The sequence below is a fragment of the Mesorhizobium sp. CA8 genome (genome assembly GCF_020164955.1).
Lineage (GTDB): Bacteria > Pseudomonadota > Alphaproteobacteria > Rhizobiales > Rhizobiaceae > Mesorhizobium.
This window is the reverse complement of sequence record NZ_JAIUHG010000010.1, coordinates 1-56360: the sequence shown is the minus strand read 5'-3', so window position 1 is coordinate 56360 and position 56360 is coordinate 1. Positions and strand designations below refer to the sequence as shown.

General features: G+C 63.8%; 53 protein-coding genes and 3 pseudogenes (1 of these 56 running past the window's edge). 23 read left to right on the top strand and 33 right to left on the bottom strand.

Annotated features, from left to right (window positions below; genetic code table 11):
* On the top strand, positions 1–385 hold the 3' portion of the coding sequence (locus LB553_RS13370) for a methylated-DNA--[protein]-cysteine S-methyltransferase (RefSeq protein ID WP_224513855.1). The gene continues 521 nt to the left of window position 1, outside the view; only the last 385 of its 906 coding nucleotides appear in the window; the start codon falls outside the window, past its left edge; its stop codon occupies positions 383–385.
* A gap of 111 nt (positions 386–496) precedes the next feature.
* Here LB553_RS13370 and LB553_RS13365 read toward each other — a convergent pair whose 3' ends face one another.
* Positions 497–2959, bottom strand: coding sequence for an EAL domain-containing protein (locus tag LB553_RS13365; protein ID WP_224513853.1), 2463 nt, complete (start codon positions 2957–2959; stop codon positions 497–499).
* A gap of 181 nt (positions 2960–3140) precedes the next feature.
* Here LB553_RS13365 and LB553_RS13360 point away from each other — a divergent pair, with 181 nt between their 5' ends.
* The 3 genes from LB553_RS13360 to LB553_RS13350 all read left to right on the top strand — a co-directional run bounded on the left by LB553_RS13360 (position 3141) and on the right by LB553_RS13350 (position 6209).
* Positions 3141–4046 carry a ribokinase gene (locus tag LB553_RS13360; protein WP_224513850.1) on the top strand — a complete coding sequence of 302 codons (906 nt, stop codon included), beginning with the start codon at positions 3141–3143 and terminating at the stop codon, positions 4044–4046.
* A 3-nt stretch (positions 4047–4049) separates the two neighbouring features.
* The gene (locus LB553_RS13355) at positions 4050–5501 is read left to right on the top strand and encodes an amidase (RefSeq protein ID WP_224513848.1); all 1452 of its coding nucleotides are present in this window, start codon (positions 4050–4052) and stop codon (positions 5499–5501) included.
* A 93-nt stretch (positions 5502–5594) separates the two neighbouring features.
* Positions 5595–6209 carry a LysE family translocator gene (locus LB553_RS13350; RefSeq protein WP_224513846.1) on the top strand — a complete coding sequence of 205 codons (615 nt, stop codon included), beginning with the start codon at positions 5595–5597 and terminating at the stop codon, positions 6207–6209.
* A 185-nt stretch (positions 6210–6394) separates the two neighbouring features.
* On the opposite strand, the gene LB553_RS13345 is transcribed toward LB553_RS13350, so the two are convergent.
* Complete coding sequence (locus tag LB553_RS13345) at positions 6395–7336, bottom strand: nucleoside hydrolase (protein WP_224513844.1); 942 nt, start codon at positions 7334–7336, stop codon at positions 6395–6397.
* Positions 7337–7578: 242 nt separating this feature from the next.
* Between LB553_RS13345 and LB553_RS13340 the strand changes: the two genes are divergently transcribed.
* Entirely contained in the window at positions 7579–8004 is a 426-nt protein-coding gene (locus LB553_RS13340; RefSeq protein ID WP_224513842.1) for an Hsp20 family protein, read from the top strand.
* Between the two features lie 63 nt (positions 8005–8067).
* On the top strand, positions 8068–8325 hold the full coding sequence (locus LB553_RS13335) for a DUF1150 family protein (RefSeq protein ID WP_224513840.1): 258 nt from the start codon (positions 8068–8070) through the stop codon (positions 8323–8325).
* 107 nt (positions 8326–8432) lie between these two features.
* Here the strand turns inward: LB553_RS13335 and ptsN are convergent, their stop codons facing one another.
* The 6 genes from ptsN to lptC all read right to left on the bottom strand — a co-directional run bounded on the left by ptsN (position 8433) and on the right by lptC (position 13679).
* The gene (gene ptsN, locus LB553_RS13330; RefSeq protein ID WP_042641064.1) at positions 8433–8897 is read right to left on the bottom strand and encodes a PTS IIA-like nitrogen regulatory protein PtsN; all 465 of its coding nucleotides are present in this window, start codon (positions 8895–8897) and stop codon (positions 8433–8435) included.
* Positions 8898–8958: 61 nt separating this feature from the next.
* On the bottom strand, positions 8959–9546 hold the full coding sequence (gene hpf / locus LB553_RS13325; RefSeq protein ID WP_224513838.1) for a ribosome hibernation-promoting factor, HPF/YfiA family: 588 nt from the start codon (positions 9544–9546) through the stop codon (positions 8959–8961).
* 305 nt (positions 9547–9851) lie between these two features.
* Positions 9852–11378 carry an RNA polymerase factor sigma-54 gene (gene rpoN / locus LB553_RS13320; protein WP_224513836.1) on the bottom strand — a complete coding sequence of 509 codons (1527 nt, stop codon included), beginning with the start codon at positions 11376–11378 and terminating at the stop codon, positions 9852–9854.
* 189 nt (positions 11379–11567) lie between these two features.
* Entirely contained in the window at positions 11568–12386 is an 819-nt protein-coding gene (gene lptB / locus LB553_RS13315; RefSeq protein ID WP_224513834.1) for an LPS export ABC transporter ATP-binding protein, read from the bottom strand.
* Positions 12386–12979, bottom strand: coding sequence for an LptA/OstA family protein (locus LB553_RS13310; RefSeq protein ID WP_224513832.1), 594 nt, complete (start codon positions 12977–12979; stop codon positions 12386–12388). The genes lptB and LB553_RS13310 overlap by 1 nt, the downstream gene beginning before the upstream one ends.
* Positions 12966–13679 (bottom strand): LPS export ABC transporter periplasmic protein LptC, encoded by a 714-nt coding sequence (lptC, locus tag LB553_RS13305; RefSeq protein ID WP_224513830.1) that lies wholly within the window; start codon positions 13677–13679, stop codon positions 12966–12968. Before lptC ends, LB553_RS13310 begins: the two co-directional genes overlap by 14 nt.
* A gap of 290 nt (positions 13680–13969) precedes the next feature.
* On the opposite strand from lptC, the gene sppA reads away from it, so the two are divergent.
* The 4 genes from sppA to LB553_RS13285 all read left to right on the top strand — a co-directional run bounded on the left by sppA (position 13970) and on the right by LB553_RS13285 (position 16779).
* The gene (gene sppA, locus LB553_RS13300) at positions 13970–14926 is read left to right on the top strand and encodes a signal peptide peptidase SppA (protein WP_224513828.1); all 957 of its coding nucleotides are present in this window, start codon (positions 13970–13972) and stop codon (positions 14924–14926) included.
* Between the two features lie 76 nt (positions 14927–15002).
* Entirely contained in the window at positions 15003–15287 is a 285-nt protein-coding gene (locus LB553_RS13295) for an integration host factor subunit beta (protein ID WP_027165368.1), read from the top strand.
* A 118-nt stretch (positions 15288–15405) separates the two neighbouring features.
* Positions 15406–15738 (top strand): DUF1049 domain-containing protein, encoded by a 333-nt coding sequence (locus LB553_RS13290; protein WP_224513826.1) that lies wholly within the window; start codon positions 15406–15408, stop codon positions 15736–15738.
* A 78-nt stretch (positions 15739–15816) separates the two neighbouring features.
* Positions 15817–16779, top strand: coding sequence for an ornithine cyclodeaminase family protein (locus LB553_RS13285; protein ID WP_224513824.1), 963 nt, complete (start codon positions 15817–15819; stop codon positions 16777–16779).
* A 124-nt stretch (positions 16780–16903) separates the two neighbouring features.
* Here LB553_RS13285 and LB553_RS13280 read toward each other — a convergent pair whose 3' ends face one another.
* Positions 16904–17275, bottom strand: a complete 372-nt coding sequence (locus LB553_RS13280; protein ID WP_224513822.1) for a VOC family protein — start codon at positions 17273–17275, stop codon at positions 16904–16906.
* A gap of 70 nt (positions 17276–17345) precedes the next feature.
* Positions 17346–18056, bottom strand: a complete 711-nt coding sequence (locus tag LB553_RS13275; protein ID WP_224513820.1) for a helix-turn-helix transcriptional regulator — start codon at positions 18054–18056, stop codon at positions 17346–17348.
* 106 nt (positions 18057–18162) lie between these two features.
* On the opposite strand from LB553_RS13275, the gene LB553_RS13270 reads away from it, so the two are divergent.
* The 7 genes from LB553_RS13270 (at position 18163) to LB553_RS13240 (ending at position 25681) form a co-directional block, all read left to right on the top strand.
* A complete protein-coding gene (locus tag LB553_RS13270) occupies positions 18163–18639 on the top strand; it encodes a DUF1772 domain-containing protein (protein ID WP_412033334.1) in 477 nt (158 codons plus the stop codon).
* 88 nt (positions 18640–18727) lie between these two features.
* Entirely contained in the window at positions 18728–19810 is a 1083-nt protein-coding gene (locus LB553_RS13265; protein ID WP_224513816.1) for a class I SAM-dependent rRNA methyltransferase, read from the top strand.
* The gene (locus LB553_RS13260) at positions 19811–20671 is read left to right on the top strand and encodes a TrmH family RNA methyltransferase (RefSeq protein WP_224513814.1); all 861 of its coding nucleotides are present in this window, start codon (positions 19811–19813) and stop codon (positions 20669–20671) included.
* Positions 20672–20695: 24 nt separating this feature from the next.
* Positions 20696–21184 carry a signal peptidase II gene (gene lspA / locus LB553_RS13255; protein WP_224513812.1) on the top strand — a complete coding sequence of 163 codons (489 nt, stop codon included), beginning with the start codon at positions 20696–20698 and terminating at the stop codon, positions 21182–21184.
* 53 nt (positions 21185–21237) lie between these two features.
* Positions 21238–22227 (top strand): MDR family oxidoreductase, encoded by a 990-nt coding sequence (locus LB553_RS13250; protein ID WP_224513810.1) that lies wholly within the window; start codon positions 21238–21240, stop codon positions 22225–22227.
* A gap of 109 nt (positions 22228–22336) precedes the next feature.
* Positions 22337–24616, top strand: a complete 2280-nt coding sequence (locus tag LB553_RS13245; protein WP_224513809.1) for a PAS domain-containing sensor histidine kinase — start codon at positions 22337–22339, stop codon at positions 24614–24616.
* 183 nt (positions 24617–24799) lie between these two features.
* A complete protein-coding gene (locus LB553_RS13240; RefSeq protein ID WP_224513806.1) occupies positions 24800–25681 on the top strand; it encodes a GNAT family N-acetyltransferase in 882 nt (293 codons plus the stop codon).
* A gap of 101 nt (positions 25682–25782) precedes the next feature.
* Here the strand turns inward: LB553_RS13240 and LB553_RS13235 are convergent, their stop codons facing one another.
* Together LB553_RS13235 and grpE are read right to left on the bottom strand one after the other, a co-directional pair.
* Positions 25783–26415 carry a trimeric intracellular cation channel family protein gene (locus tag LB553_RS13235; RefSeq protein WP_224513804.1) on the bottom strand — a complete coding sequence of 211 codons (633 nt, stop codon included), beginning with the start codon at positions 26413–26415 and terminating at the stop codon, positions 25783–25785.
* A 100-nt stretch (positions 26416–26515) separates the two neighbouring features.
* On the bottom strand, positions 26516–27151 hold the full coding sequence (gene grpE, locus LB553_RS13230; RefSeq protein WP_224513802.1) for a nucleotide exchange factor GrpE: 636 nt from the start codon (positions 27149–27151) through the stop codon (positions 26516–26518).
* Positions 27152–27367: 216 nt separating this feature from the next.
* Here grpE and LB553_RS13225 point away from each other — a divergent pair, with 216 nt between their 5' ends.
* A complete protein-coding gene (locus LB553_RS13225; protein WP_224513801.1) occupies positions 27368–27586 on the top strand; it encodes a hypothetical protein in 219 nt (72 codons plus the stop codon).
* 6 nt (positions 27587–27592) lie between these two features.
* On the opposite strand, the pseudogene LB553_RS13220 reads toward LB553_RS13225, so the two are convergent.
* The 6 genes and pseudogenes from LB553_RS13220 to cysG all read right to left on the bottom strand — a co-directional run bounded on the left by LB553_RS13220 (position 27593) and on the right by cysG (position 33252).
* Positions 27593–28214 (bottom strand): annotated as a pseudogene (locus LB553_RS13220) (DJ-1/PfpI family protein).
* Between the two features lie 201 nt (positions 28215–28415).
* Positions 28416–28949, bottom strand: coding sequence for a DUF934 domain-containing protein (locus LB553_RS13215; protein ID WP_224513799.1), 534 nt, complete (start codon positions 28947–28949; stop codon positions 28416–28418).
* Positions 28950–29048: 99 nt separating this feature from the next.
* Positions 29049–29813: a phosphoadenylyl-sulfate reductase gene (locus LB553_RS13210; RefSeq protein WP_224513797.1), complete on the bottom strand. Its 765-nt coding sequence runs from the start codon at positions 29811–29813 to the stop codon at positions 29049–29051.
* Positions 29788–31458 (bottom strand): nitrite/sulfite reductase, encoded by a 1671-nt coding sequence (locus tag LB553_RS13205; RefSeq protein ID WP_224513795.1) that lies wholly within the window; start codon positions 31456–31458, stop codon positions 29788–29790. Before LB553_RS13205 ends, LB553_RS13210 begins: the two co-directional genes overlap by 26 nt.
* A 43-nt stretch (positions 31459–31501) precedes the next feature.
* On the bottom strand, positions 31502–31807 hold the full coding sequence (locus tag LB553_RS13200; RefSeq protein WP_224513793.1) for a DUF2849 domain-containing protein: 306 nt from the start codon (positions 31805–31807) through the stop codon (positions 31502–31504).
* Positions 31804–33252, bottom strand: coding sequence for a siroheme synthase CysG (cysG, locus tag LB553_RS13195; protein WP_224513791.1), 1449 nt, complete (start codon positions 33250–33252; stop codon positions 31804–31806). Before cysG ends, LB553_RS13200 begins: the two co-directional genes overlap by 4 nt.
* A 415-nt stretch (positions 33253–33667) precedes the next feature.
* Between cysG and LB553_RS13190 the strand changes: the two genes are divergently transcribed.
* Both LB553_RS13190 and ybaL read left to right on the top strand, forming a co-directional pair.
* Entirely contained in the window at positions 33668–34108 is a 441-nt protein-coding gene (locus LB553_RS13190) for a host attachment protein (RefSeq protein ID WP_224513789.1), read from the top strand.
* Positions 34109–34322: 214 nt separating this feature from the next.
* Positions 34323–36122, top strand: coding sequence for a YbaL family putative K(+) efflux transporter (gene ybaL / locus LB553_RS13185; RefSeq protein ID WP_224513788.1), 1800 nt, complete (start codon positions 34323–34325; stop codon positions 36120–36122).
* 6 nt (positions 36123–36128) lie between these two features.
* Here the strand turns inward: ybaL and LB553_RS13180 are convergent.
* A pseudogene (locus LB553_RS13180) lies at positions 36129–36934 on the bottom strand (AraC family transcriptional regulator).
* Positions 36935–37052: 118 nt separating this feature from the next.
* Here LB553_RS13180 and LB553_RS13175 point away from each other — a divergent pair.
* Positions 37053–37970, top strand: coding sequence for a zinc-binding dehydrogenase (locus tag LB553_RS13175; RefSeq protein WP_224513786.1), 918 nt, complete (start codon positions 37053–37055; stop codon positions 37968–37970).
* Between the two features lie 10 nt (positions 37971–37980).
* Here LB553_RS13175 and LB553_RS13170 read toward each other — a convergent pair whose 3' ends face one another.
* The 6 genes from LB553_RS13170 to LB553_RS13145 all read right to left on the bottom strand — a co-directional run bounded on the left by LB553_RS13170 (position 37981) and on the right by LB553_RS13145 (position 44369).
* Positions 37981–38730: an SDR family NAD(P)-dependent oxidoreductase gene (locus LB553_RS13170; RefSeq protein WP_224513785.1), complete on the bottom strand. Its 750-nt coding sequence runs from the start codon at positions 38728–38730 to the stop codon at positions 37981–37983.
* A 430-nt stretch (positions 38731–39160) separates the two neighbouring features.
* Complete coding sequence (locus LB553_RS13165) at positions 39161–41419, bottom strand: transglycosylase domain-containing protein (RefSeq protein WP_224513784.1); 2259 nt, start codon at positions 41417–41419, stop codon at positions 39161–39163.
* Positions 41420–41793: 374 nt separating this feature from the next.
* Entirely contained in the window at positions 41794–41940 is a 147-nt protein-coding gene (locus LB553_RS13160) for a hypothetical protein (RefSeq protein WP_224513783.1), read from the bottom strand.
* 48 nt (positions 41941–41988) lie between these two features.
* Positions 41989–42189, bottom strand: coding sequence for a hypothetical protein (locus LB553_RS13155; protein ID WP_224513782.1), 201 nt, complete (start codon positions 42187–42189; stop codon positions 41989–41991).
* 52 nt (positions 42190–42241) lie between these two features.
* Positions 42242–42862 carry a ribonuclease D gene (locus LB553_RS13150; protein WP_224513781.1) on the bottom strand — a complete coding sequence of 207 codons (621 nt, stop codon included), beginning with the start codon at positions 42860–42862 and terminating at the stop codon, positions 42242–42244.
* Positions 42863–42983: 121 nt separating this feature from the next.
* The gene (locus tag LB553_RS13145; protein WP_224513780.1) at positions 42984–44369 is read right to left on the bottom strand and encodes a M20/M25/M40 family metallo-hydrolase; all 1386 of its coding nucleotides are present in this window, start codon (positions 44367–44369) and stop codon (positions 42984–42986) included.
* Between the two features lie 438 nt (positions 44370–44807).
* Here LB553_RS13145 and polA point away from each other — a divergent pair, with 438 nt between their 5' ends.
* On the top strand, positions 44808–47771 hold the full coding sequence (polA, locus tag LB553_RS13140) for a DNA polymerase I (protein ID WP_224514037.1): 2964 nt from the start codon (positions 44808–44810) through the stop codon (positions 47769–47771).
* A gap of 156 nt (positions 47772–47927) precedes the next feature.
* On the opposite strand, the gene LB553_RS13135 is transcribed toward polA, so the two are convergent.
* Positions 47928–48332: a Fur family transcriptional regulator gene (locus LB553_RS13135; RefSeq protein WP_041003614.1), complete on the bottom strand. Its 405-nt coding sequence runs from the start codon at positions 48330–48332 to the stop codon at positions 47928–47930.
* 148 nt (positions 48333–48480) lie between these two features.
* The gene (mgrA, locus tag LB553_RS13130; protein ID WP_224513778.1) at positions 48481–49527 is read right to left on the bottom strand and encodes an L-glyceraldehyde 3-phosphate reductase; all 1047 of its coding nucleotides are present in this window, start codon (positions 49525–49527) and stop codon (positions 48481–48483) included.
* A 157-nt stretch (positions 49528–49684) separates the two neighbouring features.
* On the opposite strand from mgrA, the pseudogene LB553_RS13125 reads away from it, so the two are divergent.
* A pseudogene (locus tag LB553_RS13125) lies at positions 49685–49915 on the top strand (IS481 family transposase); the annotation flags it as partial.
* A gap of 115 nt (positions 49916–50030) precedes the next feature.
* On the opposite strand, the gene LB553_RS13120 reads toward LB553_RS13125, so the two are convergent.
* The 6 genes from LB553_RS13120 to LB553_RS13095 form a co-directional block, all read right to left on the bottom strand.
* Positions 50031–51173, bottom strand: coding sequence for a Gfo/Idh/MocA family protein (locus tag LB553_RS13120; protein WP_224513776.1), 1143 nt, complete (start codon positions 51171–51173; stop codon positions 50031–50033).
* Between the two features lie 6 nt (positions 51174–51179).
* Positions 51180–51932, bottom strand: a complete 753-nt coding sequence (locus tag LB553_RS13115) for a sugar phosphate isomerase/epimerase family protein (protein ID WP_224513774.1) — start codon at positions 51930–51932, stop codon at positions 51180–51182.
* Positions 51933–51961: 29 nt separating this feature from the next.
* Positions 51962–53062 (bottom strand): ABC transporter ATP-binding protein, encoded by a 1101-nt coding sequence (locus LB553_RS13110; protein ID WP_224514035.1) that lies wholly within the window; start codon positions 53060–53062, stop codon positions 51962–51964.
* Positions 53063–53064: 2 nt separating this feature from the next.
* The gene (locus LB553_RS13105; protein WP_224513772.1) at positions 53065–53997 is read right to left on the bottom strand and encodes a carbohydrate ABC transporter permease; all 933 of its coding nucleotides are present in this window, start codon (positions 53995–53997) and stop codon (positions 53065–53067) included.
* Positions 53990–54883 carry a carbohydrate ABC transporter permease gene (locus tag LB553_RS13100; protein ID WP_224513770.1) on the bottom strand — a complete coding sequence of 298 codons (894 nt, stop codon included), beginning with the start codon at positions 54881–54883 and terminating at the stop codon, positions 53990–53992. The genes LB553_RS13105 and LB553_RS13100 overlap by 8 nt, the downstream gene beginning before the upstream one ends.
* A gap of 80 nt (positions 54884–54963) precedes the next feature.
* On the bottom strand, positions 54964–56202 hold the full coding sequence (locus tag LB553_RS13095; RefSeq protein ID WP_224513768.1) for an ABC transporter substrate-binding protein: 1239 nt from the start codon (positions 56200–56202) through the stop codon (positions 54964–54966).
* Positions 56203–56360: the final 158 nt, after the last annotated feature.

Below are 56360 nucleotides of genomic sequence, written 5' to 3'. Positions count from 1 at the left end.
GTCAGGCCGCTGGCCGAACGCGACTTATGTCGAGGACATGTCCGCCACCCAGGCTTACGCCGCGCGGGTCTTCGACCCGACGAAGTGGCGCGCCGACCAGCCGCTGCGCGTGGTGATGATCGGCACCGATTTCCAGCTTCGCGTTTGGGAAGCGTTGCTGCGCATCCCGATGGGCAGGGCCTGCACCTATTCCTCGATCGCGGCAAGCATCGGCGCGCCCAGCGCCAGCCGGGCCGTTGGCGCGGCGGTGGGCGCCAACCCGATGTCCTTCGTGGTGCCCTGCCATCGGGCGCTGGGCAAGTCCGGCGCGCTCACCGGCTATCACTGGGGCCTGACGCGCAAACGCGCCATCCTCGGCTGGGAAGCGGGACAGGTGGCTTCCTGAAATGTTTGGGGCGGTCAAGCGTCGGTAGTCTGCTCTAACTATTTGTAGTCACGCAGCTTCCGTACGAAAAACGCCTTTCCCGGAATTGCCCAAGGCAGGCTTGCACCGCCGCTATTGCCCGCGCTGACGGCGCAAGGTGCCTGCCTTGGCGGCAAATCTGCCAACCTCATTCGCATATGCCTCGATCGGATGAGGACGTCCGATCAGATATCCCTGAAGCGCGTGACAGCCCTCGTCGCTGAGAAAGCTCAACTGCTCGAGCGTCTCGACGCCTTCAGCGATGATATCCATCGACAAGCCCCTGCCCAGTCCGACGATGGCGCGGATTATGGCGGCCGTCTGCGGATTCTTCTGGATCATTCCGACAAAGGACTTGTCGATCTTGATCTTGTCGAAAGGAAAAGACTGGAGATAGGAAAGCGATGAGTAGCCGGTCCCGAAATCGTCCAAGGCGACCTTCACGCCGAGCGATTTCAGCCGCCTAAGGATCGAACTTGCCCGCGAAAGGTCGTCGAGCAGGACGCTCTCGGTTATTTCAAGTTCAAGCCTTTTCGGATCGAGTCCCGATTCGAGCAGGATTTGGTGCAGCAGACTCGGAAGATCGCCCTGGCGAAATTGTACCGGAGACAGGTTGACGCCAACCTGAACCGGGTTGGGCCATGACGCTGCCTCGCGGCATGCCTGCCGCAGCACCCATTCTCCCAAGGATATGATCAGTCCGCTCTCTTCGGCCACCGGAATGAACTCGGCAGGCGGGATTATTCCTCGTTCCTTGTGGGACCAGCGGACCAAAGCTTCGAAGCCGACAATCTCGCCGGATACGTTCGCCTGCGGTTGGTAATGCAGGAGCAACTCGCCGCTTGCCAGTGCCGAGCGCAAGTCTTGCTCGAGGACACGGCGTTCGCGCAGCTTGCGATCCATGTCGGCCTCAAACATCCGGAAAACGCCGCGGCCGTCGGCTCTTGCGCGATCAAGCGCCGCACGAGCATTGCTCAAGAGCGCCGCAACGTCTGTCGCATCATCGGGGAAGAACGTGATGCCGATGCTGAGCCCAACCCGCAGCGCACGGCCCTCGACATCGAAAGCGTCGGCGATTGTCGCCAGCAGACGGTCTGCCAATTCGATGGCTGTTGCTGGATGCGGGCCCTCGCTGACGATTATGGTGAACCCGCTGCCGCCTGTGCGCGCAAGGAAGTGCTTGCCAGCAACTCCTGCAAGGCGCTTCGCTGCCTTGCCAAGCAGAGTGTCCGCGACCACCGGGCCGTAGACGTCGTTGACCTCCTTGAAACCATCGATGTCAACACGCATGACGGCGAAAGACTCACGCCCGGACGTCGCCCGCTCGAGCGTGAATTCGAGGCGCTCGACAAGCATCGTTCGGTTAGGAAGATCGGTCAACGCATCATGGGTGGCCATGTGGGCGATCCGCGCGGCATCTCGCTTGCGGTCCGTGATGTCCTCGGCGACTGCAAGCACATATTTCGATTTGCCGTCGTGGCTCTCTACGGCCAATCGCCGGGTAATGAGATCGCGTACGCCCTTGTGCCGCGTGGGGATCTTCTCTTCCGCCGCGATCTGTACGGTATCGCAACGCAAGGCCTCCTGATCACGTGCCAGAAAGGACTCCGCATCCTCTGGCGGAAACAGCTCGGCATCGGTCTTTCCGATCAGTTCCTCTCGAGGGATGCCGAGCAGCCCCTCGCCCGCCCGATTCATCAAAACGTAGCGCCCGGCCTCTTTGGCGAAGAGCATGACCGGAATGTTCTCTATCACCGTGTCCAGGAACTCCCTCGCGCGGCGCATGCCGTCTTCCGCGAGCTTTCGCTCCGTCACATCTATGATGGCAGTCATGAAGGAGGCACGGCCATCATATTCGATAGGCTTGGAGTAGGCGACGATGTGGATCACGCTGCCGTCTGCCTTTATGTGACGCCAGCTGCGTCCGCTTCTGTCCGAGCCCTCGCCGGCATCCACGATCCGGCGGAACGCCTCGACGTCTTCCGGGGGCCTGATGTCGAGTATCGATTTTGAAAGGAACTGCTCGCGCGAGTAACCATAGCGCTCGACGGCGGCATGGTTGACGGCCAAAAAACGCAGACTATCCCGGTCAAACACCCACATCGGAACCGGGTTCTCCTCGAACAGCAACCGAAGCGAGGCCTCGTGCTGTTTGAGCGGCGTGATGTCCGAAATGCAACCGACGACGAAGCGAGCGCCGTTCGGCAGCAATGCGCGGGCCTTGCGTGTCATCAACGTGCGGACTTTGCCGTCGGGGCCCCGAATGATCTCCTCATTCTCGTTGACTTCGCCGGTGTCCAGCACCAGCTGGTCGATCCGGCCGAACACATCTGCATGTTCCTTGGGGACGAAATCATAGTCGGTGCGGCCGGCCAGTTCCTCGAAGGATCGGCCCATGAAATCGCACATGCTTCGGTTCACCACGAGGAAGCGGGATTGGCTGTCCTTCACGAATATTGGGTGCGGAACCGCGTCCAGCACGAGCCGCACGGCGTCGGCATCATCGCTGGAAAATGACTTTGCGAGTTGGTCGAGCGGAGACTCTGAGCTGGGCATTCTTGTCTCGCGTTGCAGCCAGGAACCCAGCGGAAACGTTTACAGCTATAACTCTTACTTATTAGTAACCATCAAAACACTGTTCGTAACCAGAATTTAGGCCTCGTACAGACCGTCATCGGAACACTGGTAACCGCGTGCCTTCCGGAGTAGCTTCCCGCGCATCAGCAGGAGGCCCTTCTTGATTATCGTCGTCGGCTCGATCAACCTCGACCTCATCGCCAATGTCGACCGCTTGCCGGAACCCGGCGAGACGGTGCGCGGCTCCGGCTTCGTCACCGCGCCCGGCGGCAAGGGCGCCAACCAGGCGCTGGCCGCGGCGCGCGCCGGCGCGCAAGTGCGCATGGTGGGCGCGGTCGGCAAGGATAGCTTTGCCGCCGAGGCGCTCGCCCTTCTCAAGGCCGGCACTGTCGATCTGTCGGGTGTCGGGGAGAGCTTCGCCTCCACCGGCACGGCCTTGATCCTGGTCGGCGCCGACGGAGAAAACGTCATCGCCGTCGTGCCGGGCGCCAATGATTCGGTGGTGCCGGGCGATGTCGCCAAGGCTTATCTCAAAAAAGGCGACGTCGTGCTCTTGCAGCATGAGATCCCGCTGCAGACGGTCGAGGCCACGCTCGACGCGGCGCGCGTGGCGGCCGCCGTCAGCGTGCTCAACACCGCCCCCTTCCGTGCCGAAGCCGCCGGCTTCATCGGCCAGGCCGACTATGCGGTCGCCAACGAAACCGAGTTCGATCTCTATGGCGAGGCGCTGGCGCTTTCGGGGCGCGACCGCCCGGCCCGCATGCGCGACTATGCCCAAAAGACCGGCCGCGCCATCGTCGTCACGCTCGGCGGGGACGGTGTGCTTGCCGCCACGCCTCACGATTTCCTCACCGTTCCCGCGCTGAAGATCACGCCGGTCGACACGGTCGGTGCCGGCGACACATTCTGCGGCTATTTCGGCGCCGGCCTCTCGTCCGGTCTCCCGCTTCAGGATGCGCTCAGCCGCGCCGCCGCGGCCGGGTCGCTCGCCTGCCTGAAGCCAGGCGCGCAACCGGCGATCCCGCTGGCCAAGGATGTCGACGCGGCTTTGGCGGGCACCCGTTAAGCGATGCGCCCCGTCACAAAACATGCCGTGTCGCCGGCCGGCGATATCTGCCGCCTCTCCGCCGTCGAGCTCGCTGACGGCATCAGAAGGCGTCGCTTTTCGGTTCGCGAGGTGGTCGGCGCGTTCCTCGACCGCATCGAGGCCCTGAACCCCCGGGTCAACGCCATCGTCTCGCTGCGCGAGCGCGCCGACATCCTGGCCGAGGCCGACAGGGCCGATGCTCATCTCGCCCGCGGCGGCGAGGCCGGATCGCTGTTCGGCGTGCCTATCGCCATCAAAGACCTTGCCCTGACCAAGGGGCTCAGAACCACCTTCGGCTCGCCGATCTTTGCCGATTTCATTCCAGACACGGACGACTTCTTCGTCGAGCGTATCCGCAAGGCCGGCGCTATCATCATCGGCAAGAGCAACACCCCGGAATTCGGGCTGGGTTCCAACACCTATAATCCGGTCTTCGGGCCGACGCTCAACGCCTTCGACCCCGCACTCACCGCCGGCGGCTCGAGCGGCGGCGCGGCCGTGGCGCTGGCGCTCGACATGATGCCGCTCGCCGACGGCAGCGACTTCGGTGGCTCGCTGCGCAATCCGGCGGCCTACAACAATGTCTACGGCTTCCGCCCGTCGCAGGGGCTGGTGCCTGCGGGCCCGGACGTCGACGCCTTCCATTCGCAGATGGGCGTCGAGGGCCCGATGGGCCGCAGCGTGCGCGATATCGCGCTGCTGCTCGATGAACAGGCCGGCTATCACCCGCACGCGCCGCTGTCATATGTCAAGGAGGGGTCGTTCCTCGACGGTTTAGGGGCGAAAGCGTCCGGCGGCCACATTGCCTGGCTGGGCGATCTCGGCGGCCACCTGCCGACGGAGCCGGGCGTGCTCGACCTCTGCGAGGCTGCGCTTGCCCGCTTCGCCGATGCTTCCTTCCACAGCGAAGCCTTGGTTCCGGATGTCGATTTCGAGGCGCTGTGGCAGGCTTTCGTCACCTTGCGCCAGGCAAGCAGCGGCTGCGGGCTTAAGGCGCATTACGATGATCCGGCAAAACGCAGCCTTCTGAAGCCCGAGGCTGTCTGGGAAGTGGAGCAGGCGATGCGCCTGACCGCGCCGCAGATCCATGCCGCGAGCGTCCGGCGCACCTCGTGGCACCGCACGCTGCTGTCGCTGTTCGAGCGCTTCGACCTGATCGCGCTGCCCACCGCGCAGATCTTCCCGTTCGACGTGACCACCCATTGGCCGCGCGAGGTCGCGGGGCGGGCCATGGACAGCTATCACCGCTGGATGCAGGTCTCCGCTTTCGCCACGCTGGGCGGCTGCCCGGCGCTCAACGTGCCGGCCGGCTTCGACGAGAGGGGCCGGCCGATGGGCATGCAATTGATCGGCCGCCCGCGCGGCGACCTCGCCGTGCTCAAGGCCGGCGCAGCCTATGAGGCGACACTGCCATGGGCAGCGGGGGCTGCGTGACGGGCCGCCCTGCCCGACCAGCTTGCGCCGGCGTCAATCCCGTGCATTGATCGCGGTCCGCCCAAGTCGGCGCTGTCCTGTTCGAGGGAAATGATGTCGCTGGAACTCTACGCCACCTATGTCGTCGCCTGCATCGTCATTATCCTGGTGCCGGGACCCACGGTCACGCTGATCATCGCCAACAGCATCCGCCATGGTTCGCGCGCGGGCTTGGCCAACGTCGCCGGCACCCAGGCCGGCCTTGCCATCATGATCGCCATCGTCGGCATCGGCCTCAACACGCTGATCGCCGGCATGGGCCACTGGTTCGAATGGGTGCGGCTGATCGGCGCCGCTTACCTGATCTGGATGGGCGTGCAGATGTTCCGCGCCAAGGGCGCGCTGAACCCCGACGGGTCGGCGAAGAAGCCGCGCGGCGGCTTCTTCCTGCAAGGGTTCCTGGTCGCCGTCAGCAATCCGAAGACCTTGGTGTTCTTCGGCGCCTTCTTCCCGCAGTTCATTTCACCGCAAGGCAATTATACGCTGCAGATCGTCGTCATGGGCCTGACCGCGATGATCTTCGCCGCCATGTCGGACTCGACCTATGCCTTTGCCGCCGGCCGAGCCGGCCGGCTGCTGTCGGCCAGCCGCGTCAGGCTGATGTCGAAGATTAGCGGCAGCTTCCTGGTCGGCGGCGGGCTGTGGCTGGCGTTCTCGAAGGCGAAATGAGCACCTCTCCTTCTCCCCCTTGTGGGAGAAGGTGGATCGGCGCGATAGCGCCGAGACGGATGAGGGGTGTTGGAAGGAATGAGGCGGCGGCAATTTCAAGCATATCGCCAAGCTGGAGCACCCCTCATCCGACCGAGCTTCGCTCGGCCACCTTCCCCCACAAGGGGGGGAAGGGGGAACCATCCTTATAGCCGCCCGAGCCGCTCTACCAGCAGCGCGAAGAAGCCGTCATGGTCGATGTCGCGCATCACCATGGCGTTCTTTTCCCGCTTGGTGACCGCCCACCAGTCGATGACCGTCATGCCCATGGTGAGCTCGGACGCGGTCTCGACGCTGACATTGCAGTGGCGGCCCTTGAACAGCTCCGGCTTGATGAGATAGGCGATCACGCACGGGTCGTGCAGCGGCCCGCCATCGGTGCCGTATTTTCCCTCGTCATAGCGCTCGAAGAATTCCAGCATCTCGGCGGTCGCTGTGCCGACCTTGGTGCCGAGCTGGCGGAAAGCCTGGATGCGCTTGGAGGTGGTCAGCGCCTTGTGGGTGACGTCGAGCGGCATCATCACAATCGGAATGCCCGATTTGAACACCAGATCGGCGGCCTGCGGGTCGACGTAGATGTTGAATTCGGCGGCCGGCGTGACATTGCCGCCCTCGAAGAAGCCGCCGCCCATCAAGACGATTTCCTTGATGCGCGGCGCGATCCTGGGCTCGCCGATCAGCGCCAGCGCGATGTTGGTGAGCGGTCCGAGCGGGCAGAGCGTGATCGTGCCGCTTTCCTCGCGCATCAGCGTCTCGACGATGAAATCGACGGCGTATTGTTCCTGCAACGGCATGGTCGGCTCCGGCAACTGCGGGCCGTTCAGGCCGGTCTTGCCGTGCACTTCTTCGGCGGTGACGAGTTCGCGCGCCAGCGGCCGGACGGCGCCGGCATAGACCTTGATGTCGGGCCGGCCGGCCAGTTCGCAGATCTTGCGGGCGTTGTTCTGGGTCAGTTTCAGCGGCACGTTGCCGGCAACCGCAGTGATGCCGACGATCTCCAGCTCGGAACTGCCGAGCGCCAGCAATATGGCGACGGCATCGTCCTGGCCGGGATCCGTGTCGATGATGATCTTTCTGGACTGGGGCATTTCAATTCCTTTTGGGAAGTCTTTTTGGGCGGGTTTTTAGAGCATGGTTCCCGAAAAGTGGGAACCGGTTTCGGACGAACTCATGCTCCAATGAAAGGCTGGATGAAGATGACGGTTCGACGAAACGTCATCCTGATTTGGCGGCTTGAACTTGATCGCGCAACGGACCATATCAAGACCATCGGGAAAAATGCCATCCGGGTTTTTCCAGTTTGTGTCGCTCTTCAGAGGACAGTGTAACAATGAGTCGAATGACGCCCTTCTCCAGCCCGCTTCTCCTGGGTTTTGATGCCATGGAAAAGACGCTCGAACGTCTGGCGAAGTCCGGCGACAGCTATCCTCCATACAATATCGAGCGCCTCAGCGCCGCCGACGGCAAGGCCGAGAGGCTGCGCATAACATTGGCCGTTGCCGGTTTCGCAGAAAGCGATCTCGATGTCACCACGGAGGAAAACCAACTGATCGTGCGCGGCCGTCAGACCGACGATACCGAGCGCGAATTCCTGCACCGCGGCATCGCTGCGCGCCAGTTCCAGCGCTGCTTCGTGCTGGCCGACGGCATGCGAGTGATCGCGGCGGAACTGAAGAACGGTCTGCTGTCGATCGATCTCGACCGGCCGGAGTCCGAGCGGATGGTACGGAAAATAAACATATCGGTGAAAGACTGACCTTTGCCGATGGCTCTATGCGAGGCGGCCGATCCTGGCGTCCTCGCGCCAAGGAGGCTTGAAATGACCAGAACTGACGAAACGATCACCATGACCAGCGGCGAACTCGCCCATCTCGGCGAAGGTTCTGTCGCCTATCTCAGGAAAGTGTCGAGCGACGACCTGCGCGGCCGCTTCCCCGGCCTTCAGGAAATCGCGCCCGGCCTGGAGCTGTGGGCGCTGTTTGCCGCCAACGGCCAGCCGATCCTGCTTTCGGATGCCCGTGACCGGGCGCTGGCGGGTGCGTTGGAGAACGATCTGACCACCGTCGCGATCCACTAAGATTATGATCGACTAAAATAGCGATTGTGACGTCTTGAATCGAAAGGGCCGCCACGCGGCGGCCCCTGAAGGTTTTAATCCAAAGACAGGTCTTGATCCAAAAAACTTCAGGCCGCGTGCGAGGCCTGCGTATCGGACAAGAGCGCGTGGATCGCCACCGCGTCGCGCGTACCTCTGATCTTGGCCACCGTGTCGGCATCGCGCAGCACGCGCGCGATGCGAGACAGCGCCTTGAGATGGTCGGCGCCCGCCCCTTCCGGCGCCAGCAGCAGAAACACCAGGTCCACCGGCTGGTCGTCCAGCGCCTCGAAATCGACCGGCGTTTCCAGCCGGGCGAAGACGCCGGCGATCCGCTTCACGCCGGCGAGCTTGCCATGCGGAATGGCGATGCCGTTGCCGACGCCGGTCGAGCCCAGCCGTTCGCGCTGCAGGATGGTATCGAACACCTCCCGTTCCGGAATCCCCGAAATCGCCGCCGCCCTCTCCGACAGCAATTGCAGAAGCTGCTTTTTGGAATTCGCCTTCAACGCCGGCATAATCGCCGGAACGCTGATGAGATCGCTGAGATCCATGCTTGAAAAATCCCTTGCTCGCCTGCCGCGCCAGTCCTCGCCCCCTTGCGCGGCTGGCTTTTTATCCTTGCGCGACTTTGGTCGTCGACGGATCGATCCAGCCGATATTACCATCCGGCCGGCGGTAGACGATATTGAGATGGTCGGTTCCGGCGTTGCGGAACAGGAAGACCGGGCTGTCGCTGTTGTCGAGTTCGATGACCGCCGAAGCCACCGACATGGTCCGCAGCGTCACGCTTGATTCGGCGACGATAACCGGAGCGAAGTCCTCCGGAATGTCTTCCTCGTCGTCGGTGAGGGGAGCCATCACGGTGTAGGCGACGTCGGTCGGCGCTTCGCCATTGCCGTTGCCGGTATTGCGGGATTTCAGCCGGCGCTTGTAGCGCCGCAGCCGTGTTTCCAGGCGGTCGGCGGCCGCTTCGAAGGCGAGCGTCGGGTCCTGGGCGTCGCCGGTTGCCTGCAGCGAAGCGCCGGAATCGAGCCGGACCATGCAGTCGGCGGAGAAGCGCGATCCCGATTTGATGACCGTGACATGTCCTGAAAAACCCCGATCGAAATATTTCTCGATCGCCTCGCCGACCCGGTCGTTGATGCGCGTACGGAACGCATCGCCGATGTCCATGTGTTTTCCCGAAATGCGTAGATTCATCTGAAAACTGACCTTCCTTGCTCAGGCTTCAAACTGTTCCCGAGTTTATACCCGTGGCGCGCGCGCACAAGCTTCGCAGCGGCATGCGCGCCGATTTTAGACCCGAACTTTCCGGTTGATCACAAGTCGCCTTCTTGGCCGTCCATGGCCATGTCTGACAGACCCATTCGCAAGCGGGCATTACGCCCTGCTCCATGCGGGCGGGCTTCTAGACACTTCATTGCGGCTTGTCAATCAAGCTTGGGAATTGTGGGAAAGCAGCCTGTCCCGCATTGGCCAAGGCTTGTCGGGATTCCGGGCCGGGCCTAGCGGCCGACGTTCGCGAGCGCCCGCTTTTCCCGCCGCCGCTGCACAGACGATGGGATATTCATGCCTTCGCGGTATTTCGCGACGGTGCGGCGGGCGATATCGATCCCGCTTTCCTTAAGCATGTCGACGATGGCGTCGTCGGAAAGCACGTCGGCGGGTTTTTCCTCGTCGATCATCTGCTTGATGCGGTCGCGCACGGCCTCGGACGAATGCGCTTCGCCGCCTCCGGCCGAGGCGATCGACGCCGTGAAGAAATAGCGCAGTTCGAAGACGCCGCGAGGCGTCAGCATATATTTGTTGGCGGTGACGCGGCTGACGGTCGATTCATGCATGCCGATGGCATCTGCCACAGTGCGCAGGTTGAGCGGCTTGAGGTGGCGCACGCCATGGACGAGGAAGGCATCCTGCTGCCGCACGATCTCGGACGCCACCTTTAGAATGGTCTTGGCCCGCTGGTCGAGGCTGCGCGTCAGCCAGTTGGCGTTTTGCAGGCATTCGGCGAGAAAATCCTTTTCCGCCTGGTCTCTGGTGTGGCTTGAAACGCGGGCGAAGTAGACATTGTCCACCAGCACGCGCGGCAGCGTATCGGCGTTGAGCTCCACCGCCCAGCTGCCGTCATTGGCCGCGCGCACCTCGACATCGGCGACGATCGCATCGCTCGCGCCGCCTGAAAACGCCAGGCCGGGACGCGGATCGAGCGCGCGGATCTCGGCCAGCATGTCGAGGAGATCCTCCTCGTCGACGCCGCAGATGCGTTTCAGCGTCTGGAAATCCCGCCGCGCCAGAAGCTCGAGATTGGCGACCAGCGCTTTCATCGCCGGATCGAGCCGGTCGCGCACCGCCAGTTGCAACGACAGGCACTCCGCAAGGTCGCGCGCGAAAAGTCCTGAAGGCTCAAAGGTCTGGCAGAGGCCAAGCACGCGCGCCACCGCCGCTTCGTCAGCACCGAGCCGGGCCGCGATCTCCACAAGGTCGGTGCGCAAATAACCGGCTTCGTCGAGCCCGTCGGCGAGCTCACCCGCGATCAGGCGTTCGCCAGGGCTGAGGGACGCAAGCGCGATCTGCTCGCCGACATGCTCACGCAGCGTGGCGACGGCCGCCGCCATGTCGCCGACGTCGAAACCTTCCGATGACGCCGTGCCGGCGCTGCCGGCGGCCGACTTCCACTGCGCCGTGAGATCAGGCCCGAGCCTCTCATGGGTACCGGGATCGTCGGGAAACAGGTTCTCCAGCGAGGAATCGAGCTTTTGCGAGATCGCTTCGGCGCTCCATTCCGTCTCGCCTTCGAACCAGTCGCCTTCGGGATCCCGCTCCGGCAACACCTCGCTTTTCTGGGCTTGGTCGCCGGCGGCATCGTCTTGCGGTTCGGCCCGCTCCAGCAGCGGGTTGCGCTCGATCTCCTCGTCGATGAAGCGCTCGAGCTCGACATGAGTGAGCTGCAGCAGCCGGATCGACTGCATCAGTTGCGGCGTCATCACCAGCGACTGGGACTGTCTGAGCTGCAGTTTGGCTGCCAGCGCCATGGTGGGATTCAAACGCCTCGTCTACGCGTCGTACAGTTGTTTTTCGGTCGGGCATTGAAACTGGCCCGGCTTTTGCTTGTCAAGGAAAACGCTAGCAGCTGCGGCTTACCGGAGCGTTATCGAGCGCTAAAATAGCGAAAAACCGCCACGCGATGTTCCAAAATCGCGCCACGACCCGAAAACCGCGGATCAGAGCGTGAAGCCCTCGCCGAGATAAAGACGCCGCACATCGGCGTTGGCGACGATCTCGTCGGCCCGGCCATGCGTCAGCACCTGGCCGGCATGGATGATATAGGCGCGGTCGATCAGACCGAGCGTCTCGCGCACATTGTGGTCGGTGATCAAGACGCCGATACCGCGGGCCGTGAGGTGCCGGACGAGCTGCTGGATGTCGGCGACGGCGATCGGGTCGATACCGGCGAAGGGCTCGTCGAGCAGCATATAGGCCGGCCGCGTCGCCAGCGCCCGCGCGATTTCGAGGCGACGCCGTTCACCGCCCGACAGCGACATCGACGGCGCCTTGCGCAGATGGCTGATGTGGAATTCCTCGAGCAGCTCGTCGAGATTGCGTTCACGCGCCTTGCGATCCTTTTCGACCACTTCCAGCACGGCGCGGATGTTCTGTTCGACGTTAAGGCCGCGGAAGATCGACGCTTCCTGCGGCAGATAGCCGATACCGAGGCGGGCACGCCGGTACATCGGCATTGACGTGACATCGAAGCCGTCGATCTCGATCGAGCCTTCGTCGACCGGCACAAGGCCCGTGACCATGTAGAAACAAGTGGTCTTGCCGGCGCCATTGGGCCCGAGCAGGCCGACGGCCTCGCCGGCGCGCACGCCAAGCGTCACCCCGCTCACCACCTTGCGGCCCTTGTAGCTCTTGGTCAGGCCCTTGGCGATCAGGGTGCCCTTGAACTTCGCTTTGTCGGTGCCGACCATCGCCGGCGCAGCCGGTTTTGCGGCCGCCAGTCCCGGAAGACGGGCCAGCAGCGAGGTTACGCCGGCCATTACTTGCCCGACGCTCCCTGCTGCGCGCCCTGCTTCTGGGGCGTGAACGACATCATCACGCGGCCGCCGCAGCCGTCGACATTGGCGAGGCCGCTCTTCATCTGCACGGTAAGCTTGCAGCCCTTGAGCACATTGTCGCCTTGTGACAACACCACTTCCTTGCCCTTAAGCACCAGCACCTGGGTCTTCATGTCGAATGTGCCGCTGTCGCCCGTGGCGACCTGGTCATTCGATTTGACGTAGACTTTGTTCTCGACCTCCAGGTGGTCGATATTGGCCGCCCCGGTCATCGCCGACGCGCCGGCCGCGGCGCTTTTGCCGGCATTGGCATCCTTGACGTAGTAGACCGTCATCTTGCCGGCCTTGAGCAGGGTCGGCCCCTGATTGACGGTGACGTTGCCGCTGAACACGGCCATGCTCTCGGCCTGGCGGACCTCAAGCTTGTCGCTTTCGATCTGGATCGGCTGGTCGCCCGACAGTTTCAGCCCCGGAATCTGGCTGGTCGCGCTCGATTGCGCGAAGGAATGCGCCGTTGCCAAAAGCAGCAATGCGGAAGCAGCGCCCGGAAGCCATGCCGATTTACTGCGACGCATTCTGTTCTCCACCGTTTACCCCCGCCGCCTTCAGCGCGGTTGGATCTATGTTGACGCGAACCCGGTTCTCGAAGACCACGAGCCTGCCATTGTCCTCGACCGCCATCGAGTCCGCGGTGATGCGCGACCCGCCGCGGCTGACGTCGACCGGATTGCTCGTCTTCATAGAGCCTTTGCTCATGTCTAGGAAGATCGATTTGAACTTCGCCATCAGACCGTCTGTCGTCGTCACGCTGACCTCGCTGGTCAGGTCCATCGTGTTGGCGTCGCGATTGTAGATACCGTGCGCGGCATCGACCGACACGATGTTGTCGTTGGCGACGGGCAGTTTGGCGTTGATGCCCTCGAGATTAATGACGGCCTGCTGGCCGACATCCTGCGTCGCCCTGGTCGCCGTCAGCGAGTATGGCAGCTTCTGCTTGGTGAAGCCGTTGAGCTTCGGATTGGCCATCACCAGCTTTCCGTTGGAAAACGCCGTGCCGTCGGCCTGCACCGAGACGGACAGCGGCGCCTTGAGGTAGGAATAGACAGGAAAGGCGACGGCGATCACGACCGCGAGCAGCGGCACCGCGAATTTTAGCACGCGCACGCGGCGCGAGTGCCGTTGCGCGCGGTTGAAAGCATCGCCACGCGTGCCGCCTTGGGCCGCGGGAGCCGATGCCTCGCCGGCATGGCTCGTTTCGTCAGATCGCGCCAACATGACTTTCTAATGGACCTTTGCCCGCCCAAACACCGCCTATAGGTGGTATGCCGGCACCTACAAGCAAGCACAAGCCGAGGAAAACTGCAAAAATGTGACAACTGGCCGCCCGCAAAATCGAGAGGAATCCGGCGCGACGACCTATACTTTATAGCAGATAGGGACTTGGTTGCGTTAATTTTTCGTGAGGTCGGCGTCAACGCTTCACGGCGGAGCATTTTCAGGAAACGGTAGCCGTGTGCCGAGGCTTGCTTTAAAAGCGTGCTTCCCACCGATCCATGAGGCTGATGATGGCAATGAGAGCCGACGACCTGATCGACCGCCGACGCTTGCGCCGCAAGCTGACCTTCTGGCGCGTGGTCGCGTTTCTGGTTCTGGCAGCGGCAATTATCGCCTTCTCGACGTGGGTCTATGACGACAACTTTACCGGCAAGGCGGTCCCCCATATCGCCAAGGTCAAGATCGAAGGCACCATCACCGAGGATGAGGACCTGCTCAAAAGGCTGGACTCGATCCGCAAGTCGCCGGAGGTGAAGGGCGTCATCCTGTCGATCGATTCGCCCGGAGGCACCACGGTCGGTGGCGAGTCGACGTTCGACGCCGTGCGCAAGCTTGCCGGCGACAAGCCAGTGGTAGCCGAAGTCGGCACGCTGGCCGCATCGGCCGGCTATATGATCGCCAGCGCTGCCGACCACATCGTCGCCCGCAAAACCTCGATCGTCGGTTCGATCGGTGTGCTGATCCAATACCCTGATGTCAGCGGCCTCATGGACAAGCTCGGCATCAAGCTGGAAGAAGTGAAATCCTCGCCGCTCAAGGCTTCGCCCTCGCCCTTCAAGCCGACCAACGACGATGAGCGCGCCATGGTGCGCAAGCTGATCCTCGACAGTTACGACTGGTTCGTCGGCACTGTCGCGGAGCGCCGCAAAATGACGCATGAGCAGGCGCTGGCGCTGGCTGACGGTTCGATCTTTACCGGCCGCCAGGCTTTGGCCAACCATCTGGTCGACGCCGTCGGCGGCGAGCAGGAGGCGATCGACTGGCTGGCGACGAAGGGCGTGGACGCCAAGCTCAAGGTCGTCGAGTGGAAGGACAGGGACAGGCGTGGCGGTTTCCTGTTTTCCCAGTCCATGCCAAAACTGGCGGCCAAGGCGCTCGGCCTGCCGGATGCCGGCGGCGATGTCATTCACGAGCTCGGCGCCGACCGCTTGTTTCTTGACGGTCTCGTTTCGGTCTGGCACCCTTGACATCTCGCTGGGGCGAGCCAAAAAAGCAGTAAAATCATCCTGATAATCGACTGCAGTGGTTTACGGGGAACGTTCTATGATCAAATCCGAGCTTGTGCAGATCATTGCCGCGCGCAACCCGCACCTTTTCCTGCGCGATGTCGAAAACATCGTCGGCGCGATCTTTGACGAGATCACCGATGCGCTTGCCGAGGGCAACCGGGTCGAGTTGCGCGGTTTCGGCGCCTTTTCGGTGAAAAACCGTCCTGCCCGCACCGGCCGCAATCCGCGCACCGGCGAATCCGTCGAGGTCGAGGAAAAGTGGGTGCCGTTCTTCAAGACCGGCAAGGAGTTGCGCGAGAGACTGAACGGCGGCAAATAGGCGCCGCGCCGGCGGGTTGAATCGGCATCTTGGCGCTTAAAAGCATGTCTCCGAAAGTGAAGACCGGTTTTCGGGACAAGGACATGCGCGCTTCAAGAAGTCTCTCCATGGAGATCTGATGTTCAATCGCTTCATCCTCGTCGTGGTCTTCGTGCCGCTGGCTATCATCCTGATCGCGCTCGCCGTCGCCAATCGCGGCCCTGTAGCCTTCACGCTCGATCCATTCCATCCCGGCAATCCCGCGCTGACGCTGACCCTGCCGCTTTTCATCTTCCTGTTCCTTGCCTTGGCCGTCGGCATGGTCGTCGGCAGCATGGCGACCTGGGTGAAGCAGGGGCGCTACCGCAAGCTCGCGCGCCAGCGCGGTCTGGAAGCCGAAAACCTGCGCCAGGCTGTGAGCCGCCCGCCAGCAGCGCCCAAGGGTCCGGCGCTGCCCAAGCCTACGGACTAGAGAATGATGTCGAAACATGTGAAGCGGTTTTCGGGCGACATCACGCTCTGTCTCTGAGCAACAATTACGGAGCCTCCGATGCTGACCATTTCGGCCGCCGATGTCGACCGCGCGTTGACCTTTCCCGGCCTTGTCGAGACATTGCGCACGGCTTTTCGCGATGGCGCCGTGCAGCCGGTTCGCCATCATCATGGCGTCGAACGGCCGGACGGCGCCGCGTCGACCCTGCTTTTGATGCCGGCCTGGACTGATTTCAACGCCGCCGGCACCTCGGCGGGCGGCCATATCGGCGTCAAGATCGTCACCGTATCGCCGGACAACAACGCCATCGGCAAGCCGGCAGTGATGGGTCTCTATCTGTTGCTCGACGGCGTCACCGGCGAGCCGCAGGCGCTGATCGACGGCCAACGGTTGACGCAGTGGCGCACGACCTGCGCCTCCGCGCTCGCCGCCTCCTATCTCGCGCGCAAGGATGCCTCGCGGCTTCTGGTGATCGGCGCCGGCGCGCTGTCGCCGTTCCTTGCCAAGGCGCATTCGGCGGTCAGGCCGATCACCTCAATCCGCATCTGGAACCGCACGCCGGCCAATGCCGAAAAAGTGGCGGCCGCCTTGCGCGTAGAAGGCCTTCCGGCAAGTGCCGCCGGCGATCTCGATACGGAGCTTGCCGAGGCCGACATCGTCGCCTCGGCGACCATCTCGAACACGCCGCTGGTCAAGGGCGCGCTGCTGAAGCCGGGCGCCCATGTCGATCTCGTCGGCGGCTTCACGCCGACGATGCGCGAAAGCGATGACGACGCGATCAAGCGCGCCCGCGTCTATGTCGACACCCGCGCCGGCGCCACCAAGGAAGCCGGCGACATCGTCCAGCCGCTGGCCTCAGGCGTGCTGAAGCCGGACGCCATCGTCGCCGACCTGCAGGAGCTTGCGCGCGGCGAGAAGCAGGGACGGCAAAGCGACAGCGAGATCACGCTTTTCAAGTCGGTCGGCGCGGCGCTCGAGGACCTCGCCGCAGGCATCGCCGTCTACAAGGCGCTCCAATAGGCAGTAGGGATTGGGCAGTAGGCAATTAGGGAAGGTAAACCTACTGCCTACTGCCTACTGCCTACTGCCTACCGCCTACTGCCTACTGCCTACTGCCTACTGCCTACTGCCTACTGCCCACTGCCTACTGCCCATCCGGCCAATAGACGCGCAGGCGATGATTGTCCGGATCGAGCGCCACGAAGGTGCGGCCGAAATCCATATCGGTCGGCGCCTGCAGGATATTCAGGCCGCGCCCCGCCCAGTCCGTATGCGTCGCATCAACGTCGCCCGCATCCGCGGCCGCGATCACGAGCTCGCTGCCACCGCCCGCTGCCGCCGCAGCCGGTTCCACCGTGTGGCGCGACCAGAGGCCGAGCTTGAAGCCCTTGTCGAGCACGAACATGACGAACGTCGGCGAGGATTCGACCGGCTCGCGTCCGAGCAGCGAAGCGTAGAACGCGCCGCTCTTTTCCGGACTGTCGACATAGAGGATGACGAAATTCGGCGTGGTCATATCTGATCTCCAAAGTGTCTGGACCTTGGAGACCATACGCGGACCTGCTGTCAGATTCTGGCAGCAGCGATCAGCCGGAAGCGTCTTTCGCGCCGTTCCGGTCGGGCGCGTCAAGGCCCGCCCGCCACTCCTTCAGCATCGCCTGTCGGCGTCGCGGATAACGGATGCCGGTCGTTGCCAGGCCGGACATCCGGTCGGCGCGGAAATGGCGGAAATCCTGGCGCGTTTCGCACCACGCCACCATCACCCGCACCTTGTCGAAGAAGGCGAGCGCGAACGGCCAAACCAGGCGCTTCGATGCCGCTCCCCCGGCGTCACGGTAGAGGAAGCCAAGCTTGCGCTCGTCGCGGATCGCCTGCCGCACGATGCCGAGGTCGATCGCTTCGGCATTTTCCGAGCGCGGTCCGACAAGCAGCGTCGTGGCGTCGAGATCGTCGCGCAGCTCATCCGGCAGCACCGCCGCGATCTTGGCCAGCGCATCAGCCGCGGCGGCCGCCAGCCTTTTGTCCGGCTGCTTCGCCACCCAGCGCGAGCCGAGCACGATGGCCTCGATCTCCTCGTCGGTGAACATCAGCGGCGGCAGCATGAAGCCGGGCTTCAGCACATAGCCAAGCCCCGCCTCGCCTTCGATCGGCGCGCCCTGCCCCTGCAGCGTCGCGATGTCGCGATAAAGGGTGCGGATCGACACGCCGATTGCATCCGCAAGCGTGCGGCCGCTCACCGGCCGGCGATGGCGGCGCAGGATCTGGACGAGGTCAAGCAGGCGGGCTGAACGGGACATGAATGGCTAACCGGCGTGCCGGACAATAGGGCTGGCCTGCACATCACGGCAAGCAGTCCGATGCCAGGAACGCCGGCTGACCATTGCCGTTTTCTCCACAATGGAGATGCGCGGAACCCTGTTCTGGTCGGTGCTGACCGTTTTCATTGCGGCGCTCAGCCTTGGGCCCTCCTTTGCCCATGTGCTGGAATCGCTGCCGAGGCTGACGAAATGGTCGCCGGCGCTGTGGCGAGAGGCGACGGTCTTCAACGGTCAGTTCCTGCTTTTTGCCGTCATCGGAGCGCCGCTCGATATCGCAGCGATCCTCTGTCCGGCGCTGCTTGCCTGGATACTGCGTGCGGACCCGTTTGCCGTCCGGTTCGTCCTCGTCGCCGCATTGCTTTATGCGGTCTCGCTGGCGCTTTGGTTCGGCCTCGTCAGACCGGCAAATGCTATCCTCGCGACCTGGACGCCGGGGCCAATTCCAGAAAACTTCGAAGCCGTCCGACTGCGTTGGGAAACCGGCCACATGGCGGTGACGGCGGCGAAGGCGCTTGGCTTCATTTCGCTTTGTTTCGGCCTGCTCGGCGTCAGGCATGGTTGATGACCCCACCATTGAATGAGCCGGGCTTTGTTGCGCCGGTGGGCTTAGCTGTGGCAGAAGCGGGCCGAACCGCCGGAGATGATCCTTCTTGAAATCTTTTCGGGACAAACGCCGCGATGGCCGCCCGCATCCCGCAAGGGCGGAACAGCCCCGCCCGCGTGAGGCGTTAGCGGCCGGACGGCAGCAGGCCGCGCCCGCCGAGCGCCGCGAAACCAAACCGGCGGACCGGCAGGAAGCCAGGCCGGCGCCGCGCGTGCTTGCGCGCCGCGAGGGCACGTTGCCCGCCGAGCGCCTGCCATTGATCCTCGAAGTCGCGCCCAATGCCGATTACGCCCTGCTGGACAGCGGCGCCGGCGAGAAGCTCGAGCAATACGGCCCCTACCGCATCGTGCGGCCCGAAGGCCAGGCGATCTGGCAGCGGGCCCTTCCGGCGAAGGAGTGGGAGCGCGCCGACGCCATCTTCACCGGCGACACCGACGAGGAAGGCATCGGCCGCTGGCGCTTTCCGAAGGCGCCGCTCGGCGAAACCTGGCCGATGAAGCATGACGGCATCGACTATCTCGGCCGCTTCACATCCTTCCGCCATGTCGGCGTCTTTCCGGAACAGGCCTCGCATTGGGATCATATGGCCGGCCTGATCGCGGCGGCGAAGCGTCCGGTCAAGGTGCTGAACCTTTTCGGCTATACGGGTCTCGCCTCGCTGGTGGCGGCCCGCGCCGGCGCCGAGGTCACCCATGTCGATGCCTCGAAGAAGGCGATCGGCTGGGCGCGCGAGAACCAGGAGATGGCCGGGCTTGCCGACAAGCCGATCCGCTGGATCGTCGAGGACGCGGTGAAATTCGCGGAACGCGAGGAGCGACGCGGCAGCCGCTACGACATCGTGCTGTTCGACCCGCCGGCCTATGGCCGCGGCCCCAAGGGCGAGGTCTGGCAATTGTTCGAGGATCTGCCGGGCCTCACCGACCTTTGCTGCTCGATCCTGACGCCAAAACCGCTCGCCGTCGTTCTCACCGCCTATTCGATCCGCGCCTCCTTCTTCGCCATCCATGCGCTGATGCGCGATACCTTCGCCGGCATGGGCGGCACGGTCGAATCCGGCGAACTGATCATTCGCGAGAAATCGGCCGGCCGCGCGCTGTCGACCTCGCTGTTCTCGCGCTGGGTGGCCTGAATGACTGCACATGACGGCGTACGCCTGGTCGGGCAGGTCAAGGAAGTCACCAGCCTTACCAATCCGCTGGTCAAAGACATCAAGGCGCTGGCGCTCAAGAAATTCCGTGACCAGCAGAACGCCTTCATGGCGGAGGGCTTGAAGCTGGTCATCGACGCGCTCGACCTCGGCTGGTCGATCAGGACCTTGGTCTTCGCCAAAGCCGGACGCGGCAACGCGGCCATCGAAAAGGTCGCTGCGCGAACCGTCGCCGCCGGCGGCACGGTTCTGGAGGTTTCGGAAAAGGTGCTCGCGGCCATCACCCGCCGCGAAAACCCGCAAATGGTGGTCGGTGTCTTTGCCCAGCAGACCGTACCGCTGAAGGACATCCGCGCCAGGGACGGCGATGTCTGGGTCGCGCTCGACCGGGTCCGCGACCCCGGCAATCTCGGCACCGTGATCCGCACCGTCGATGCCGTCGGCGCCAAGGGCGTCATCCTGGTCGGCGACACCACCGATCCGTTCTCGCTGGAGACGGTGCGCGCCACCATGGGCTCGATCTTCGCCGTGCCGGTCGCCAAAGCGACCGAGCAGGCCTTCCTCGCCTGGCGGCGTGATTTTTCCGGTCTGGTCGTTGGAACGCACCTTAAGGGCGCGGTCGATTATCGCTCGGTCGATTTCTCCAGGGGACCGGTCCTGCTGCTGATGGGCAATGAGCAGCAGGGACTGCCCGACAACCTGGCCGAAAGCTGCGATCGGCTGCTTCGAATCCCCCAGGCCGGCCGCGCCGACTCGCTCAACCTGGCGGTCGCCACCGGCGTGATGCTGTTCGAGATAAGGCGCGGCGCGTTGAAGCTCGAGCCTGCCACCGACATGCGATGAGGACTGCCCGATGAGGACTGCCAAGTGAAATCCTGGTCCCCTTACGTCGTGCTGGTCGTCATTGCCATTGCGCTCGACCAGTGGATCAAGCAACTGGTCGAGAACGGGCTCGCCTTTCAGGAGAAGATCGACCTCCTGCCCTTCCTGGCGCTGTTCCGCACTTATAACACCGGCATCGCTTTCTCGATGTTCCAGTCCTTCGGCGATACCGGCCTGGTGGTCATCGCCGTGCTGGTCGTTGCCTTCGTGCTCTATCTCGCCACGCGCACGCCGGCCGGCCATGTCGTCGCCCGTATCGGCTTTGCACTCATCGTCGGCGGCGCGCTCGGCAACCTCATCGACCGCGCCGTCTACGGCCACGTCATCGACTATATCCTGTTCCACACGCCCGTCTGGTCCTTCGCGGTCTTCAATCTGGCCGACGCCTTCATTTCCGTCGGCGCGGCACTTGTCGTCTTCGACGAGCTGATCGGCTGGCGGCGCGAAGCCAAGTCCCAGGATCTTGGCAATTGACCTCACGCTGTTGAAGCCGCAGATTTCTCAACAGCCAGAACCGAGGAGAAAACGTGACCGACACCTTCAAAGCCATCCTCGTTTCGCGCGATGCGGACAAGAAGCAGTCGGTCGATGTCGTCGACCTCACCGAGACCGACCTGATGGAAGGCGACGTCACCGTCGCCGTCGAGGCGACGACGGTGAACTACAAGGACGGGCTCGCCATCACCGGCAAGGCGCCGGTCGTGCGCCGCTGGCCGCTGGTTCCTGGCATCGATTTCGCTGGCACTGTGATCTCCTCCTCGCATGCCGACTGGCGCAAGGGGGACAAGGTGATCCTCAACGGCTGGGGCGTCGGCGAGACGCACTATGGTGCTTATGCCGGCCGCGCCCGCGTCAAGGGCGACTGGCTGGTGCCGCTGCCCGAGGGCATGAGCGCGCATGATGCGATGGCCGTCGGCACGGCGGGCTACACGGCAATGCTCTCGGTCATGGCGCTGGAGCGTCACGGCATCGTGCCGGACCGCGGTCCGGTGGTGGTGACGGGCGCTGCCGGCGGCGTCGGCTCGGTCGCCATCTCGATCCTGTCGAGCCTTGGCTACCATGTCATCGCCTCGACCGGCCGCAGCGCCGAAAGCCCCTATCTGATCGATCTCGGCGCGGCCGAGGTGATCTCGCGCGAGGAGCTCGGCCAGCCGGCGAAGCCGCTCGCCAAGGAGCGCTGGGCAGGCGGCGTCGACTCGGTCGGCAGCCATACCTTGGCCAACGTGCTGTCGATGACATCCTATGGCGGCGCGATCGCCGCCTGCGGCCTCGCCGGCGGCATGGACCTGCCGGGAAGCGTCGCGCCCTTCATCCTGCGCGGCGTCTCGCTGCTCGGCATCGATTCGGTGATGGCGCCGAAGGAAGTCCGCCTGGAGGCGTGGCGCCGCATCGGCGCCGATCTCGACTTGAAGAAGCTGTCGACATTGTCGCGCACGATCGGTTTCGACGGCATTGTCGCCGCCGCGCGCGACATCGTCGAAGGTAAGATCAGGGGCCGCGTCGTCGTCGATATGTAGCTGGAGATCGCCGTCTCGCCCGCATAAGGGGGGCCGGAATGCGCGCAATCGCTAAAATTCGAACGATCCCTCCCAGTCTTCCATAATTTCTGTCTGGCATGGTCTGCGCATGGTCGCGGACTCCGACATCAGACAGGATAGCAAAGCCGCGGGCGCTGACAGGCTCATCCCCGATGCGCCGAAGCGGCAGGTGCTTGTCGCGCCGCCGCTGGCCCCCGAATTGCCCACGGCCAGCCACGAAGGCTTGCCGTTCCCGATGATCGTCGCGATCGCCGTCATGGCAGGGCTCGCGCATCTCACCGGAGCGCCGCTCATCATCACCGCCGGCCTCGCCGCCATAGCCTTTGCGGGCCTGGCCACGCATCTGCGCAGCCGTCGCGACGAGCGTCGCACCGCAGCGCTGCTCGACGAGACCGCCGCCCGCAGCCGCGCCGAGATCGAAACCCTCGCCGACCGCATGTGGGAGATGCAGGAGAGCGAGGAGCGCTTCCGCGGCCTCATCGATGCGCTTGGCGACCTCGTCGTCCATCGCGACCGCGACGGCCATATCGTTTATGCCAACAGCGTCTTTGCCTCGCTTGTCGAGCTCGATGCGCGCGATCTTGCCGGCAAGACCTTGGCCGAGCTTGGCATCGATGTCGGCGTCGTTCCCGACGCCGCCTTCTCCGATCATGAATGCCTGAGTTCCACCGATGTCGTGATCCGCACCCCGAACGGGCCGCGCTGGTTCTCCTGGATCGAATTGTCGGTGCGCGACAAGGACACGGGCGCGGTCTCGCATCGGGCGATCGCCCGCGACATCACCGCCCGCAAGCGCGCCGAATCCTCGCTGATCACCGCGCGCGAGCGGGCCGAATATGCCAGCCAGGCCAAGTCGCGCTTCCTCGCCACCGTCAGCCATGAGATCCGCACGCCCATGAACGGCATCATGGGCATGGCGAAGCTGCTTGCCGATACCGACCTTTCGCCCGAGCAGCGCACCTATGTGGGCGCCGTTTCCACCTCGGCCAGCGCGCTGCTCGCGCTCATCGAAGACCTGCTCGACTATTCCAAGATTGAGGCCGGCCGCTTCGAGCCCGAGCCGCAGCCGACCTCGCTGCGCGAAATCGCCGACAACATCATCGAACTTCTGGCCGCAAAAGCCTTCGCCAAGAACATCGGCCTTGGCTGCCATGTCGAGCCGGACGTGCCGCAGATGATCACCGCCGACCCCGGCCGCGTGCGCCAGGTGCTGCTCAACCTCATCGGCAATGCGGTGAAGTTCACCGACACAGGCGGCGTGCTGCTCACCGTGGCGCGCGCCCGCACCGAAACCACCGACCGCATTTGCTTCACCGTCGCCGACACCGGCCCGGGCCTGCGCGAAGAGGACATGGAGCGCATTTTCGAGGAGTTCGAGCAGTCCGACGGCACCTCGACGAGGGTGCATGGCGGCGCAGGCCTCGGACTTGCCATCTCGAAGCGGCTGGTGACGGCGATGGGCGGCACGATCTCGGTCTCGAGCCGGCTCGGCGAAGGATCCGAATTCGTCCTCGAGCTTCCGGCGGTCGCAGCTACCGAGCCGCCGCCGCATCGCCACAACATCCTTGCCGACCGGCGGGCGGTGATCGTGTCGAAAAACACCACCGAGGCCGATGCCATCGCCCGCGCGATCAGGGCCCATGGCGGCATTGTCGAGATCGCGGCGACGCCAAGCCAGGCCGCTGCCCTCGCCGCCGGCTGCAACGTGCTCCTGATCGACGCCGCACTTGAAAACAGCGACGGCAGGCTGCTCAAGCGGTTGCGTGACTCGGGCTTTGTCGACTGCGAGGCCATCACCCTGATTGCGCCGACCGACCGCGGCATGCTTGGCGAATTCCGCGCCAGCGGCTACGCCACCTTCCTTGCGAGACCCGTGCGCGGCGAGACCCTGCTGCGGGTGCTGTTGACCAGCCATGGCTCCGCGCTCGCCCAGCCACGGCCGGCGCCGCGCGAGACTTCCTCGGCGCGCAAGCGCAATCAGGGCCTGTCGGTGCTGATCGCAGAAGACAATGACATCAACGCCATGCTGGCCCGCGCGACGTTGCTCAAGGCCGGGCATCGCGTCAAGATCGTCGGCAACGGCAAGGCCGCGGTCGATGCCGTTACCGACGCCGGCCTCAAGTTCCGTTTCGATGTGGTGCTGATGGACCTGCATATGCCTGTCATGGACGGGCTCGACGCGATCGCCGCCATCCGTCGCCACGAAGAGTCGCTGGCCATGCCGCCTATTCCGATCATGGTGCTTTCGGCCGACAGCCAGGAAAAGACCCGGCATGCCGTCCTCGCCCATGGCGCCAGCGGTTTCGTGACCAAGCCGCTCGACCCGGCCGCGCTCGTCCAGGCGGTCGAGGGCCAGGTTGCCGCCTGAGGAAATTTTTAACCCTTGAACGCCTTGGCTTACCTGGCTTTCGCGGCCACAAGATAGCCGGTTGAGAGTATTGCCCAGCCGACAAAGTATTGCCCGCCACGCCGTATCACGGTACTGTCACAATCCTGTTGCACCTACACCGTATCCCCGTGCCAAGAGGGATGGCTCGAAGGAGAATCACTCGTGCATACAGTCGTGCCTGAATGTGACACTCGGCCGAATGCTGGCGGCGCCTTGCTCGCTGCCCGTAGCGCCGACGCCGTCGCAAGCGGTGCTCCGCTGGGCCGCATCGGCAATCTCGAAGTGCGGCTTGCCCGCAACGAGGCCGAGATCGCCGCCGCCCAGGAAGTCCGCTATCGGGTATTCTATGACGAACTTGGCGCGAGGAAGGATCTGTTCCAGGACCGGCGCGACGCCGACCGTTTCGATCCGCTCTGCGATCACCTTCTTGTGTTCGATACCTCCCTTCCCGGTCCCGAGCATCGCCGCATCGTCGGCACCTACCGTTTGCTGCGGCAGGAGATCGCCACCGCCGCCGGCGGCTTCTATTCCGAGGGCGAGTTTGAGCTCACCAAGCTGATCGCGCGGCATCCCGGCCAGCGCTTCCTCGAGCTCGGCCGTTCCTGCGTTTTGCCGGAATACCGCTCCAAGCGCACCATCGAGGCGCTCTGGCAAGGCATCTGGGCCTATATCAATCACTACGGCATCGGCGTGATGACCGGCTGTGCTTCCTTCCATGGCATCGTGCCGGCTGCGCATGCCGAGGCGCTGACCTATCTCGCTCATCATTGCCGCACCAACTCCGCTTGGGATGTTCGCGCGGTTCCGGGACGCTACTGCTCCATGGATCTGATGCCGATCGAGGCGGTGAACACCAAGGCGGCGATCGCCGCCATGCCGCCGCTGGTCAAGGGTTACCTGCGCGTCGGCGCCCGCATCGGCGACGGCTGCGTCATCGACCACGAATTCTCCACCGTCGACGTCTTCGTCGTCATGCCGGTCAAGGAGATCGGCGCCCGGTACGTCAACTACTATGGCGGTGAAGGGCAGCGCTTCGCGGCGTGATTCCAGTGAATGGTGAATGGTGAATGGTAGTAGCCAGCGAAGCTGGTTCACCCACCGATATGTATTCACTATTCACTATTCACTATTCACCACTCGCTCCCTCAGGGAATATCTTCCGGCCTTCGCCCCGGCCGGCTCTTATAGGCCGGAAACGACCAGCCGAACCTGAGCGCGCCGCCCCGCACCAGGAACGCAGCCGCAAATCCGAGCAGGCTGGACGCCACGGCCGGCAGACCGGCAAGATCGCCTAGGGTGAAGATCGTCGCGCCGGCAAGGGCGGCCGTGACATAGATCTCCGGCCTGAGCAGCACCGAAGGCTCGCCGGCAAGCAGGTCGCGCAAGATGCCGCCGAAGGTCGCCGTGAGCACGCCCATGACGACCGACACGACAGGAGAGCCGGTGATCGCCAGCCCCTTCGCCGCGCCCATCACCGAGAACGCGGCAAGGCCGATGGCATCGAGCCAAAGCAGCAGCTTGTAGCGGGATTCGAAGCGATGGGCGCTGAAGAACACCAGCACCGCGACCACGGCGCAGATCAGCACATAGCCGCTGTTGGCGACCCAGAACACCGGCAGGTTGAGGATGACGTCGCGCAGCGTCCCGCCGCCGATGCCAGTGACGCTGGCCAGGAACAGGAACCCGATAATGTCGAGCTCCTTACGCGATGCGGCAAGCGCGCCCGTCGCCGCAAAGACGGCGACGCCGGCATAGTCGAGCAACGCGATGGGATTCATGGCTGAGCGAGTAGTGAGTAGCGAATATGAGTAGGGAAATAGCACGAAGCCGCAGATAAATATCAGCCCCTACTCACTATTCCCTATTCGCTACTCACTCTCACGCATCCTTCTCGGCCTGCTCGTTCACCGGGCCCGGCTCGACCTTCGCCTCGGCGGCCGCCTTCGGACCGCCCTTGGCGACGCCGACCATCGCCGGCCGCAGCACGCGTTCGCCGATCGAATAACCCGGCTGCACCACCTGGACGACGGTCCCGGCCGGAACTTCCGGATTGGGTACCTCAAACATCGCCTGGTGGAAGTTCGGATCGAACTTCTCGCCTTCCGGCGCGAGTTTCTTCACGCCGTGGCGCTCCAGCGCCGAAAGCATGGCGCGTTCGGTAAGATCGACACCTTCGATCAGCGCCTTGAACCCGGCGTCGCCGCTGGCTTTCGCCTCGTCAGGGATCGCATCGAGCGCGCGGCGCAGATTGTCGGAAACCGACAGCATGTCGCGCGCGAAATTGGCGACGGCGTAGGCGCGGGCGTCCTGAACGTCGCGCGCGGTGCGCCTCCGCAAATTCTCCATTTCGGCCGCCGTGCGCAACGCACGGTCCTTCAGTTCCTCGTTTTCCTTCAGCAGCCGCACGAGCGCTTCGTAGTCGCCGTCGACGCCACCTTCCGCACGCTCGCCGGAAGGCTGGGCGGTGGCTTCCATATCTTCGGGCGTGCGTTCGTCTTTTGCCTGGTCGCTCATCGCGTTTCCCGTCATTCGGATTGGTGTGGATTTGCGCCCGATATCGAGGTTTGGAGGGCAAAAATCAAGGGGTAAGCGCTGGCCGAGGACGTCCATCATCGTTCCAAATTAATTCAAATTTTACCGTATCACGCGGCTTTGCTTGCCCCCAGATGCGGTTGCGGGAACCATAGGCGGGCTGGAGGAGTTTCGAAGCCGACACAGGATTTTGGGACGATGAACGGCAACAACGGCCAAAGGCGCGCTGAACTGGCCAACGATATCAGGCGACAGGCGGGCAGCGAAGCGACCAAGCGCTTTCTGCGCACCTTGCCGGCATTTCGCCTGGAAAAGGAGATGCCCCGGCGGCTGAGCGACTTGCTGGACCGCCTCGACGAGGCCGAGGCCGAGAATGCGGGCGGCGGGCAGCCCTCAATAGCCGCACGTCGCAATTGACGAGTTTCAGGCCGCCTTGCGGTCGTCACGCATCAGCGCTTCGCCGTGGCGGATCTCAGTGCCAAGCACCTTCAGGCATTCCCGCATGAAGGCGGCAAGGCCCGGCCATCCCTTGGCTGAAACCAGATTGCCGTCGACATGCGCGCCGGTCGGGGCGACATCGATATAGGTGCCGCCGGCAAGCGTCACTTCCGGCTCGCAATAATGCAGCGCCGCCACTTCCCTGCCGCGCACAACGCCGTCGACCGCGATCAGGATCTGCACGCCGTGGCAAATCGTGAAGATCGGCTTGCCGGTCTCATGGAAATGCCTGACCAGCGCCTGCACGCGCTTGTCGATGCGGATATATTCAGGTCCGCGCCCGCCCGCCGCATAGACCGCATCGTAGTCGGCAGGGTTCACTTCGGCGAAGGTCTTGTTGAGGATGTAGTCGTGGCCGAGTTTTTCGGTATAGGTCTGGTGGCCCTCGAAGTCATGCAATGAGGGTCTTGAGGACGTCACCGGCCTTCTTGTCCGGGCACACGACATGGACGGTGTGCCCGACCGCGTGCATGGCCTGTTCGAAGACGAAAATCTCGTACTCCTCGCTGAACTCGCCAACGAGCATCAATATCTTCTTGCCTGCCATGCTTTCCTCCCTTAGCTGCCGATTATTCATGACCCGAAATAACGTGCCCCATCCTAAGGGCAGGTCGGCAGAAGGGAAAGCTTGAACCGCCAAAGTGGTCTGACCAGAACGAGGCAGCATGCGTTCCAGCCCTATTCTGGGCCGAGTTGACCGGCAAAATACGCGATGCTGGTCGGACCAAGGCGATACTCTTGCGGGGGGTCAGCCGGGGCGCTTGCGCCGCCAGGAATATTTCGGCCCCTTGGGCTCCGCCTCCACTGCTGGCTGATAGTACACCGGCAGTCCGCCGGTCCGCCCTTCCTCCAGGCGCTTCAACAGCACCGGATTGGAGACCTCGAATTCGTCGAAACCGAGCCGCAGCATGTGCGGCAGCTGGTCGACGAGAACCTGGCCGGTGGCGCGAACCGCGCCCTTGAAATGATGCCGGGTCCGCAGCAATTCGCCCTTGGAAAAAGAACGGCCGTCATTGAAGGCCGGGAAGGCGAGCGCCACCAGCGACAGTTGATCCAGCAGGCCGGTTATCTTGTCGAGTTCGTCGCCGGGCTGCAGCAACACCCCGAGGCGCTCCTTGGCGGATTTGCGGACTTCTTCATCCAGCCCGAGAAAAGCCTGCAGCGGCAGGATGAAACGGCCATTGCCGGCAAGCGCCTCGGCGCTTTCGGCGTGCGTCCACTCGTCCTCGCGAAAACCGCCCGGGGTCCAGAGGCGGGTCCCCGCCGTCGTCGATCCAGTCATCAAAATTCCTAAAGTCCCAAAGATTTCGAGGCGAACCGGCAGGGCCGCCAGCAACCGGAAGCCGCTTGCGGACCGGCATACCGTGAATAGCGATATACCCTAAAGTGAGGCGTCGGTCAGCGACTTCTCTAACCCCGACAAATGAATGCCGCACTCGGTCTTGGCGTGCCCCGCCCAGCGGCCGCTGCGCGCGTCCTCGCCGGGCTGCACCGGCTGCGTGCAAGGGAAGCAGCCGATCGAGAGATAGCCATAGGCGACCAGCGGATTTTCGCGCAGCGCATGCGCGCGCATATAGTCTGCCTGGTCCGATGTCGTCCAATGCGCCAGCGGATTGATGCGGATGCGCGAGCCAACGGCCTCGAAGACGGGCAGTGCCGCGCGCGTCGAAGCCTGGAAGCGCTTGCGCCCGGTCAACCAGGCGCGGAACGGCTCGACGCCGCGCGCCAGCGGCTCGACCTTGCGCACATTGCAGCAGGAATCGGTGTCGGTCTCGTGCAGCCGGCCGGTCGGATCGACACGGTCGAGCGCAGCCTCCTCAGGCTTGATCACCCTTATGTCGGTCAGGCCGAAATCGGCCACCAGCGCATCACGATAGCCGAGCGTCTCCTCGAAATGCTTGCCGGTATCGAGGAAGATGACAGGGAGCGAACGGTCGATCTCCGAAATCATGTGCAGAAGCACCGCCGAATCCGCGCCGAAGGACGACACGGCAGCGACCTCGCCGCGAAACAGATCACGCGCCGCGCGCTCGATGATCTCGATCGGCTTTAGATGGCCGTGCAGCGCGTCGAGCCCCGCCGCTTCCGCGGCGACGCCCGTCTCCACGCTGCCGGTGCGGTCAAGCGGCCTTGGTTTCGCCAGCATAGAGCGCCTCCTTGAACGGCGCGGGACCGACACGGCGGTAGGCGTCGATAAAACGTTCGTCGGGATTGAGCCGAAGGCCGAGATAGGTATCGACGATCTGCTCGATGGCATCGGTGATTTCTTCCGAGGAGAAGCCGCGGCCGATGATCTCGCCGACGGACGTATTTTCGTCGGCCGAACCGCCAAGCGTCACCTGGTAGAGCTCGGTGCCTTTCTTCTCGACGCCAAGAATGCCGATATGGCCGACATGGTGGTGGCCGCAGGCATTGATGCAGCCGGAGATCTTCAGCTTCAGCTCGCCGATCTCGCGCTGCCGCTCCAGCGAGGCGAAGCGGCGCGAGATTTCCTGCGCCACCGGAATCGAGCGCGCCGTCGCCAGCGCGCAATAATCGAGGCCCGGGCAGGAGATGATGTCGCTGATCAGATTGGAATTGGCGGTTGCCAGGCCGATCTCGACCAGCGCGTCATAGACTGCCTTGAGATCGGCGCGCGCCACATGCGGCAGGATAAGGTTCTGCTCGTGGCTGACGCGCAATTCGTCGAAGGCGTATCTCTCGGCGATGTCGGCCACCGCTTCCATCTGGCTGTCGGTGGCGTCGCCGGGCACCTCGCCGATGCCCTTGAGCGAGATCGTCACCGCCGCGTAGTCGGGGTGGCGATGCGTCACGACATTCTGATCGAGCCATTCCGAAAAACTCTTGGAATCGAGCCTTGCCTGTTTCACCACATCATCGCCTTCCGGACGGGGAACCAGCGCCGGCGGCGCGAAATAGGCGTTGATGGCCTGGATATCGGCTTCCGGCAGCTTGAGCTCGGCATCCTTCAGCGCCTGCCACTCAGCTTCGACCTGGCGGGTGATCTCCTCCACGCCGGTCTCGTGCACCAGGATCTTGATGCGCGCCTTGAACTTGTTGTCGCGGCGGCCATAGAGGTTGTAAACGCGCAGGATGGCCGTGCAGTAGGACAGCAACTCGGCCTCCGGCAGGAAGTCGCGGATTTTTCTTGCCACCATAGGCGTGCGGCCCTGGCCGCCGCCGACATAGACGGCGAAACCAAGCTCGCCGGCGGCGTTCTTCTTCAGATGCAGGCCGATGTCGTGCGTCTGGATAGCGGCGCGGTCGCGCTCGGCGCCAGTCACGGCGATCTTGAATTTGCGCGGCAGATACGAGAACTCCGGATGCACGGACGACCATTGGCGCAGGATTTCGGCATAGGGCCGCGGATCGGCGACCTCGTCGGCTGCGGCGCCAGCGAAATGGTCGGCGGTGACGTTGCGGATGCAATTGCCGCTGGTCTGGATCGCGTGCATCTCGACGCTCGCCAGATCGGCCAGGATCGCCGGAATGTCCGACAACGCCGGCCAGTTGAACTGGATGTTCTGGCGCGTGGTGAAATGGCCGTAACCCTTGTCATATTTGCGGGCGATATGGGCCAGCATGCGCAATTGCCGGCTGTTCAACGTGCCGTAAGGCACCGCGATGCGCAGCATATAGGCGTGCAGCTGCAGATAGACGCCATTCATCAGCCGGAGCGGCCGGAACTGGTCCTCGGTGATTTCGCCGGCAAGCCGGCGCTGCACCTGGTCGCTGAACTCGGCGACACGGGCGTGTACGAAATCCTGGTCGAACTCATCGTAACGGTACATGCTTCGTCTTTCCGGGCGCGTCCGCCCGCTGCTTTCCTTGGGTTTAAGCCGCCCGTGCCGGTTGCGGGCTCGCCTGCTTGCCGAGATCGGTGCGGATGGTCGGGCCCGCGGCGCGTATCTTTTCGCGCAGCCGCACCGGTTCGACCAATCCGTCGACGATCGCAACGTCGATGATGTTGACGTCGACCACCTCATTGTTGGCGGCCGCCGCGGCGCCGATCGCTTCCAGCCGGTCCTCCGCCGTCTTGTCATACGCGATATCGGCATGGCCGACCGTCTCCGCCCAGCCGCCGGCGGCGTACCAGACGGCGATGCCGTCGGAGAGCCTGTTCGCGGTGAGAACCTTCATTGCTCAACTCCTTCGGCCACGGCTGAAGCCGCACACTCATGCCTATGTGCCGCGAGCGGCTCGGATTGTTCGAAATTGGCGCCGGCGACGGCGTCGCCGATGATCGTCATCACCGGTCCGGTGAGATCGGCGCGCGCCTCCAGCGACGGCAGGTCGGCAAGCGTGCCGTGGAAACGGCGGCGGCCGGCGAGACTGGCATTCTCGACGACGGCGACCGCGGTGTCCGGCGACAGCCCCGCTTCGATCAGCCGCCCCGCGACTTCCGCCGCGACCGAACGCCCCATATAGACGGCGACCGTCGCGCCGGAGATGGCAAGCTTTGCCCAGTCGGGCAGCGAGTTGCCCTTGAGGTCGTGGCCTGTGGTGAACACCATCGAGGACGAAACGCCGCGCAGCGTCAGCGGCAGTTCGAAATCGGCGGCGGCGGCGAAGGCGGCGGTGACGCCCGGAACCACCTCATAGGCGATCCCGGCCTCGCGCAGCGCCGCCATTTCCTCGCCGGCCCGTCCGAACACCAGCGGGTCGCCGGACTTCAGCCGCACCACGCGCTTGCCGGCGCGGCCAAGTTCGATGAGCAGCGCGTTGATCTCTTCCTGGCTCTTGGAATGACAGCCCTTGCGCTTGCCGACCGGCAGGCGCTCGGCGTCGCGGCGGCCCATGGCGACGATCGCCTCCGGCACCAGCGCGTCGTAGACGATGACATCGGCCTCCATCAGAAGGCGATGCGCGCGCAAAGTCAAAAGATCTTCCGCGCCCGGACCGGCACCGACCAGCGCAATATGTCCCTCGACCGGAGCATCCTGGGCCAAGAGGTCGAGCGCCGCGCCATGCGCCTCGGCGAGGTCGCCTGCCTCGATTGCCTTGGCCGGCGCGCCGGCGAAGAAATCGCTCCAGAAGCGGCGGCGGCGACTGCCCTTCGGCAGGCTCTCGGCGGCGGCCCGGAACGTCGCGGCAAGTGCCACCAGCCGGCCGAGCGATGGCGACAGCATGCGGTCGATGCGCCCGCGCAGCATTTGCGCCAGAACCGGTCCGCCGCCCTCGGTGCCGATGGCAATCGCCACCGGCGCGCGGTTGACCAAGGCCGGGGTGAAGAAATCGCAGAGGTCCGGACGGTCGACCGCGTTGACCGGGATGCCCAGCCGGCGCGCGTCCTCGGCTACGCTGCGATCGAGTGCTTCGTCGCCGCTCGCAGCGAACACCAGGGCGGCGCCTTGGAGATGCGCGGCCTCATAGGCTGCGTTGATGTGGACGGCGCCGGTCGATGCGATGAAATCCAGCAGCCCGCCACTGGCATTGTCGGCGACGATACGCAGCACCGCGCTCGATTGCGCAAGCAGCCTGGCCTTGGCAAGCGCCTCCTCGCCATTGCCGACGATGGCTACGGCTTCGCCGTCGACCCGCATGAAGACGGGAAAGGCATTGAGCTTGGTATTGGTTTGCGACATGGCGACGAGCAATATTGGAACAGTTTGGCAGTTTTACGCGGGCTGGCCAAAAACCAGAAGGCAAGCACTCGCGCACTGCCGAACGGCAGGCAATCGCTTTTTCGCAGCCGCGAAGAGCAAGAGAAAAAAATTCTACTTTAAGAATGAGACGGCCAGAGCGGCATGGGAAACCGCTTTGATCCGTCGCAATTTTTAGCGTCTTTGCCGGAAGGCCGCAAAACAGTTTTTCTAAATTCTACTAACTTAGTAGATTAAGCCGACCTTGCCGGTCGGCGCCCCAGCTTCGCCTTGCGGGAGCAGTCGAGGGCATCATCCCGGATCGGAACCATCATGCTGCGCGGCTCGTTTGCCTAGCGATCATCCTGTCGATCCCGAGTTCCATCGATCGACAACAATGCAAGCAAGGAGGAACGCCATGAGCGTCAAGCTGAAACACGGAGTGTGGGTCGTCGTGGCTGATGGCGAAAAGGCGCTCTTCCTGCGCAACCAGGGCGACAGCAAGTTCCCGAACCTGGAGGTGGTGCAGGAGATGGAGCAGGAGAACCCCCCGACGCGCGAGCAAGGCAGCGACAAGCCGGGCCGCCAGAGCAACGAGGGTCCCCGCAGCGCCGTCGAAGAAACCGATTGGCACCGTCTCGGCAAGGAGCGCTTCGCCGTCGAGATTGCCGACCGGCTCTACAAGCTTGCGCATCGCGGCGCGTTCGATGCGGTCGTGCTGATCGCGCCGCCGCAGGTGCTTGGCGAGATGCGCCAGAAACTGCACAAGGAGGTGGGCGAGAAGGTGCAAGCGGAAATCCCCAAGACGCTCACCAACCACACGATTTCCGACATCGAGAACCTGTTGCAAGCGGCATAAGGCGCCGAAAAAAAGCTGCTTCGAGCCTGGATCGCGTCCCGAAGCCGTCTCTTTGTCGGCGCGGCGCCGGTTTCCGGTGCGCGCCGGCTTCAGCATCGAATTCTGCGCGGCGGCGGTTGCATCATCGCCGCTGCGTCCATCATATTGCCGAAGGCGAGGGCCTCGGCGGGCGCCTATCCGACATCGTGAATTTTCGAAAGGCGCTCCATAGACAATGCCGCATGACACGCCCCTTATCGCCACCATCGTCGCCGGTCTGGGGCTTGCATTCGTCTTCGGGGCGTTAGCCAACCGTTTCCGCATCCCGCCGCTCGTCGGCTATCTTGTCGCCGGCGTCCTTGTCGGTCCGAACACGCCCGGCTTCGTCGCCGACGCCAGCCTTGCCAATGAACTCGCGGAAATCGGCGTCATCCTTTTGATGTTCGGCGTCGGCCTGCATTTTTCGCTGAAGGACCTTCTGTCCGTCCGCGCCATCGCCGTGCCGGGCGCCATCGTGCAGATCGGCTTTGCGACCTTGCTCGGCGTCGGACTGGCATGGCTGCTCGGCTGGTCGCTGGGCGCCGGCCTGGTCTTCGGCCTGGCGCTTTCAGTCGCATCGACCGTGGTGCTTTTGCGCGCCATGCAGGAGCGGCGGCTGATCGAGACCGAGCGCGGCCGCATTGCCGTCGGCTGGCTGATCGTCGAGGATCTGGCCATGGTGCTGGCGCTGGTGCTATTGCCGGCGCTCGCCGGCGTGCTTGGCGGGCAGCCGCAGGTCGACGACCATGCGAGCCTGCTTTCGCTGCCCGCCAGCTACGGCATTTGGGGCGTGGTCGGCGTCACGCTTGCCAAGGTCGCCGCCTTCGTCGTCGTCATGCTGGTGGTCGGCCGCAGGGTTATTCCGTGGATCCTGCATTACGTCGCCCACACCGGCTCCCGGGAATTGTTCCGGCTCGCGGTGCTGGCCATTGCGCTCGGCGTCGCCTTCGGCGCGGCGAAGCTTTTCGGCGTCTCGCTGGCGCTCGGCGCCTTCTTCGCCGGCATGATCATGAGCGAATCCGAGCTCAGCCACCGCGCGGCGGAAGAATCGCTGCCGCTGCGCGACGCCTTCTCGGTGCTGTTCTTCGTCTCGGTCGGCATGCTGTTCGACCCTTTCAGCCTGATCAGCAACGGCCTGCCGATCCTCGCCACCTTGGCCATCATCATCATCGGCAAGTCGATCGCGGCTTTCGTCATCGTGGTCGCCTTCCGCTATCCGATCGCCACCGCGCTGATGACTTCGGCGAGCCTTGCCCAGATCGGCGAATTTTCCTTCATCCTGGCCGAGCTTGGCGTCGGCCTGAAACTGTTGCCCGAGCAGGGCCGCGACCTGATCCTCGCCGGCGCGATCCTCTCGATCCTGCTCAATCCGCTGATGTTCCTCATTGTCGACTGGATGAAGCCGTGCCTGGAAAGGCGCGCCGGCAAGGCCACGCCGGTCGAAGAGCAAAGGCCGGTCGGCCCGGCGACCGAGCCGGGCCAGGTCGCGTCGCTCCAGGCGGCTCCTGGCAAGGAAGATGGCCCGCCGCCCAAGACCGCGCTTGCCGGCCATTCCATCCTGATCGGCTACGGCCGCGTCGGCAACCTGGTGGGCGCGGCGTTGAAAGAAGCCGCCCTGCCCTTTCTGGTCATCGAGGATGCCGACAAGACGCTGGCCAAGCTGCGTGACGACGGCTTCGAGACCATCGCCGGCAATGCCGCCAATGTGGAGGTCTTCGCAGCGGCCAATCCGGAGGGCGCCAAGCGGCTGATCCTCGCTATCCCCAACGCTTTCGAGGCGGGGCAGGTTGTGCTCAGGGCTCGCGCGGCCAATCCGGCGATCGATGTCATTGCTCGCGCCCATTCCGACGCCGAGGTCGAGCACCTCAAAGGGCTCGGCGCCGACATCGTGATCATGGGCGAGCGCGAGATCGCCCGCGCCATCGTCGAGGTGGTAACCGGCACGGCCACGGATCCGGCCGGGCCTGCCATGGAGATCAACCCGCAGCCCGCTTGATGGAAGTCAGGCCAGGAACGCGGAACCGCCATTCTGCGCGATGTCGCTGAGATATTTCGCCGGCGGCTTGCCCAGCGCCTTCTTGAACATGGTGATGAAGGCGGTGACCGATTCATAGCCGAGATCGCCCGACACCTGCTGCACGCTGGCGCCGGAAGACAGCTCCCTGAGTGCCACGATCAGATGCAGCTGCTGGCGCCAGCGCCCGAAACTTAAGCCCGTCTCCTTCACGACGAGGCGCGCCAGGCTGCTCTCGCTGAGCGCCAGGCGGTCCGCCCACTCCGCCAGCGTGCCGCGATCGGCAGGGTCGTCGGCCAGCGCTTCGGCGATCCGCCGCAACCGCGGCTCGGCCGAGATCGGCAAATGCAATTGCTGCACAGGCATACGCGGCAGTTCGGCGAGCAGCACGCTTCCCAGGAAGTTGCCGCGCGCATCGTCCGGCGCGCAGTCCGACAGTTCGATGATCAGCTCGCGCAGCAGCGGCGAGATCGAAAGCGTGCAGCACCGATCCGGCAGGTCGGCGGCGCCCGGCTCGATATAGACGAAGAAAATCCGGGCATTGACCGTTGCGATGTTGCTGTGTTCCATGCGGCTCGGCACCCACACGCCGCAATGCGGCGGCACCATCCAAAGCCCGCTCGGAACGCGACAGGTGACGCCGCCGCCGAGCGCGAAGACGAGCTGCCCCTTGCGATGCCAATGCTCGCGCACCTCGGCCCTGGTCTCTGTGACATCGACGCCAACGGCGATCGCCGGCGCGGCCACGTCGTCGACGTCAAATCCAGCCTGGGCCAGCGAAGCGGCTGTCTCATCCTTGATGTCTTTTAGCGATCATCTGGCTTTATCTCTAAATTTTTCAAGCGCGAAAGTCGATAGGCTCCAGCCGTTTCGTCAATCGACTCCCAAAGCCAATTTCGAAAGGAGGGGCCTGTGCTCGCTCTCGCCATTTCTTCCGACAGCCCTACCCGGCTGAAGCTCACCGGAGCCGAGGAGCCAAGCTGCAATGGAAATGAAGCATTGGTGGCTGTTCATGCAACTTCGCTGAATCGTGGTGAGCTGCGCCTGCTCGGCATACGTCCCGACGGCTGGATACCTGGCCAGGACATCGTCGGCATTGTCGAGCGCGCGGCCGCCGATGGTTCAGGCCCGGCCGCGGGCACGCGCGTTGCGGCCTTGGTCGACCAGGCCGGCTGGGCTGAACGGGTGGCCGTTCCGACCGATCGTCTCGCCGTCGTGCCGGACGCGGTCAGCTTCGCCGACGCAGCCACGCTTCCCGTGGCGGGTACGACGGCGCTCAGGACGTTGCGCCATGGCGGCGATCTCACCGGACAGCGGGTTTTGATCACCGGCGCGAGCGGCGCGGTCGGCCGCTTCCAGATTCAAATCGCCCGCGAGCAGGGCGCTTCGGTGACAGCGATCGCTTCGGCCCGGCACCACGATGATCTTCGCGAACTGGGCGCCGAGCAGGTCGTCGAGTCGATCGAACTCACCGAGGGAGCGTTTTCATTGATCACCGAGTCGGTCGGCGGGAAAAGCCTCGCCGACGCGATCGAACACGTCGCGCCCGGCGGGACAATCGTTATGTTCGGCTCGAGCAGCGGCGAGCTCACGCCGATCGGATTCCGCCAGTTCGTTCCAGGCCACGAAGGCGCGCGGCTTCAGACCTTCGCCTATTACGCGTCCGGTTCAGCCATCGGCGCCGACATCGCCGCGCTGCTCGATCTCGTCGCGGCCGGCAGGCTCGAAACGCGCGTGGCCATGACCGTGCCGTGGACGGACATCGGCCAGGCCCTGGACGCTCTGCGGCAACGCAGCTTCAGCGGCAAGGCTGTTGTCACCATGGCTTGACGTCAGCCAATCACACGTGCTGGCCGCCATTGATGTGGATTTCCGAGCCGGTCACGTAGGACGCCTGGCCCGAACACAGGAAGAAGATGATGTCGGCGACTTCCGAGGTGGCGCCGAGGCGTCTGAGCGGGATTGTCTCGACGATCTTATCGGTGCCGGGCGACAGGATCGCCGTGTCGATCTCGCCCGGCGCGATGGCGTTGACGCGGATGCCGTGCGGGCCGAAGTCATGCGCCATCTCGCGCGTCAGCGAGCCGAGCGCCGCCTTGGATGTGGCATAGGCCGTGCCGGCGAAGGGATGCACGCGGGTGCCGGCGATCGAGGTGACGTTGACGATCGAGCCCTTGGCGGCGGCGAGTTCCTTGAACAGACCTCTCGCCAACATGATCGGCGCGAAGAAATTGACCTGGAACACGTCGCGCCAGACATGCATAGGCGTGTCGATCGAATTCATGCGGCTGCCGTCTTTCAGCTTCGGCGAGATGCCGGCATTGTTGACCAGCGCGTGCAGCTGTCCGCCATGCGCCTCCAGCCGGTGACGGATTTCCGAAACGGCGATACCGACATCCTCCTGGTCGGCGAGGTCGACCTTGATGTGGTCCTCGGGACCGGCCGGCCATGGACAGTCCTCGGCAAAGGCCTGGCGCGAGCAGGTGATGACGCGCCAGCCCTCGCGCGAAAAGCGCTTCACCGTTGCATGGCCGATGCCTCGGCTGGCGCCGGTGAGCACTATGGTTTTTCTGCTGTCGGTCTCGGCCATGTCGCGGTCTCCGGCGCGTGATCTAGCCGAATATGGTTACAATGGCGAGAGGCCGCTAGGAGATCGCAAGATCGGCCGGCAATTGCCATTCAATAGCAAGTCGGGCACGCCGCACGCAGGCCGAGATTGAGAAGAAAAACCAGACCCGACAACGTCCAGAGCACCACTAGAAAAGTTCCCCGCGACCGTCTGGCTAGGCGCGCAATGCCCCAGGCCAACCCGTAAGGCAATAAAAGCCCAGGATGACGGAGCCGTATATCGCCCCGACTCTTTCCTGATCGAGGTATCGAGGATCGGGGTAATAGAGATATGGCAGGTGTCGAATGGCCACGACACTGACCGTCATCCCGGCCAGCAAGAGCCACTGCCACGTGCTTAGACGCTTGTATCCTATCCCATCAGTCGACTCGGCCGGTTCGCCTGCCATTGTCTAACCGCCGCCCAGAATATCGAGGATCGAGGTCTGGCGCCTTTTCTTCGGACCGCCGACGTCGCCGGGCGGCACCGGATGTCCGACCGATGCGGTGGTGCCGCCATCGCTCGGCATGCCGAAGCCGTCGGCATCGACCGTCTGGGCCGGACGCGCCTGCCGTGCGGGCGCAGCGGCCTGGGCGACGGGCGCCGACTGGCCGACGGCGGCCGGCGGCGCAGGCGGCGGCTGCGTGGCATCCGCCGACGGGATCTCGTCCGGCACGATCGTATCGGACGGCGTCGATTTCCAGGTGCCGGGCAGCGGCCTGACAGGCACGCCCTTATGCGCGGCCACCATGAATTCATGCCAGGCCTGCGCCGGCAAGGCGCCGCCGGTGACCTTCTTCATCGGGCTGCCGTCGTCATTGCCGAACCACACGCCGGTGGTGAGATTGGCGGTGTAGCCGACGAACCAGGCATCGCGCGAATTCTGGCTGGTGCCGGTCTTGCCGGCCGAAGGCCAGTTGAACGCCGCCTTCTTGGCGGTGCCGACCTCGACGGTCCCGGTCATCATCGAGTTCATCATGCCGACGATATCGGCCTTGATGACGCGCGGCGCGCTGCCGGTGCTGCCCTCGTAGAGCACCTTGCCGTTGGCTGTCGTGATGCGCTGGATGAAATGAATATCCGGCTTGTAGCCGCCATTGGCGAAAGGCACATAGGCCGACGTCAATTCCAGCGGCGTCACTTCCGATGTGCCGAGCGCGATCGAGGTGTTGGCCTGCAGGTCCGACTGGATGCCCATGCGATGCGCGGCTTCGACCACCGCGTCGGGCCCGACCTCCATGGTGAGCTGTGCCGCGACCGAATTGAGCGACTTGGCCAGTGCCGTGGCCAGCGTGACCTTGCCGTAATATTTGCCGCCGTAATTGTCGGGTGTCCATTTGCCGATTTTGATCGGCGCGTCGTTGCGGACGCTGTCCGGCGTGCGGCCGGCCTCAAGCGCCGCCATGTAGACGAAGGGCTTGAAGGCCGAGCCAGGCTGGCGGCGCGCTTCCGAGGCGCGGTCGAACTGGCTGGTCGAATAATCATAGCCGCCGACCATGGCGCGCACCGCGCCCGAATCGTCGATCGACACCAGCGCGCCTTGCGTGACGTTGAGCTTCTTGCCGCTCTCATCGATCAGCCGGCGGATCGACTGTTCGGCAATCTTCTGCAGGTTGAGGTCGACGGTGGTGTTGATGACGATGTCGCCGCGCACGTCGCCGATGAGGTCGGGAAGCTCGTCCATCACCGTGTCGGCGACATAGTTCTCAGAGCCGGTCCAGTAGGACGGCGCACGCGTCGCCGGCGCGCTCAGCGCGGTCTTGTATTCCTTGTCGCTGATCTTGCCTGTCTCGCGCATGGCGGCGAGCACGAGCTGCGCCCGCTCCTCGGCCGCTTTGGGATCGCGCGCCGGCGACAGCTTGGACGGCGCCTTGAGCAGACCCGCAAGGAGCGCGGCCTCCGAAAGCGTCACGTCGCGCGCGCTCTTGCCGAAATAGCGCCGCGAGGCCGCCTCGACGCCATAGGCGCCCGAGCCGAAATAGACCCGGTTGAGGTACATTTCGAGGATCTGGTCCTTGCTATGCTTGTGCTCGAGCCAGAGCGCGAGCAGCACTTCCTGCACCTTGCGCTCCAGCGTGCGGTCCGGGGTCAGGAACAGGTTCTTCGCTAGCTGCTGCGTCAGCGTCGAGCCGCCTTGCGAAAAATGCCCGCCAAGCAAATTGGTGACCATGGCGCGCGACAGGCCGATCGGGTCGATGCCGAAATGCGAATAGAAGCGGCGGTCCTCGATGGCGACGACGGCCTCCGGGATATAGGGCGACGTTTCGTGCAGGCCGACGGCCTCGCCGCCCGACGCGCCGCGATTGGCGATCAGCGCGCCATCGACCGACACGATCTTGATGTTGGGCGCGCGGTCCGGGACCGACCATGTCGTCGCCGCCGGCATCTTGGCGCCGTAATAGATGACGATGCCCGCCGCCGCGATGCCGCCCCAGATGCACAGCACGAAGCACCAGTAGACCAGCCGGGTGGCAATGCCGAGCAAGCCCCGCCGGTTGCGATCGCGGCCGCGACCGCGTGATTTCGCCTTTGCGGAACTTCCCTTCGCAGCGGATTTACGGGTGCGCGGCACGACGCGATCCTCCTCGCTGACCGAAAAGCCCTCGGAAGATTTCGCGCGCGGCGATCCCTCGAAGCTCGGTTCGATGCGACTGTCCCTGCGGTTCGCCATGCGCTCTTGCTTGTCTGTCCCCGGTGCCGATGGCGTTCGGGTTGCAGAGTAGATGCGGCGGTTTAAAGGCGGGTTAAAGCAGGGTTTATGCAGCCTTTTGAAAACCCTTAGGATTTTCTAGATCCAACGGCATCGCACTATCCTTCGCTGTCGAATCGATCGCCTGCGGGACGCCGTATCATCGCGGGTGGACGGTTGCTCCCGCGGCTTTTGCCAGATAAGGCGCCAGCGCCAGCGCATAGGTTGCCGTGAGATGATGGCTACGGCAAGCCCGCGCAGCCCCTGTATCTCCGGCCGAAATCCCCCGGCGCAATGTCGTCTCGCAAAGCCGGTCTAGCCCCTCACGGCGCCGGTCTCCCGGCTGGCCACCATGGTCAATTCTGCTGGATCGAAATGCCCTTGTCGTCGATCTTGAGCTCGACGCCTTTCGGCCTGGTCTGCTCGCGATAGACATAGATGCCGAGCGCGATGATCGCCGCAACCAGGGCCCCGATGATGAGATAGAGCGTGTTCTGCCTCATTGCGTCCCCTTGTTTCGGTCGAGGCCCGCTTTGAAGCCTGCAGGCAGCCTACTGGTCGCCGTCATCTGATGCTGGGCGCCAGCTCGTCGGATCGACCTTCTTTTGCGTGTCGCTGTCGGTGTAGACCCACCAGCCGCCGTCGCGATACTGGCCGATGGATTCATTGACGACGCCGTCGCCGTCTTTCCACAGGATGGTGACCTTCGAGCCGTCCTTCGGCGCGCTTTCTATCGGTTTGCGCTCTGCCATCTCACTCCCTCCACCAACCGGCCCCAACGTCCTTTCGATGCGCCGGGTTCCGTCAGCTATGCGCGAAGATGTCTTCCTCCGCCCAGCCCATAAGGTCGAGCTTGGCGCGCGTCGGCAGGAAACGGAAGCAGGCGTCCGCCTCCTTGGTGCGGTTCTCGCGCGCCAGGCGCGCGCCCAGCACCTCGTGCAGCCTGTGCAGGTAGAGCACGTCCGAGGCGGCATATTCGAGCTGTTCGGGCGAGAGCGTTTCGGCCGCCCAGTCGGAGGATTGCTGCGCCTTGGACAGGCCGATGCCGAGCAGTTCGCTGCAGAGATCCTTCAACCCGTGACGATCGGTATAGGTGCGGGTGAGCCGCGAGGCGATCTTGGTGCAGAACACCGGCTCGGCCATCACGCCGAAGGTGTGGTAGAGCACGGCGATGTCGAAGCGGCCGTAGTGAAACAGCTTGGTAATGGTGTTGTTTCTCAACAGGCTGGCGAGGTTCGGCGCCTCTTTCTGGCCCGGAGCGATCTGGATGACATCGGCGCTGCCGTCGCCGGGCGAAATCTGCACCACGCAGAGCCGGTCGCGATGCGGGTTGAGCCCCAGCGTCTCCGTGTCGATGGCGACCGCCCCGACACTATAGCGCGACAGGTCAGGCAGATCGTTTTTGTGGAAACGGATATCGGTCATTCTCTTCTCCGGATCGCGGCCGCAATACCGCGCATCGCCTGGGATGCGCCAGCAGGCGGCGCGTTGCGCTGCTCATTCGTCCTCGCCGCGATCCGAAGAAAAATCAACAGAAAGTTGGATTTCAACGTGTCAGCGCGTCGAGGATGCGCGCCCAGGACCGCTGACCCTTGTGGAACGAAGTCAGCTCATATTTCTCGTTCGGCGAATGGATGCGGTCGTCGTCGAGGCCGAAGCCGACCAGCAACGATTCCATGCCGAGATAAGTCTGGAAATCGCCGACCACAGGAATGGAGCCGCCGCCGCCGGTGGTGACCGCCTGCTTCTCCCATTCGTCGGACAGCGCATCCTTGGCCTTGGCCAGGAACGGCGAGTCGTAGGAAAGCTGGATCGCCGGCGAACCGCCATGCGGGTGGAATTCGACCGAGCAGTCGCCGGGAATGCGTTCGCGCACGAAGGCCTGGAAGGCGGCGCGGATCTTCTTCGGATCCTGCTTGTGCACGAGCCGGAACGACACTTTCGCCGAGGCCTCCGCCGCGATCACCGTCTTGAAGCCCTTGCCGGTATAGCCGCCGATGATGCCGTTGAATTCCGCGGTCGGCCGCGCCCAGGTGAGCTCGAGCACCGAGCGCCCCTTTTCGCCGGCGGGAATGGAGAGGCCGACCGGTCCGAGGAAGGTCTCGGCCGTCTCGCCAAGTCCCTCCCAGGATTTCAGCACCTGCGAAGGCGTCTCCTCGACGCCGTCATAGAAGCCCGGAATGGTGACGCGGCCGTCCTTGTCGTGAACGTCGGCCAGCACTTTGGCCAGGATGCGGATCGGATTGGCGGCCGGGCCGCCATAGAGGCCCGAATGCAGGTCGCGGTTGGCCGCCTTGACGGTGACCTCCTCGCCGACCATGCCGCGCAGCGACACGCAGATCGACGGCGTCTCGCGGTTCCACATGCTGGTGTCGCAGACCAGCGCGAAATCCGCCTTCAGCTCGGCCGCGTTGGCTTCCAGGAATGGCTTGAGCGACGGCGAGCCGGATTCCTCCTCGCCTTCGAACAGGATGGTGACGCGGCAGGGCAGGTTGCCATGCACCTGCTTCCACGCGCGGCAGGCCTCAACGAAGGTCATCAGCTGGCCCTTGTCGTCGGCCGAGCCGCGGCCGGTGATCACCTTGCGGCCGGGCTCGATCTCCTTGATCGAAGGCGCGAACGGATCGGTTTCCCACAATTCGATCGGATCGACGGGCTGTACATCGTAGTGGCCGTAGAACAGCACATGCGGCGCGCCCGCCGGTCCCTCGTGATGCGCCACCACCATCGGGTGTCCGGGCGTCCCGCGCACACTCGCGTCGAAGCCGATCAGCTTGAGCTCGGCGACTAGCCATTCGGCACCCTTGCGGCAGTCGGCGGCAAAGGCCGGATCGGTGGAAATCGACTTGATAGCGAGCAGGCCGAACAGCCGCTCCAGGCTCTGGTCGAGATTCTGATCGAGACGCTCAAGGACGGGGGCAATTCTGGACATGCGGGAGCCTTTCAAGTTTTCGGCAGACCCTAATGGGCCGCGCCGAAAACGAAAAGCCCGCGATCGTTAGACCAGGATGCGATCGCTGTCGCCAAATAAAAGAAGACCGCCGTGGTGGAGGGGGAACCACGGCGGTCTCTACTCGAAACGTTGCGGCAGCCCGGAGAGGGGGGATAGGCTGCCGCAGTTTGCCCGGGATAGGCGGGGGACGGGCCTTACTCCGGACTTCGGCGAAAAACTGCCGATGACGTGTATTTGGGTCTGTGAACATGGCGATTCAAGGGCACGAAAATTACACTTTTGTAACATGCCCGTGAGCGACAAATTTCCGGGCTAAATTTCCAGCCGGACAGGATCTGTCAGGGGTGTTGCCCGAACCGGTGGGTTCCCCAGCCTTTGGCATGGACCGCGGAGCCCGGCCGCGCTATCCCTGCCGGCATGAAAAAAGGCGATCACCTCTTCCTCGTCGACGGCTCGGGCTACATTTTCCGCGCCTACCACGCGCTGCCGCCACTCAACCGCAAGTCCGACGGCCTGCCGACCAGCGCCGTGCTCGGTTTCTGCAACATGGTATGGAAGCTGATGCAGGACGCCCGCAACACCGATGTCGGCGTGGTGCCGACGCATTTCGCCGTCATCTTCGATTATTCGTCGAAAACCTTCCGCAGCGATCTCTACCCCGAATACAAGGCCAACCGCTCTGCGCCGCCGGAAGACCTGATCCCGCAATTCGGCCTGATCCGCCAGGCGACCGCGGCCTTCAATGTCCCTTGCATAGAGACGGAGGGTTTTGAAGCCGACGACATCATCGCCACTTATTGCCGGCTGGCTTGCGAAGCCGGCGCCGACACCACCATCATCTCTTCCGACAAGGATCTGATGCAGCTGGTCGGTCCGACCGTCGGCATGTACGACCCGATGAAGGATCGCCAGATCGGCATTCCCGAGGTGATCGAGAAATGGGGCGTGCCGCCGGAAAAGATGATCGACCTTCAGGCGCTCACCGGCGATTCGGTTGACAACGTGCCAGGCGTGCCGGGCATCGGCCCGAAGACCGCGGCGCAATTGCTCGAACAGTTCGGCGACCTTGACGGGCTGCTGGCGCGCGCTTCCGAGATCAAGCAGGAGAAACGGCGCGAGACCATCATCGCCAACGCCGACAAGGCGCGCATCTCGCGCCAACTGGTGACGCTCAAGAACGACGTGCCGCTGAAGGAAGGCCTGGACGACCTTGTCCTGCATGCGCCGGATGGCCCGAAGCTGATCGGGTTCCTGAAGACGATGGAGTTCACCACGCTGACCCGACGCGTCGCCGAAGCGACCGGAACGGACATTGGCGACGTCCAGGCCTCAGCCGTGACCATCGAGCGCGCCGATACCGCGCATGGCCCCGATGTCGGCGCCGGCGCGCCGCCGGCGCCAAGGCCGACCGCCGCGTCGAGCGAGGCCGCAAAGCCGGCTGCGCCGGTCAGGGGCGAGGACGCGCCGCCGCAAGGCGATACCCCGTCGCTCCTCTCGGCGCTGCGGCTGGAACAGGCGTCGGCGCGCAAGATCGACACGTCGGCCTATGCACCCATCCGCGACACGGCCGCGCTCGAGGCCTGGATAGCCGAAGCCCGCGACGCCGGCATCCTTGCTTTCGACGCCGAGACCACCTCGTCCGACCCGATGCAGGCCGATCTCATCGGCCTGTCCATGGCGCTCGCGCCGGGCCGCGCCACCTATGTGCCGCTCGCCCACAAGAGCGGCAATGGCGACCTGCTCGGCGGTGGCCTTGTGGAGAACCAGATCCCGGTCCGCAAGGCGCTGGCGCTGCTCAAGCCGCTGCTTGAGGACCGATCGGTCCTCAAGATCGTGCAGGACATGAAATACGATATCGTCGTGATGAGCCGGCACGGCATCGAGGTCACTCCGTTCGACGACACGATGCTGATCTCCTACGTGCTCGATGCAGGCACCTCCGGCGGTCACGATCTCGCTTCGCTGTCGGAAAAATGGCTGGGCCACGCGCCGGCTACGAAAAAGGAGCTTGCAGGCTCGGGCAAGAGCGCCATCGGCTTCGATCAGGTCGATATCGAGCGCGCGACCGCCTATGCCGGCGAGCAGGCCGACCTGGCCCTCCGGCTCTGGCAGGTGCTGAAGCCGAGGCTTGCCGCCAAGGGCCTCGTTTCCGTTTATGAGCGGCTGGAAAGGCCGCTGGTGCCCGTGCTTGCGCGCATGGAGCAGCGCGGCATCTCCGTCGACCGCCAGATCCTGTCGCGATTGTCGGGGGAACTGGCGCAGGGTGCTGCCCGCGTCGAGGAGGAAATCTACGGGATTGTCGGCGAGCGCATCAACATCGGTTCGCCAAAGCAGCTCGGCGACATATTGTTCGGCAAGATGGGCCTGCCGGGCGGCTCCAAGACCAAGACCGGCCAATGGTCGACCTCGGCGCAACTGCTGGAAGATCTCGCCGCCGAAGGCCACGAGCTGCCGCGCAAGATCGTCGACTGGCGCCAGCTCACCAAGCTGAAATCGACCTATACCGACGCGCTGCCCGGCTTCATCAACCCCGGCACCAACCGCGTGCACACCTCATATGCGCTGGCAGCGACCACCACCGGGCGGCTGTCGTCCTCCGATCCCAATCTGCAGAACATCCCGGTGCGCACGGCCGAAGGGCGCAAGATCAGGACCGCCTTCATCGCCGAAAAGGGCCACAAGCTGGTCTCGGCCGACTACAGCCAGATCGAGCTGCGCGTGCTTGCCCATGTGGCCGAAATCCCGCAGCTCAAGCAGGCCTTCGCCGACGGCGCCGACATCCACGCTATCACCGCGTCGGAAATGTTCAACGTGCCAGTCGAGGGCATGCCTTCGGAAGTGCGCCGGCGCGCCAAGGCGATCAATTTCGGCATCATCTACGGCATCTCGGCCTTCGGTCTCGCCAACCAGCTGTCGATCCCGCGCGAGGAGGCGGGCGCCTATATCAAGCGCTATTTCGAGCGCTTCCCGGGCATCCGCGACTATATCGAGGAGACCAAGGCTTATGCGCGGGAGAACGGCTTCGTCGAGACCATCTTCGGCCGCCGCATCCATTATCCGGAGATACGATCCTCCAATCCGTCGATCCGCGCCTTCAATGAGCGCGCCTCGATCAACGCCAGGCTCCAGGGCACCGCCGCCGACATCATCCGCCGCGCCATGGTGCATATGGAAGAAGCGCTGGAGAAGGCGAAGCTGTCGGCCCGCATGCTGTTGCAGGTGCATGACGAGCTGATCTTCGAAACGGTGGAAGCAGAGGTCGAGGCGACGATCCCCGTGGTGCGCAAGGTGATGGAGAACGCGCCGATGCCGGCCGTCTCGATGTCGGTACCGCTGCATGTCGACGCCCGCGCCGCCAACAACTGGGACGAGGCGCATTAGGCGCTACCCCACGCTGTAAGAGCGTCGAGATTCAGGTCAGGTCGAGTCGAAAGTGGTGGGTCCCGACAACCGGAGCGGAGCGTACTAAAATACGTGAGCACCGGAAGCGCAGGGAGCCGCCATTTGCAGGCCGACCTCACCTGAATATCAGCGTTCTTACGCCGCTTCGGCCCTACACTTTGCGCAAACACCGCGAAACTCGATCACCGCCTTCTTGGCAGCGAATCCCGTCGAGCGCACCCATTCGTCCAGCCGGTGGTCCACATCATGGTCGGACATCTCGGTCACCTGGCCGCAATTGTCGCAGATGGCGAAGGCCGTCATCGAATGGCTGTGGTCGTGCGGCTCGGCGCAGGCGACAAAGGAGTTGAGGCTTTCGAGCCGATGCACAAAGCCGGACTTCACCAGCGTATCGAGCGCCCGGTAGACCTGCAGCGGCGCGCGGAAGCCGCGCTCGCGCAGCTGGTCGAGCAGCGTATAGGCGCTGAGCGGCCCGCTTGACGCCTCGAGCTTCTCGAGCACGCAGAGCTGGTTCTTGGTCAGCGCATCTCTTGCCGTCATCTTGTTCGCCCAATCGACGTCCGCACGCGATCTCGCATACGCACGACCTCAATTTCCCTGAGATAGCGACGAACGAACGATTTTGCCACCGTTTCCGCTGCGCCTCCCTTTAGGCACGGGCGGACCGAAATGGCTCACCGGCCAATCGCTACTTGCGCGGCGGTCCCTTGCGTTCGGCCGAAGCCGCCCAGAGGTTGATGTCGGACTCGCGCGCGTAAGTGTCGATCTCGGCGAGCTCGGCATCGGAGAACTCGAGCGCCTTGAGCGCGCCGACGCAATCCTCGACCTGTTCCGGCCGGCTGGCGCCGATCAGCGCCGTGGTCACCCGGCCCTTGCGCAGCACCCAGGCCAGCGCCATCTGCGCCAGTGTCTGGCCGCGCCGTGCGGCAATGGCGTTGAGCGCCCTGATGTTGGCGATCGACTTGTCGTTGATGAAGGCCGCTCGCAAAGACTTGCCCTGGCTGGCGCGGCTGCCCTCGGGGATGCCGCCCAGATATTTGTCGGTCAGCATGCCTTGCGCCAGCGGCGAGAACACGATCGAGCCGATGCCCAGCCCCTCCAGCGTGTCGAGCAGCCCGTCTTCCTCGACCCAGCGGTTGAGCATGGAATAGCTCGGCTGATGGATCAGGCAGGGCGTGCCGAGCTGCCTTAATATGTCGACTGCTTCGCGCGTGCGCTGCGAATTGTAAGACGAGATGCCGACATAGAGCGCCTTGCCCGAGCGCACCGCATGGTCGAGCGCGCCCATGGTTTCCTCCAGCGGCGTCTCCGGATCGAAACGATGCGAATAGAAGATATCGACATAGTCGAGCCCCATGCGCTTGAGGCTCTGGTCGAGGCTGGCCAGCACATATTTGCGGCTGCCCCATTCGCCGTACGGGCCAGCCCACATCTCGTAGCCGGCCTTGGTCGAGATGATCAGCTCGTCGCGGTAAGCGGCGAAATCGCTGCGCAGGATCTCGCCGAACGCGGTTTCCGCCGAGCCTGGCGGCGGTCCATAATTGTTGGCGAGGTCGAAATGCGTGATGCCGAGGTCGAAGGCCTTGCGCACGATCGCCTGCTTGGTCCGGTGCGGCGTGTCGTTGCCGAAATTGTGCCACAGCCCGAGCGAGATCGCCGGCAGCTTCAGGCCGGAGCGCCCGCAGCGGTTGTAGATCATCTTCTCGTAGCGGTTCTCGGCGGCGACATAGGGCATGGGAATCCTCGGGATCGAAACAGCGCGGCGATCACCGCCAACCTGAATTGAATCGATGCTTGCCCCTAACCTTTTACCCTCTCCCCGCCGAAACGGGGAGAGGGGTTGCCACCTAAAGCGCGTCGCGATCTTTCAGATCGCTCCCTGCGCTTTAGCTATGGGCCAGGTTCTTCATGGAAGCGCCACGACGACAGAGGCGGTCCGTCGAGCGATACAGCATAGTCAAGAGAGCTTGAGGGTCCTGGCCAAGCGCTACGGGATCAACCAGAAGACGGTCGGCAAATGGAAGAATCGGACCTCGGTCGCTGATCTGCCGACCGGCCCAAAAGAGCCGAGGTCGACGGTTCTTTCCGTCGAGGAAGAGGCGGTCATCGTCGCCTTTCGGCGCATCCTTTGATTCGGAGGATAAGGATGCCCCATCAAAGCCTGGGATCAAACATTTAGGCTTTTGATTTGCGCATGTCTTTGCCCCGAAACCGGTTCCCACTTTCGGGAGACATGCTTTAGTTTTTCTTGGCCAGCAGCGCCTTCGCGTCCTTGACGCCGAGTGCGGCCGGCCGTTCGCAGGTCGTCTGCATGGCGGCATATTTGCCGCTCTCGCCGGAGCGCAGGATGCCGGTCATGACGTCGACGGCGTGCAGCGCGAGCTCCATCGAGCAGCGATGCGGCCGCCCTTCGGCGATCGCGATTGCCATGTCGGCCAGGCCCGCGGTGCGATAGTTCGCCATCATGCCTTGGCCATGCATCTCGTTCGGCACGCCGAACGGATGGTTCCATTTCGGCAGTTTCTTCACCGGCTTGGCGCCGTCCGTGAAGCGCACCTCGCCGCCGAAGAAATTCGGGTCCGGCACGAAGACGGTGCCCAATTCGCCGTAGAGCTCCATCGGCGCGTGGCCATGGCTCCAGACGTCCCAGGAGGTGTTGAGCGTGATCACCGCACCATTCGCGAACTCGAGCAGCGCATGGATTGTGGTCGGCGTGTTCACCGGGATCTTTTCGCCCGCGCGCGGCTTCGATGAGATCGTCCGCTCTTTGGCCGGCGTCGTCGCGAAGGCCGCCACCTGTTTTACCGGTCCGATCAGTTGGATCAGGTTGGTGACATAATACGGTCCGATGTCGAGCACCGGACCGGCGCCCGGCTGGAAGAAGAAATCCGGATTGGGGTGCCAGTGCTCCATGCCATGGCCCATCACATGGCAGGTGCCGCTGGTGATCGCGCCGAGCTTGCCGCTGTCGATGAGATCGCGGACCAGCTGATGCGCGCCGCCGAGGAAAGTATCCGGCGCCGAGCCGATGCGCAGGCCCTTCTTCTCGGCCCGCTTCTTCAGGTCCAGCCCTTCCTCGATCGACAGCACGAACGGCTTTTCCGAATAGACATGCTTGCCGGCGTCGAGCACCGCCTTCGACACTTCATAGTGCACCGCGGGGATCGTCAGGTTGACGATGATATCGATCTCTTCGTCCCTGAGCAGGTCGTTGACCGTCTCGGCGCGCAGCTTGAACTCCTTCGCCCGCGCCTTCGCGGCCTCCATGTTGATGTCCGCGCAGGCGCGCATCTTGATGCCGCGGAACAGCGGCGCCAGCGAGAAATACGCCTTCGAGATGTTGCCGCAGCCGATGACGCCGACGCCAAGCTTCTTTGCCATTTTCGATTACTCCTGCCAGCTCTTGGCTGCCGCGATCGAGCGGCGGGCATAGCGCTCGATGTCATTGGGGTTGTCCTGTTCCATGATGAAGTACTGAGCCGCGCTCTTGGCGCGCAATGTCTTGAACAGGCCCGCCCAGTCGATCGTGCCGTGACCGACGTCGGACCAGCCGTCCTCGTCGAGCCCCTCGCCCGGCTTGGCTATATCCTTGACGTGGACGGCGCTGATGCGCCTGCCGTGTTTTTCGATCCAGGGCAGCGGATCGGCGCCGCCGCGGATCACCCAGGCCACGTCCATTTCCCAGCCGATGTCGGGCGCCGCGGACAGGATGTGGTCCTGGGGCAGCGAGCCGTCGGCAAGCGCCTTGAACTCGAAATCATGGTTGTGCCAGGCAAAACCGTAGCCGGCCTTTTTCGCCACCTCGCCAACCTTGGCCAAGCGCTCGCCGAAGCCGCGCCAGCCGGCGGCGTCGGACGGGCGCTGATCGGGCATCAGATAGGGGCAGATCAGCAGCGTTATGCCGAGCGCGTCGGCGATGTTGCGCACACCGTCGAAATCGTTCTCCAGCGCATCTATCGAGAAATGCCCGGTGGGCATCGCAAGCCCGTTCTTGTCGAGCTCGGCGCGGAACGCCTTCGGGTCGTCATAGACGCCGCCGAAGCCCTCGACTTGGGCATAGCCGAGTTGCCCAAGCATTTTGACCACGCCGTTCCATGGCTGGAAATTGCGGGCGCTGTAGAGTTGGAATGACCAGTTCATCTGTCCTGTCCGTTCATTGGCTTGGGAGGTTAAAGGCGGTTGCCGGTTTGAGCGTCGAAGAGCGAGGCGCGCATCGGATCGAAACCGACGGTCACCGCCTCATCATTCCCGGGCGTACGCTCCGAGGTAACCCGGACGCTGAATTTCTGTTGGGCGAGCTGCAGCCAGACCAGCGTGTCGGAGCCCATCGGTTCCACCACTTCGACTTTGCTGGCCGCCGAGAACGGCCAGCCGGCGCCGCTGTTCAGACTCACATGTTCGGGCCTGATGCCGAACACGGCTGGTCCGGGTTCGGGCTGCCGATCGAAATTATAGGTACTGAGTGGAATCTTCAGACCATGGGCGAGAAAATGCCAGCCGCCATCCGCGTTTTCCAAATGGCCGTCGACAAAGTTCATCGCCGGCGAGCCGAGGAAGCCGGCGACGAAGCGATTGACCGGACGGTTGTAGATCGTCTGCGGCGCGTCCAGCTGCTGGATCACGCCGCCCTTCATCACCGCGATGCGGTCGGCCAGCGTCATCGCCTCGATCTGGTCGTGGGTGACGTAGATCATGGTGTTCTGAAGCCTGCGGTGCAGAAGTTTGATCTCCACGCGCAGCTCCGAACGCAGCTTGGCATCGAGATTGGAAAGCGGCTCGTCGAACAGGAAGACGTCGACGTCGCGCACTAGCGCGCGCCCGATCGCCACGCGCTGGCGCTGGCCGCCGGACAGCGCCGAGGGCTTCCTCTGCAACAGCGGCTCGATTTGCAGGATCTCGGCGGCGCGTGCGATGCGCTTGGCGATCTCGTCCTTCGGCACGCCTGCGACGCGCAGGCCGAAAGAGAGGTTCCTCTCCACCGTCATCTGCGGATAGAGCGCATAGGACTGGAACACCATGCCGATGCCGCGGTCCTTCGGCTCTTCCCAGGTGACGTTCTTGCCTTTGATGAAGATGCGGCCTTCCGAAATGTCGAGCAGTCCGGCGATGCAGTTGAGCAAGGTCGACTTGCCGCAGCCGGAGGGGCCGAGCAGCACGATGAATTCGCCGTTGGCGACATCCAGGTTGAGCGTCTGCAGCACCGAGACGGCGCCGAAATTGAGCGACAGGTCCTGGATCGAAACGCTGGGATTGGCGATTTCAGCTGCCATCATCATCCTTTCACCGCGCCGGCGGCGATGCCGCGCACGAAGAGCTTGCCGGAAACGAAATAGACGATGAGCGGAACGAGGCCGGTGAGGATGGTCGCCGCCATGTTGACGTTGTATTCCTTCACACCCTGGACCGAATTGACGATGTTGTTGAGCTGCACCGTCATCGGATAGGTGTCGGGGCGCGTGTAGACGACGCCGAACAGGAAATCGTTCCAGATGCCGGTCACCTGCAGGATGATGGCGACGACGAAGATCGGCAGCGACATCGGCAGCATGATGCGCAGATAGATGCCCCAGAAGCCTGCGCCATCGACGCGCGCGGCGCGGAACAGCTCCTCCGGCATCGAGGTGAAATAGTTGCGGAACAAGAGCGTCAGGATCGGCATGCCGAAGATCGAATGCACGATCACCAGCCCGGTCAGCGTGCCGTATATGCCGATCTCGCGCAGGATGATGACGATCGGATAGATCATCACCTGATAAGGGATGAAGGCGCCGACGATCAGGATGATGAAGAAGGTATCGGCGCCCTTGAAACGCCAGTTGGCCAAGGCATAGCCGTTCACCGAGGCGATCGCGATCGACAGGATCACCGATGGCACGGTGATGCGCACCGAATTCCAGAAGCCGCGCGAGAGCCCGTCGCAGTTGAGGCCGGTACAGGCAGTCGCCCAGGCTTTCACCCAGGGTTCGAAGGTGATCTCCACCGGTGGCGAGAAGATGTTGCCAAGCCGGATTTCCGGCATGCCTTTCAGCGACGTGACGATCATCACGTAGAGCGGTAAGAGGTAATAGAGCGCCACGACGATCAGCGTGCCGTAGAGGAAGATGTTGCGGCGCGACAGCATATGCCGCGGCTTCGATCCGCTCGGGCCGGCGGCATTGCGCTTGAGCGCTTCCGCACCGGTGGACAGGGAGGCGCCGTCAGCCACGCTTCTTGCCTCCGAATTCGAGATAGGCCCATGGCACGATGACGATCACCACCGACAACAGCATCATGGTCGAGGCGGCGAAACCCTGGCCGAGATTCTGCGCGAAGAACATGTAGTCGTAGACATATTTCGCCGGCACTTCCGAGGCGATGCCGGGGCCGCCGCTGGTCTGCGCCACGACCAGGTCATAGACCTTGACGATGCCGGCCGCGATGATCACCAGCGTGGTGATGAAGACCGGCCGCATCATCGGGATGACGATGAAGAGATAGGTCTTCCACATAGGTATCCCGTCCACCCTTGCCGCCTTCCAGATATCTTCGTCGATGCCGCGCAGGCCGGCGAGCATCAGGCACATGACCAGGCCCGTGCCCTGCCAGAGCGCCGCGATCGAGATGCCGTAGATGACGAGGCTGGAATTATAAAGCGGGTCGAAGCTGAAGCTCGTCCAGCCGAGGTCGCGCACGACGCGCTGCACCCCGAAATCCGGATTGAGCAGCCATTGCCAGACCAGCCCGGTGACGATGAAGGACAGCGCGAAGGGATAGAGGAAAATGGTGCGAAAGGTATCCTCGAAGCGGATCTTCTGGTCGAGAAGGGCTGCAAGCAGGAAGCCGATGACCAGCGAGAACACCAGCGAAATCGCGCCATAGATCAAGAGGTTCTCGATCGACACCAGCCAGCGCGACGTCGACCAGAGCCGGTGATACTGGTCGAGCCCGACGAAGTTGAGCCGCGGCAAAAGCTTCGAATTGGTGAAGGAATAGAGCACCGTCCAGGCCGTGCCGCCGACGAACACCACAAGCGCCGTCAGGATCATCGGGATCGATGCGACCTTGGCATTCAGGTTGCGGAAAAGCTTACTGGGGCGTTTGCTGCTGCTCATCTCGGCCGGCTGGGCAATGAGGACATCGAGCTTCCGACCCCCGATAGGCTGGGGCCGGAAGCCGGCGGGGGCGCCGGTCGTCAATCCGCCGAGGCGATGATGTCGGCGAAGCGCTTCTGCGCCTCTTCGAGCGTCATGTCGGGCTTGGCGAAGAATTCGGAGAACAGGTCCTCCTTCTGCTTCTGGGTGTCCTGCGAAAGCAGCTGGTCCGTCCACGGCATAACCGCGCCCTTGGCGAGGATGGCGAGACCCTTCTTCATGCAGTCGTTCGCCGTGTTGAGGTCGACGTCGCCGCGCACCGGCAGCGAGCCCTTCTTGAGATTGAAGGCGACCTGGGTCTTAGGATCGAGCAGCGTCTCCGCCAGCACCACCTGCGCCTTGGACTTCGCTTCGTCCTTGAGCAGCGGGAAGTAGAAGGCGTCGCCGCCGGTGGCGATGACTTCGTTGAGCCCAAGGCCGGGCAGGCAGGTATAGTCCTTGCCGGCGGTCTTGCCGGCGACCTGGAACTCGCCTTGGGCCCAGTCGCCCATGATCTGGCCGGCGGCCTTGCCGGTGATGACCAGGTTGGTGGCCTGATTCCAGTCCTGCACATTGGTGTTCTTGGCCATCTTGCGGGCGTCGTCGGCGGCCTTGAACACCTTGGCGATCTCGGGGCCGGCGGCAAACTTGGCGTCCTTGTCCTTGTAGACCTTGAGGAACGTGTCCGTGCCCCCGGTCGCGGCCATCAGCACGTCGAAGGCGCCCGAGGCTTGCCAGGCCTGTCCGCCGACCGCGAGCGGAATGATGCCCGCCTTTTCCAGCGCCGGCGCATCCGCCACGAATTCATTCCAGTCCTTCGGCACAGGCAGGCCGGCCTTCTGGAAGGCCTCGTTGGACAGCCACAGCCACTGCCAGGAATGGATATTGACCGGCACGCAATAGATCTTGCCGTCGATGGTGCAACTATCGAGCAGGCTCTTCGGCCGCACGATCTCCGTCCAGTTGTCCTTGGTGGCGATATCGGTGAGGTCGCGCATCAGCCCGGCCTGCACCAGTTCCTCCGCCTGGCGGCCGTGGTTGAACTGGGTGGCGCCCATTGGATCGCCGCCGGTGATGCGGCTGATCATGATCGGCCGCGCCGTGCCGCCGGAGCCTGCAATGGCGCCGTCGACCCAGTGGTTGCCCGTCGCGTCGAATGCCTTGGCAAGCTCGGCCACCGCTGCCGCCTCGCCGCCGGAAGTCCACCAATGGGTGACTTCCAGGTCGGTCGCGGCCGCCGGGCCGGCGAAATTGAGCGCAACTGTCGCGGCAAGGGCAGCAGTCAGGAATTTGTATCGCATTTCGGCTCCTCCCAGAATCTGAAACGTTACAGATTTTCGATACGGCAAATGATCCGCCTAGGCAACCCCTCGCCTTGAGGTCTGTCGTAAGCGCATGAGTTGTCCGGGTTAGGTAGCACATGAGTTGTCCGGTTTTATCGCCAGCGAATGGAGGCTGG

What these genes read in the sequence shown, in the direction of transcription:
- polA (WP_224514037.1), top strand. Translation starts at nt 44,808, where the DNA reads ATGAAAAAAGGCGATCACCTCTTCCTCGTCGACGGCTCGGGCTACATT.
- LB553_RS13295 (WP_027165368.1), top strand. Translation starts at nt 15,003, where the DNA reads ATGATCAAATCCGAGCTTGTGCAGATCATTGCCGCGCGCAACCCGCAC.
- LB553_RS13275 (WP_224513820.1), bottom strand. Translation starts at nt 18,056, where the DNA reads ATGTCCCGTTCAGCCCGCCTGCTTGACCTCGTCCAGATCCTGCGCCGC.
- LB553_RS13165 (WP_224513784.1), bottom strand. Translation starts at nt 41,419, where the DNA reads ATGGCGAACCGCAGGGACAGTCGCATCGAACCGAGCTTCGAGGGATCG.
- LB553_RS13095 (WP_224513768.1), bottom strand. Translation starts at nt 56,202, where the DNA reads ATGCGATACAAATTCCTGACTGCTGCCCTTGCCGCGACAGTTGCGCTC.
- LB553_RS13340 (WP_224513842.1), top strand. Translation starts at nt 7,579, where the DNA reads ATGAGTCGAATGACGCCCTTCTCCAGCCCGCTTCTCCTGGGTTTTGAT.
- grpE (WP_224513802.1), bottom strand. Translation starts at nt 27,151, where the DNA reads ATGAGCGACCAGGCAAAAGACGAACGCACGCCCGAAGATATGGAAGCC.
- LB553_RS13245 (WP_224513809.1), top strand. Translation starts at nt 22,337, where the DNA reads ATGGTCGCGGACTCCGACATCAGACAGGATAGCAAAGCCGCGGGCGCT.
- LB553_RS13100 (WP_224513770.1), bottom strand. Translation starts at nt 54,883, where the DNA reads ATGAGCAGCAGCAAACGCCCCAGTAAGCTTTTCCGCAACCTGAATGCC.
- rpoN (WP_224513836.1), bottom strand. Translation starts at nt 11,378, where the DNA reads ATGGCGCTGGCAGCCAAACTGCAGCTCAGACAGTCCCAGTCGCTGGTG.
- LB553_RS13235 (WP_224513804.1), bottom strand. Translation starts at nt 26,415, where the DNA reads ATGAATCCCATCGCGTTGCTCGACTATGCCGGCGTCGCCGTCTTTGCG.
- LB553_RS13260 (WP_224513814.1), top strand. Translation starts at nt 19,811, where the DNA reads ATGACTGCACATGACGGCGTACGCCTGGTCGGGCAGGTCAAGGAAGTC.
- LB553_RS13170 (WP_224513785.1), bottom strand. Translation starts at nt 38,730, where the DNA reads ATGGCCGAGACCGACAGCAGAAAAACCATAGTGCTCACCGGCGCCAGC.
- hpf (WP_224513838.1), bottom strand. Translation starts at nt 9,546, where the DNA reads ATGAATCTACGCATTTCGGGAAAACACATGGACATCGGCGATGCGTTC.
- ybaL (WP_224513788.1), top strand. Translation starts at nt 34,323, where the DNA reads ATGCCGCATGACACGCCCCTTATCGCCACCATCGTCGCCGGTCTGGGG.
- LB553_RS13225 (WP_224513801.1), top strand. Translation starts at nt 27,368, where the DNA reads ATGAACGGCAACAACGGCCAAAGGCGCGCTGAACTGGCCAACGATATC.
- LB553_RS13135 (WP_041003614.1), bottom strand. Translation starts at nt 48,332, where the DNA reads ATGACGGCAAGAGATGCGCTGACCAAGAACCAGCTCTGCGTGCTCGAG.
- sppA (WP_224513828.1), top strand. Translation starts at nt 13,970, where the DNA reads ATGGCAATGAGAGCCGACGACCTGATCGACCGCCGACGCTTGCGCCGC.
- LB553_RS13310 (WP_224513832.1), bottom strand. Translation starts at nt 12,979, where the DNA reads ATGCGTCGCAGTAAATCGGCATGGCTTCCGGGCGCTGCTTCCGCATTG.
- LB553_RS13150 (WP_224513781.1), bottom strand. Translation starts at nt 42,862, where the DNA reads ATGACCGATATCCGTTTCCACAAAAACGATCTGCCTGACCTGTCGCGC.
- LB553_RS13290 (WP_224513826.1), top strand. Translation starts at nt 15,406, where the DNA reads ATGTTCAATCGCTTCATCCTCGTCGTGGTCTTCGTGCCGCTGGCTATC.
- LB553_RS13210 (WP_224513797.1), bottom strand. Translation starts at nt 29,813, where the DNA reads ATGCTGGCGAAACCAAGGCCGCTTGACCGCACCGGCAGCGTGGAGACG.
- mgrA (WP_224513778.1), bottom strand. Translation starts at nt 49,527, where the DNA reads ATGCCCTATGTCGCCGCCGAGAACCGCTACGAGAAGATGATCTACAAC.
- LB553_RS13335 (WP_224513840.1), top strand. Translation starts at nt 8,068, where the DNA reads ATGACCAGAACTGACGAAACGATCACCATGACCAGCGGCGAACTCGCC.
- LB553_RS13200 (WP_224513793.1), bottom strand. Translation starts at nt 31,807, where the DNA reads ATGAAGGTTCTCACCGCGAACAGGCTCTCCGACGGCATCGCCGTCTGG.
- lptC (WP_224513830.1), bottom strand. Translation starts at nt 13,679, where the DNA reads ATGTTGGCGCGATCTGACGAAACGAGCCATGCCGGCGAGGCATCGGCT.
- LB553_RS13120 (WP_224513776.1), bottom strand. Translation starts at nt 51,173, where the DNA reads ATGGCAAAGAAGCTTGGCGTCGGCGTCATCGGCTGCGGCAACATCTCG.
- LB553_RS13205 (WP_224513795.1), bottom strand. Translation starts at nt 31,458, where the DNA reads ATGTACCGTTACGATGAGTTCGACCAGGATTTCGTACACGCCCGTGTC.
- LB553_RS13190 (WP_224513789.1), top strand. Translation starts at nt 33,668, where the DNA reads ATGAGCGTCAAGCTGAAACACGGAGTGTGGGTCGTCGTGGCTGATGGC.
- LB553_RS13285 (WP_224513824.1), top strand. Translation starts at nt 15,817, where the DNA reads ATGCTGACCATTTCGGCCGCCGATGTCGACCGCGCGTTGACCTTTCCC.
- LB553_RS13365 (WP_224513853.1), bottom strand. Translation starts at nt 2,959, where the DNA reads ATGCCCAGCTCAGAGTCTCCGCTCGACCAACTCGCAAAGTCATTTTCC.
- cysG (WP_224513791.1), bottom strand. Translation starts at nt 33,252, where the DNA reads ATGTCGCAAACCAATACCAAGCTCAATGCCTTTCCCGTCTTCATGCGG.
- lptB (WP_224513834.1), bottom strand. Translation starts at nt 12,386, where the DNA reads ATGGCCGGCGTAACCTCGCTGCTGGCCCGTCTTCCGGGACTGGCGGCC.
- LB553_RS13270 (WP_412033334.1), top strand. Translation starts at nt 18,163, where the DNA reads ATGCGCGGAACCCTGTTCTGGTCGGTGCTGACCGTTTTCATTGCGGCG.
- LB553_RS13160 (WP_224513783.1), bottom strand. Translation starts at nt 41,940, where the DNA reads ATGAGGCAGAACACGCTCTATCTCATCATCGGGGCCCTGGTTGCGGCG.
- ptsN (WP_042641064.1), bottom strand. Translation starts at nt 8,897, where the DNA reads ATGGATCTCAGCGATCTCATCAGCGTTCCGGCGATTATGCCGGCGTTG.
- LB553_RS13110 (WP_224514035.1), bottom strand. Translation starts at nt 53,062, where the DNA reads ATGGCAGCTGAAATCGCCAATCCCAGCGTTTCGATCCAGGACCTGTCG.
- LB553_RS13155 (WP_224513782.1), bottom strand. Translation starts at nt 42,189, where the DNA reads ATGGCAGAGCGCAAACCGATAGAAAGCGCGCCGAAGGACGGCTCGAAG.
- LB553_RS13145 (WP_224513780.1), bottom strand. Translation starts at nt 44,369, where the DNA reads ATGTCCAGAATTGCCCCCGTCCTTGAGCGTCTCGATCAGAATCTCGAC.
- LB553_RS13350 (WP_224513846.1), top strand. Translation starts at nt 5,595, where the DNA reads ATGTCGCTGGAACTCTACGCCACCTATGTCGTCGCCTGCATCGTCATT.
- LB553_RS13215 (WP_224513799.1), bottom strand. Translation starts at nt 28,949, where the DNA reads ATGACTGGATCGACGACGGCGGGGACCCGCCTCTGGACCCCGGGCGGT.
- LB553_RS13355 (WP_224513848.1), top strand. Translation starts at nt 4,050, where the DNA reads ATGCGCCCCGTCACAAAACATGCCGTGTCGCCGGCCGGCGATATCTGC.
- LB553_RS13115 (WP_224513774.1), bottom strand. Translation starts at nt 51,932, where the DNA reads ATGAACTGGTCATTCCAACTCTACAGCGCCCGCAATTTCCAGCCATGG.
- LB553_RS13345 (WP_224513844.1), bottom strand. Translation starts at nt 7,336, where the DNA reads ATGCCCCAGTCCAGAAAGATCATCATCGACACGGATCCCGGCCAGGAC.
- LB553_RS13280 (WP_224513822.1), bottom strand. Translation starts at nt 17,275, where the DNA reads ATGACCACGCCGAATTTCGTCATCCTCTATGTCGACAGTCCGGAAAAG.